Origin of the sequence: Marivita lacus, from assembly GCF_014637725.1 — a bacterium.
Taxonomy (GTDB): Bacteria; Pseudomonadota; Alphaproteobacteria; order Rhodobacterales; family Rhodobacteraceae; genus Marivita; species Marivita lacus.
On record NZ_BMFC01000002.1, the window covers coordinates 507265 to 561084 of the forward strand.

Genomic DNA, 53820 nt, shown 5'->3' on the forward strand with positions numbered 1-53820 from the left:
GCCAAGCGCCGCCACCCAAGCCGCATCGTCGAGGTAAAGCTGTTCGGGCGACACGGGTTTGTAGACGGTGTCCAGCCGCGCTTTCTGCGCCAGCGCTGCCTTGCGGGTCTCGTACTGATCCACGATCCCGTCCCAGCGCGACAGGCGCGCGGGCGTGACCTGATCGTCCTGCGTGATCGGCACTCCGGGCAGGTAATCGAACAGCGTTTCCAGACGCGCATGGAAGAACGGCAGCCAATGCTCCATCCCTGCCTGCTTGCGCCCGGCACTGACCGCCTCGTACAGAGGATCGTCGCTGCCGGCCGCACCGAATTCGATGCGGTAATTCTGCCGGAACCGCGTGATCGCCGCTTCGTCCAGAATGACCTCGGAGACCGGGGCCAGCTCCACCAGATCGAGCTTTTCCGTTGTGCGCTGTGTGGCGGGATCGAAGCGCCGCGCGCCGTCCAGAACATCGCCGAACAGGTCAAGCCGCACCGGCCCGCCATCGCCGGGCGGAAAGATGTCGATGATGCCGCCGCGAATGGCATAGTCGCCCGGCTCCAGCACCGTGGGCGCCTGCGAAAAACCCATGCGCACAAGGAAGTTGCGCAGCGCGTCTTCATTCACACGATTCCCGACACGGGCGGTGAAGGCCGCCTCGCGCAGCACATCCCGGGCGGGCACGCGCTGTGTCGCGGCACTCATGGTGGTCAGCAGCACGTATTGCTTGGGCATCCCGTGGGTCAGCGCCGCCAAAGTCGCCATGCGGGTGGCGGAGATCTCGGGGTTCGGGGACACCCGGTCATAGGGCAGGCAATCCCAGCCGGGAAAGACGAAAACCGGCATGGCAGGCGCGAACAGCCGCAGCGCGTCGCGCATCTGTGCAAGACGGCGATCGTCGCGGGCGATGTGGCAGACCGCGCTGCCGGACGACTCGGCCTCGGCCAGAACCAGACGGGCGTCGAAACCTTCGGGCGCACCGCCCATCGTGATGTGCTGGGATGTCTTCATAGCGCGGTCATGTGGCGCGCCGCGCAGGCCGCGTCAACCGCCAAGCACGCCGATGCTGAGGTTTACATACATTCCCCACATCGCGGTGACAAAGATCGACACCATGCCGATGGCCTGCACGATCAGCCGGTGCCGCCCAAGCCGCTTGTAGACCGCATCGAGGTCGTGATCCCTTTCATGCAGCGCCCGGGCCGTGTGCACGCTCAACAAGCTGACCAGCGACATCGGAAAGAAAAGCAGGAACAGCGCCTGCGCGATCTCAATCCAGTAGACCCAGCCCAGCACCGCGAACCCGGTCAGAAAGAACGTCCCGGTACCGATCACCCAGAGCCCCGCCTCATCCGCGATATACAACAGCCGCGTGGTGTTGATGCGCAGCAGATCGGTCAGATCCTCGACCGCCGATCCGCCCTTGCGCCGCGCGCGGCTGACCATGTCGAACGGCACACCCAGCACCCAATGGCTGGCCGAGGACCACACCACCGCAAGTGCGATCCAGAACCACAGATTGGAAAAGGACCGCATGTCGATCAGTTCAAAAACAGTGCTGTACCAGTCCAAGCCGTCGTCCCCGTTCGTCGCCCCGCTCTCTCTAGCCTGCAAGGACGGCTTTGCCCAGAGGCACAACCCGCGCAAATGCGCAGAGGTATCGCAGCGCGTTTGGAACCCCGCAGCGGCGTTGGACATTCTCCCGACAGATCGATTTCAGATCGAGCAAGATAAGGAGCAAAAAAATGCCACTCGAATACGATGTTCTCGAAAGCTCAGCGCAAACAGATGCTTACCCGACCCGTGATCCCGAAAAGGAAACCTGGCGCGAGCGCGTGGACCCGACGGTCTGGCAGGACTGGACCGATCAGGCCCCGATCAGCAGGGGGCAGGCCGATGCCTTTGATCGCGACGGGTTCCTCGTGCTCGAGGACCTCTTTTCGACGGACGAGATCGCGGCTCTTGTCAGCCAGGCAGCAGAGCTGCGCAGCGCGCTCGAAGGCAGCGACGCGGCAGAGGTGGTGACCGAACCGGGGTCGGACGCGGTGCGGACGGTCTTCAATCTCGAAACCCGTCACGACCTGATGGCGCGGCTGTCGCGGGATGTGCGGCTGGCCGGGATTGCGCAGTTCCTTCTGAATGACGAGGTCTACATCCACCAGAGCCGCCTGAACTACAAACCCGGCTTCACCGGCAAGGAATTCTACTGGCACTCGGATTTCGAGACCTGGCACGCCGAGGACGGGATGCCCCGGATGCGGGCGGTGTCGGCCTCGCTGCTGCTGACCGACAACCGGGCGCATAATGGCGCGCTGATGCTCATGCCCGGATCGCACAAGACCTTCGTGTCCTGCCAGGGCGAGACGCCGGATGCGAATTACGAGACGTCGCTCAAGACGCAGAAGATCGGCACACCGTCGCAGGAGAGCCTGCGCGATCTGGCGCAGATGCACGGGATCACCGATGCCGAAGGTCCGGCAGGCACTCTGGTGCTGTTCGACTGCAACACGATCCATGGATCGAACGGCAACATCACGCCCGATCCGCGCTCCAACGCGTTCTTTGTCTACAACGCGGTGTCGAACGCGCTGGCGGATCCCTTCGCCGCCGAAGAACCGCGCCCCGATCACCTTGCCCATCGCGGCACGCCGTCACCGATCAAGCTGCGGACCGGCGCGCTGGTCTGACGCAGACATCCTCACCGCGCGCCTGCCCGGGTCTGGACACGCGCGCGGTTGACGTGCATCCCTTCCTGATCGAAGTCAGACAGGTAAGACAGATGCAGCCCATCACCCCCTCCTTTCCCGCCACACGTTTGCGCCGTCTGCGCCGCAGCGAAGGCCTGCGCGCGATGGTGCGCGAGACCACCCTGACCCCGGATGACTTCATCTGGCCGGTCTTCGTGCGCGACGGCGAAGGGATCGAAGAGCCGGTGGCCTCGATGCCGGGTGTGGTGCGCCGCTCGGTCGACAAGGTGGTCGAGGCCGCGCGCGAGGCACACAGTCTTGGCATCCCGGCGATCTGTCTCTTTCCCTTCACCGATCCAAAGCTCAAGACCGAGGATTGCGCCGAGGCGTGGAACCCCGAGAACCTGTCCAACCGCGCCACCCGCGCAATCAAGGATGCCGTGCCCGACATGGTGGTGATGACCGATGTGGCGCTCGACCCCTACAACATCACCGGCCATGACGGCTACATGGACGCGGATGGCTATATCGAGAATGACCGCACGGTCGAGGCGCTGGTCAAGCAGACGCTGAGCCAGGCGCGCGCCGGGTCCGACATCATCGGCCCGTCGGACATGATGGACAGCCGCATCGCCGCGATGCGCGGCGCACTCGAAGGCGAAGGATTCTCGAACGTCGCGATCCTCAGCTATGCCGCAAAATACGCCAGCGCCTTTTACGGGCCGTTCCGCGATGCGGTGGGGGCCTCGGGTGCGTTCAAGGGCGACAAGAAGGGCTACCAGATGGACCCCGGCAATTCAGACGAGGCGATGCGGCTGGTGGCGCGCGATCTCGCCGAAGGTGCGGACATGGTGATGATCAAGCCCGGCATGCCCTACCTCGACATTTGCCGCCGCACCAAGGACATGTTCGGCGTGCCAACCTTTGCCTACCAGGTGTCGGGCGAATACGCGATGCTGGCCGGTGCCGCCGAGCGCGGCTGGCTGGATCATGACCGGGTGATGCTGGAAAGCCTGATGGCGTTCAAACGCGCGGGCTGTGACGGGGTGCTCACCTATTTCGCCCCTGCCGCGGCGCGGTTGCTAAACGGGTAACGGGCGCTCCGGGCTAATGCCCCGCCTACGCGGTCGGATCACAGGCCGGGCCTCTGCCCGACCTTGCGTCAACGGATAGCGATGCGCCGCTTATCGTGATCTATCCTTGGTGACAGAAGCGCGCTCTGCGGCTATACTGACGCACAATCGGCGGAACAGCCGGAATTCCAGAGGCATCGGCAAAGAAAGAGCAGAGACAATGACATCCCTGACACGACGCGAACTGGCCCTTGGCCTTGGCGGCACATTTTTACTGGGTGCCTGCAACAACGCTGTGGGCGGCAATGGCGGCGCGCGGATCGACGCGCGGGTCGATGCGACGCTGGCTGAAATGTACCGCCGCTTTCCGGGCACGCAAAACCTTGCGGGCAACGCCAATGGCCTGCTCGTCATGCCGCTGGTGACCGAAGCGGGACTTGGCATCGGCGGTGCCTTCGGGCGCGGCGCGCTGCGGGTCAACGGCGTGACGGTGGATTACTACTCCACCACCAAGGCCAGCGCGGGGCTGCAGATCGGTGCGCAGCAATACGCCCATGTGCTGTTCTTCATGACCGAGGACGCGCTGATGAATTTCCGCCGCTCACCGGGCTGGGCTGCGGGCGCCAACATCGAGTACGCGATCCCCGAAGGCGGCGAGACCATCGCGGCCGAAACCACCACGTCGCTGTCGCCGGTGATCGCGGTGATCTTCGGTCAGGCGGGATTGCGCATTGGCGCAACGCTGGAAGGCGTGAAATACACGCGGATCATTCCCTGATCCGCCAATTGGGGGCTCTGCCCCCAAACCCCCGAGGGTATTTGTAAACCAGAGAAGATCATGCCGCAGGTCCACCCCCTGCGTTTGCAGGGGGCTTCTCCGGTTACGGTCATCGGCGCCTCCGCCTGTACCGCAGCACCCGGAATAGACCCAAAAGGTTAACAAACCCTTGCTTCTCTGGTTCAAAAATACCCTTCGGGGGTGAGGCGCGCATGCGCCGAGGGGGCAGACAGCCCCCTTTTACCCGTCAGCCAGCCATCGCGGCCGTCAGCCCTTTCAGAGCGGCCACCGGGTCCTCGCTGCGCCAGATCTCTTCGCCGATGCCGAAGAAATCGGTCATCGGCGCAAGGCGGCGGATGATCTCGGCATCGAGCCCGCCTTCGGCGACCACGGGGATCTCGATCATCTCGGACCACCATTCGAACAGCTCTTGTTCGGCGCGCGACCCGTCACCCAGCGCGGTTGTGCCCACGGGACCGAAGCTGACGTAATCGGCGCCCGCCTCACCCGCGCTTATCCCGTCATGGCGCAACTGGCCGCAGAACGCACCGACGATGGCGTCCTCGCCCAGTTCCTTGCGCGCCACGCGCACCGATCGCGCGCCGTCGGTCAGGTGCACGCCGTCAAGGCCCAGCCGCTGGGCCAGAACCACGTGGGTGTCGATCACCAGCGCCACGTCGAACCGGTGCGCCACCTCGCGCACGGCATCGGCGGCGCGCAGGATCAGGTCCTCGTCGCGGCTGGCCAGCGACAGGCGCAGGCAGGCGATCGCGGTCGTGTCCAGCACGCGGGCCAGATCGGTCGGGAAATGGCTGAGTTCGATCTCGGGTGGTGTGATCAGGTAGATCTGCGGCTGCTCTGCGTCGGACATCTTCGGCCCCTTCCTTGTGGTCGCCCCCCTATACAGCGATTTCGCGCCCTGCGCCAAGGGCTTGCGCGGCTTGCCCTTTGATCGCCGGCGCAATAGTCAGACGCGATCCTTTGCTGCTTCGAGGTTCCTGCCATGCCAAGCGACATTCCGCAGCCCAGTTTCGTGCTGGTGCGCCCGCAGATGGGCGAAAACATCGGCGCCGCCGCGCGTGCGATGCTGAATTTCGGGCTGGACCGGATGGCGCTTGTCGCGCCGCGGGATGGCTGGCCCAACCAGAAGGCGGTGGCCATGGCCTCAGGCGCGGGGCGCGTGCTGGATGACGCTGTTCTGGTCGCGCGCACGGTGGATGCGGTGGCCGAGTGTTCCTATGTCTTTGCCACCACCGCCCGGCAGCGCGGTATGACCAAGCCGGTGATGACGCCAGAGCGGGCGATGGAGGTCGCGCGCGACAGGATCGCGGCCGGCGAAAAGGTCGCGGTGCTGTTCGGACCGGAACGCGCGGGGTTGGAGAATGACGATATCGCGCTGGCCAATGCGATCATCTCGGTGCCGGTGAACCCGGACTTTCCGTCGCTGAACCTCGCGCAATGCGTGTTGCTCACCGGGTATGAATGGCAGCGGCACTCGGTCGCCGTGCCCCCCGAGATCACCGAGATGGCGGGGTCCGAGTGGGCCAGCGCCATCGAGATGGACAAGCTGGCTGAACATTACGAGGACACGCTGGACAGGGCCGGGTTTTTCTTTCCCGACCTCAAGGCCGAGAGCATGAAGCGCAACCTGCGCAACATGTGGTCCCGCATGCCGCTGACCCGCACGGATGTGTCGATGCTGCACGGTATGCTGCGGCAAATGGTGCGCTGGAAGGACAAGGGCTAGGCCCGTGCCTTGAAGCACCCCGGCCCCAGGCCTAATCTTTCGCCCCAGAAGGAGACCCCGTGAATGAGCACCAAACGCAGTATCTTTGAAGAGGTCGATGCCGGAGCCCCGGTCAAGGACACACCCAAGGGCGGCATGATCGACGCGGGCAAGCGCGGCGCGCGGGGCGCGATCCGCATCTGGCTGATGGTGCTCTTTGCGCTGGTCATGGTGATGATCGCGGTGGGCGGCCTCACGCGATTGACCGACAGCGGGTTGTCGATCACCGAGTGGAAACCCCTGACCGGGGCGCTGCCGCCGATGAATGCCGAGCAGTGGCAGGCCGAGTTCGATCTGTACCGCGCGATCCCGGAATACCAGTTGCAGAACCGCGGCATGAGCTTGGCCGAGTTCAAGGTGATCTACTGGTGGGAATGGGGGCATCGTCAGCTGGGCCGGGTGATCGGTCTGGTCTGGGCGCTGGGCTTTTTCGGCTTCCTGCTGGCGCGCAGGATCCCCACGGGATGGACCGGGCGGCTGTTGTTCCTTGGCGCTCTGGGCGGACTTCAGGGGGCGATTGGCTGGTGGATGGTGGCATCCGGTCTGACGGGCGAGCGTCTGGATGTGGCCTCCTACCGGCTGGCGACGCATCTGGGGTTGGCCTTTGTCATCCTTGGCTTCATTGCGTGGTATGTTTTCGAACTGGGCCGCGAGGACCGCGACCTGATGCAGGCGCGCCGCGCGCGGGAGGGCAAGCTCTATGGGCTTGGCACGGGACTGTTGCACTTCACCTTCCTGCAAATCCTGCTGGGTGCGCTGGTGGCGGGGATCGACGCGGGGCGCACCTATAACGACTGGCCGCTGATGGCGGGCGCGTTCCTTCCGCCCTACCCGTTCGACCTGGACCCGGTCTGGCGCAACTTCTTCGAGAACGCGGGCCTTGTGCAGTTCATGCACCGCATCGCGGGGTACCTGCTGTTGGCCTTCGGCATCGTGGTCTGGCTGCGGGCGCGCAAATCGCCCAATGCCGACAACCGGTTCCGGTTCAACGCGGTCTTTGCCATGCTCTGGGTGCAGATGGCGCTGGGCGTCGTGACCGTGCTCTACATGGCGCCGTGGCAGATTGCCATTGCGCACCAGATCGGTGCCGTGATCCTGTGGGTGCTGATCCTGCGGGCGCGGTTCGGCGCGCAGTATCCCGTGCAGCAATCCATTCGAGGAGCGACCACATGACCACGGCCTATGACGCATTGATGGCCTACACGCGCGACACCGAGGCGCTGGGCCAGATCGCAGGGCGTCTGGGCTGGGATCAGGAAACCACGATGCCGCGCGGGGCCGCCGCACAGCGCAGCGAAGAGATCGGCGCGCTGGAATCGGTGTTGCACGCGCGCCGCATGGATCCGCGCGTGGCGGATTGGCTGGCAGAGGCCGAGGCCACCAGTGACGAGGCCAAGGCGCATCTGCGCCATATCCGCCGCAGTTTCGAGCGGGCGTCGAAGGTGCCCGGCGATCTGGCGGCGGAGCTGGCGCGCACCACGTCCGTTGCACAGGGTATCTGGGCCGAGGCGCGGGCAAACGACGATTTCGCGGCCTTTGCGCCGACTCTGGAGCGGGTGCTGGACCTGCGGCGACAGGAAGGTGCGGCACTTGCGGATGGCGGCGATCCCTATGACGCGCTGTTGCAGGATTACGAGCCCGGTGCGACGGCGGCGGAACTCGACGCGATGTTCGGCGCGCTGCGGCCGCGTCTGGTCGATCTGCGCGACACCGTTCTGGGGGCGCCTGCCCCGGCGCAACTGACCGGCAGTTTCGACGAGAGCGCACAGATGAAGCTGTCGCGCCATATCGCCAAGACCTTTGGCTATGACATGAGCCGGGGGCGCGTCGACAAGGCGGTGCACCCGTTCAGTTCCGGATCGGGCAACGACGTGCGGATCACCACGCGGACCAACCCGCTTGATCCGTTCAACTGCATCTACTCGACGATCCACGAGGTGGGTCATGCGGCCTATGAGCAGAACATTGACCAGGCCTACCTGCTGACGCCGCTGGGCAGCGGTGTGTCGATGGGGGTGCATGAAAGCCAGTCGCGGATTTACGAGAACCAGCTGGGCCGCTCGCGCGCCTTTACCGGCTGGCTGCACGGGCAGATGGTCGAGGCGTTCGGCGATTTCGGGATCAATGACCCGGACGCGTTCTTTGCGACGGTGAACCGGGTGCATCGCGGGTTCATCCGTACGGAATCCGATGAGGTGCAGTATAACCTGCACGTGCTTCTGCGCTTCGACCTGGAGCGCAGGATGATCGACGGATCGCTGGATGTGGCGGACCTCGAGGAGGCGTGGAACACACGGTTCGAGGCGGATTTTGGCTATCCGGTGGACAGGCCGTCCAACGGCGTCTTGCAGGATGTACACTGGTCGGTGGGCCTGTTCGGCTATTTCGCCACCTACACGCTGGGCAACGTCTATGCGGGTTGCCTGCACGAGGCGCTGCGCAAGGCGGTGCCGGATCTGGATGCGCAGCTTGCCGCGGGAGACACGTCAGCGGCGACAGGCTGGCTGCGGGACAATCTGCAACGGCATGGCGGCCTTTACGAGCCGCGCGAGGTGATCGAGCGGGCCTGCGGGTTTGCGCCCAGTGAGGCGCCGCTCCTCGCCTATCTCGAAGCGAAGTTCGGCGCGATCTACGGGCTGTAGCGCTGTTGGGCGTCACCCTCGGGGCAGACCCCGGGGTGACGCGTCATCAATGGATCGTGAACTCGCCCACCACCTGCTGCCATTCGCCCGATGACAGCAGCTTGCGGTGGGTGAACTGCACCGAATGCAGCGGGCCCTCGATGCTGTCCTGCCAGAATTCGATGAATTCGAACAGCTTGGGATGATCCGGCGCAAGATCGTATTCCTGCCAGACAAAGGTGTTCAGCACGTTGCGGTAATCGGGCATGCGGTAGAACAATTGCGCCGTGGTCAGCCCGTAGCCCCGCAGCATCAACTCGGTTTCACGTATCTCGGTCATACGAACCTCTTCGTTTTTTATTGTACCAATGAGTGTGTCACGAATTTGTTGCTTTTCAATAAAAACAGTATGTTAGCCATTCACATGGTTGAGTGCCAAGGCCGTGCCGCCACTAATTTGGCCAAGCGCATTGCAGGCTACATCCTGTCTCTGATATACAGACGGTCAACAAAATATAGATATACAGTCAGCAGGTCATCCACGTGAGCGATACGCCAGAAACGCCTGAAAACATGGAAGATATGCCGCCAGAGCGCCCGAAATACACGGGGCCGCAGGTGTCGATCACCGACGAGATGAAAACCTCGTATCTCGATTACGCGATGAGCGTGATCGTGAGTCGGGCGATCCCCGACCTGCGGGACGGTCTGAAGCCGGTGCACCGGCGGATTCTCTACGCGATGCACGAAAGCAACAACGGGCACGACAAGCCCTACCGCAAATCGGCGCGGCCTGTGGGCGACGTGATGGGCAAATACCACCCGCATGGCGACTCGGCGATCTATGACGCGCTGGTGCGGATGGCGCAGGATTTCTCGATGTCGCTGCCGCTGCTGGACGGACAGGGCAATTTCGGGTCGATGGACGGCGATAACGCGGCGGCCATGCGCTATACCGAAGTGCGGATGGACAAGCCCGCAGCCTATCTGCTGGCCGACATCGACAAGGAAACCGTCGATTTTCAGGACAATTATGACGGCAAGGACCGCGAACCCACGGTTCTGCCCGCGCGCTTTCCCAACATGCTGGTCAATGGTGCGGGTGGCATTGCCGTCGGCATGGCGACCAACATCCCGCCGCACAATCTGGGTGAGGTGATCGACGCCACGCTTGCGCTCATCGCGGAGCCCGACCTGTCGTCGGAACAGTTGATCGAGTACGTGCCTGGCCCCGATTTCCCGACCGGCGGCATCATGCTGGGCCGCTCCGGTGCGCGCAAAGCCTATCTTGAGGGGCGCGGGTCGGTGATCATCCGGTCCAAGACGCGGGTCGAGGAGATCCGCAAGGATCGCTGGGCCATCGTCATCGACGAGATTCCCTACCAGGTGAACAAGGCCACGATGATCGAACGGATCGCCGAGGCCGCGCGCGAAAAGCGGATCGAGGGCATCGCCCATGTGCAGGACGAATCCGACCGCAATGGCGTGCGCGTGGTGGTCGAACTCAAGCGGGACGCGACCGCCGAGGTGGTGCTGAACCAGCTGTTCCGCTTTACCCCCATGCAGGTCTATTTCGGCTGCAACATGCTGGCGCTGAACGGCGGACGCCCCGAACAATTGACCCTGCGCAGGTTCCTGACCGCGTTCATCGACTTCCGCGAAGACGTGGTGGCGCGGCGCACGGCACATCTGCTGCGCAAGGCGCGCGAACGCAGCCACATCCTCTGCGGTCTGGCCGTGGCCGTCACCAATATCGATGAGATCGTGGCCACCATCCGGTCCTCTGCCGATGCGGCGGAAGCACGGGAACGGTTGATGACGCGACGGTGGCCGGCGTTTGATATCCTGCCCTATATCAAGCTGATCGACGATCCGACCCATACGGCCAACGAGGACGGCTCCTACAACCTGTCCGAGGTCCAGGCGCGGGCCATTCTGGACCTGCGCCTGCAACGCCTGACGCAGCTTGGGGTCAAGGAAGTCACCGACGAATTGGAAGAACTGGCGGGCAAGATCCGGGAATATCTCGAAATCCTCGGCAGCCGCGACCGGATCATGGGCATCATCGCCGACGAGCTGCGCGAGGTGCGCGATCTGTTCGCCGTTCCGCGCCGCACCGAGATCGTCGACTGGTCCGGCGACATGGAAGACGAAGACCTGATCGAGCGCGAGGACATGGTGGTCACCGTGACCCAGTCGGGCTGGATCAAGCGCACGCCGCTGGCCGATTTCCGCGCCCAGAAGCGCGGCGGCAAGGGCCTGTCCGGCATGTCGACCAAGGATGACGACGTGGTGACGACCCTTTTCGTGGCCAACACCCATACGCAGCTTCTGTTCTTCACCACCGAAGGCATGGTCTACAAGCTCAAGACGTGGCGTCTGCCGCAGGGTGGCCGCACCGCCAAGGGCAAGGCCATCGTCAACATCCTGCCCATTCCGACGGGCGTGTCGATTGCCGCCATCATGCCGGTGGACCGGGATGAAAAAGACTGGGACGATCTGCACATCATCTTTGCCACAAGCGCGGGCGATGTGCGCCGCAACGCGCTGTCGGATTTCACCAACGTGATGCGCAACGGCAAGATCGCGATGGACCTGCCCGAAGGTGTGGAACTGGTGAATGCGCGGATCGCGTCCGAGGATGACGACATCATGCTGGTGACCGATGCGGGCCGTGCGATCCGGTTCCCGACAACTGCCGTGCGCGTGTTCAAGGGCCGCAAATCCACCGGGGTCCGGGGTATCCGGCTCAACAATGGCGACCGCGTGGTCAGCATGGCCGTGATCCGCCATTTCGAGGCCGATCCTGCCGAACGGGCCGCCTATCTCAAGATGCGCCGTGCCGTGGCGGGTCTGGCCGACGATGCCGAGATGGAAGATGACGAGGACGCCGCAGCGCCCGGTTCGATCACACAGGAACGCTATGCCGAGATGTCGGCGGCCGAGAACCTCATCCTGACGATTACCGCAAAGGGCGCTGGCAAGCTGTCGTCCTCGCATGACTATCCGGTTCGGGGTCGTGGCGGCCAGGGTGTTCAGGGCATCGACAAGGCCATGCGCGGCGGGGCCATCGTGGCCTCCTTCCCGGTCGAGATGGATGACCAGATCATGCTGGCGACCTCCAAGGGCCAATCGATCCGCGTGCCGGTCGAGGGGATTTCCTTCCGGTCGCGCAGCGCGGGTGGTGTGCGGGTGTTCAACACCGGGGCCGATGAAGAGGTGGTGTCGGTGGCCTGGATCGCCGATCAGGGCGACGAGGACGAAGGCGCTGCCGAAAGCTGAGCTAGGCTCTGCATCAAGATCCTGCGATAAGGGTCTGATAACACGAAAAAAGCGGCGCAGAGAGCAATCTGCGCCGCTTTTGTATTGGTGTTGCACACTTTCGATGCGTGTCACCTGAACGGTGTGCGCAGTCCGGTCTTGTCGATCTTTCACACCCAATTCACAGATCAGGATTCCTGGGAATCCTGAATCGGAAAGGGCGCAACACGCTCTTGTCGGGGCGTTCAACCTTGGGGCCTTCCTGATCCAGGTCGGGTTCCTGGTCTTCGGTCTGGTTGGCCTTGTGCGGCGTCTCAGGATGCGGTGGCAGGGCCGTTATCCGGCCGGAACCGGCATCAGTCTATCGCGGTCGAATGGGCCGAGCGCACCTGCGCCTCGAGATGACTTGCCAGAGTCTTGCGATTCGGAAACGCATCCACCCGCATCGGTTCATGGTAGACCAGTTCGATATGGCCCTGCCGCCGCTGCGCCAGCACCTTGAGCAGATGCGGTCCAAAGCCCATGTCGCCCCACCAGCCGTAGAAACGCGGATCGGTCCCTTCGGGCGCGTGGTAGATCACTGTCACGGGCTGGATGTGCATGTCGTGGATGATCCTGTCGGAAAAGAACGGCGCAAAGAGCGTCGGCTTGAACGGCAGCACCCGCAGCGTGTCGGTCGAAGTGCCTTCGGGAAAGAAGAGCAGCCGGTGACCGTGCTGCAACCGTTCCTCGAACACGGCGATCTGGTTTTTGACGTCCCGCGGAGTGCGCTGGATGAACACGGTGCCTGTGGCGCGGGCCAGCCAGCCGATGCCGGGCCAGGACGCGACCTCGGATTTCGAGACGAAATAGACGTTCTTGCGCGCGTTCAGCGCAAAGATATCAAGCCAGGACCCATGATTGGCCACCACCGCGCCGGGCACCTTCATGCGCGGCCCGCGCGTCAGCAGCGGCAGCCGCATGAGCGCCAGCGCAGACCGGCACACCGCTTGGGTGAGATAGGGCGTGACGGGACGGTCCACCCCGTAAAGCGGCCGCTCCAGCAGGCGCAGCAGCAGCATCAGGACAAGCCCGCCGAACACAACGACGGCCAGTGGCGCGCCCCGCAGCACGACCCGCAGCCAGCCTGCGGCAGAGATGCGCGTCTCGGCGATGGGGTCTTCGCTGTCCCATGTGGGGCTCATGAGGCCCGCCGCGGCGCGCGGTCAAGCGCAGCTGACGTGATATTCGCGGTCTCGAGGATCAGGCAGACATCCGTGGTGTTGAAGGCATGATCGACGAACACCCCCTGCCCGATCGTGCCGCCCAGCTTGAGATAGGACTTGATCAGCGCGGGTGTGTCGCGCATCGCCGCCTTGCGGTCGATCCGGTCGGGCGGCAGGAGCGGTGTTTCGGCGGGCATCTTGGTGGTCACGCGCAGCGCCTCGGGGGCCAGATACTCCGCGTGCAGATGCGACATCGCGTGGCTGAGCGCGTCGAGGTTGGTGCCGTGGAAGCTGGCCGTGCCGAAGAGCACGTCGCTGCCGTGATCGGACACGTACCCGGCAAGCCCCTGCCAGAGCGCCAGCAGCGCCGGACCGCCGCGATGATCGGCATGCAGGCAGGTGCGGCCCAGTTCCAGCAGCGTCAGGCCGCTGTGCAAGAGGGGCGAGAGGTCAAACTCGTCCTCCGAGTAAAACCTGCCCGCCGCCGCCGCGTGACGCGCGGTCATCAGGCGGTAGACACCGACCACGCCGTCGGTTTCGCTGTCCGCATGACGCAGGTCGCGCAGCAGAAGGTGATCGGCATGGGCATCGAAGGCGTCGATCTCACGGCGCGCGGCGTGATCGACACCCGCACCATCACCGCCCAGTTCGGTCACGAAGACCTCGTAGCGCAGACGCTGGGCCGCGCGGACCTCGTCGTCGGACCGGGCAAGGGACACCTGAAACTGGGGGGCGTTCTGAAGCATTTGGGGCCACCGGGATGGTTCGGAGCCACCATAAAGCGCCGGTCGATGACGCGCAACGGCGTCGGATTGACCGGAATTCCGTCCTTTGCGGAAAACTTAAGCTTTCGTAAACACTTGCATGCAATGTTTACGCGTCGAAGACAGGAACCAGTGAAATGCGTGACCCGTCGATCACCACCTTGCCCACCTCGCGGAAGTTGACCGTGATGCGATCGCCGATGTTCGATTGCACCTGTCCGACACCCCAATCCGGTTCATTCGGGTGGCGGACCAGCGATCCGGGTTCCAGTAGTCCATTCAGGTCAGACATGCGCGGGTTCCTTGCTGCGTACAGGAGGATATAGTGCATCAGGACAAAGCTTCACTGGCGGCCTTGATCGGATCGCGGATTTGCCATGACCTGATCAGTCCTATTGGCGCAATTTCCAACGGATTGGAACTGTTCGGGATGACGGCTGCGGGCGCAACCGGGCCGGAAATGTCACTGATCCAGCAAAGCTGCGACCATGCAACCGCGCGCATCCGGTTCTTTCGCATCGCCTTTGGCACGGCAGGGGATGCCCGGCCGATCCCGCAGGCCGAGGCGCGCAAGACATTGGCCGATCACTACGCGGGCACGCGGATCTCGGCGGAATGGCATGTCGATCACGCCCTGGGGCGAGACATCACGCAGTTGGCTTACCTGTCGGCGCTGTGTCTGGAAACCGCACTGCCGCAGGGCGGGATTCTGGGGATCGCGATGCAGGACAATGTGCTGACCGCAACGGCGCGCGCGCCGACCGTGCGGGGGGATCTGCCGATCTGGGACGTGTTGAACAACCCGACCTGCGCCAATTCGGCCGAGGTGGGACCGGCCCATGTACAATTCGCGCTTCTGGCGCGGCTGGGTGTTGATCGGGGGCTTTCCCCTGAATTTTCAACCAGTTCCGGGGTGGCGCAGCTGCGGATTGTTCTATTCCCCGAACGGGTCTGACCGCGCGGCCAGCACCGCGACTGCCGCACGCACCTGATCGGAGATCGGACCAGGGCGCGGCGGGTCCAGCAAGGTGGTCAACATCGTCTCGGTCGGCTGCGCCTTGCGCGACCAGCGCAGGGCGCGCAGGATGTCTGCCGCGTCGTCGGGCAGTTGGTCCGGGATGTCCTGACCTGCCAACGTGGCCCAGATGCAACTCCAGGCGCGGCCCAAGCTCCAGGGGTTGTAGCCGCCACCGCCCGACACGATCAGGCGCGGGGAAAGAGCGCGCAAGGCCGTCACCGCCTGAACGTGGCATCGGTTCGACAGGGTCAGCCGCGACAGCGGGTCTTCGGACACCGCATCGGCGCCGCATTGCAGGTAGATCGCGTCCGGCTTTTGCCGGGCGATGGCGGGCAGAATCACTTCGTTCAGGATCAGGTCGAATTCGGTATCATTGAAGCCGCGCGGCACGGGAATGTTGATCGCGGCGCCCCCCGCATCATCCTCCAGCGCGCCGGTGAAGGGCCAGCGCCGGTCTTCGTGCACCGAGATCATCCGCACCGCGTCCGATCCGTGAAAGGCCACCGCCACCCCGTCGCAATGATGCGCGTCGATATCGACATAGGCGATCCGGCTCAGGCCCAACCCCAGCAGGTGCCGGATCGTCAGCACCGGCTCGTTGATATAGCAGAACCCGTTGGCGCGGTCGGGCAAGCCGTGATGGGTGCCGCCACCCGGATTGTACGCAACGCCGCCTGCGCGCACGTGCTCGGCGGCCAGCAACCCGCCCCCCGCAGCGGTGGCGGGGCGGCGGTAGACCTCGGGAAAGACCGGGTTGGACAGCGTGCCGAGCCCAAAACCCGGATCGGCGTGCTGCGTCGCCTCGGCGCGTTGCAGCGCGGCGATATAGGCGTCGGTGTGAAACCCGGTCAGGGCGGATGGCTTGGCGCAGGGGCTGGTGCGGTACGCGGTATCAGGCAGCCAGCCGAGGCTGCGGCACATATCGGTGACCGTCGGCACGCGTGGGATCGACAGCGGATGCAGCGCGCCGTAGCTCGATCCGCGATAGATGCGCGCGCCGATGAAGATGGGATCAGTCATTCTGTCGGAGGTAGGTCACCGCGCCCCGGTCGCCACAGGGCGCGGATGTCACCCGGCCTCTGCCTTTTCCGACAGATCGAGCCACAGGTTTTCGGCCTCGGCCAGCGCGGTCTGGCGGGCGACCAGCAACTCGGACGCTTTCTTGAACTTCACAGGCTCGCGGGTGAAGAGATCGGGATCGGCCATCAACTGTTCCAGCTTGGCGATCTCGGCGGTCAGCCGGTCGATCTCGGCGGGCAATTCCTCGAGCCGGTGCCGTTCGGTAAAGCTCAGACCGGATTTCGACTTGGACGCGGCAACAGGTTTGCCACCCTGTTTCGGCGCGGATTTCGACGGGGCATCCTCTTTTGCGTCGTCGCCCTTCTGGGCACGATAGTCGCTCCAGCCGCCGGCATAGACCGTCGCGCGGCCCTGCCCCTCCATCGCCACGGTGGTCGAGGCGACGCGGTCGAGGAAATCCCGGTCGTGGCTGATCAAAAGCACGGTGCCCTCATATTCGCTCAGCAGGTCCTGCAAGAGGTCCAGCGTTTCGACATCCAGATCGTTGGTCGGTTCGTCCAGCACCAGCAGGTTCGATTCGCGGGCCATGATCCGCGCCAGAAGCAGACGCGCCTTTTCGCCGCCCGACAATGACCGGACCGGCGCGCGGGCCTGCCGTTCATCAAACAGGAATTCCTTGAGATAGCCCACCACGTGTTTCGGCATGCCGCGCACCATGATCTGGTCGGCCTTGCCCGAGACCCGCATTTCGGGATCGCCGGTCAGGTTTTCCCACAGCGTCATGTCTTCGTTCAACTGCGCGCGGCTCTGGTCGAACACCGCCGGGACAAGGTTGGTGCCCAGCGTGACTGTGCCGCTGTCGGGTGCAATTTCGCCCATCAGCAGGCGAATGAGCGTCGTCTTGCCAACTCCGTTCGGGCCGACAAAGGCAACCCGGTCACCTCGTTGCACCATCAGGGAAAAGTCGCGCAGGATCGTCGTGTCGCCGAATGTCTTGTTCAGCCCCTTGGCCTCGATCACCTTGCGGCCGGATTTCGGACCCGAAGCCAGTTCCATCGCCGCCGTGTCCTGACGCCTGATCATGGCGCTGCGTTCGCCGCGCAGATCCTGCAGCGCGCGGACGCGGCCCATGTTGCGCTTGCGCCGGGCGCTGATGCCCTCGACGGCCCAGCGTGCCTCGGCCTTGATCTTGCGGTCCATCTTGTGGCGCTGCATGTCCTCGTCGTCCCAGGTCTTGTCGCGCCATATCTCGAAATCGGCAAAGCCCTTTTCCTGACGCCGCACCTGCCCCCGGTCGATCCAGAGGGTCGCACGGGTCAGTTCGGTGAGGAACCGGCGATCGTGGCTGATCAGCACAAACGCCTTGCGGGTCCGCTTGAGCTCGTCCTCGAGCCAGCCGATCGCCTCGATATCGAGGTGGTTGGTCGGCTCATCCAGCAGCATCAGGTCCGGGTCCTGCGCCATCAGGCGCGCAAGTGCGGCGCGGCGGCGTTCACCGCCCGACGCCGTGTCGACCGGACGCGCGGGATCGAACTTGAGGCCCTCGCCCGCCCGTTCGACCTTGTAAAGCTCGGACGGATCAAGACCGTGCATCGCGTAATCGCCCAGCGTGGCAAAGCCGCTGAGATCCGGATCCTGTTCCATGTAGCCCGTGCTGATGCCCGGCGGCACGACGCGGTCGCCCCGGTCGGGTTCGACCAGCCCTGCCATGACTTTCATCAGGGTGGATTTGCCCGACCCGTTGCGCCCGACAAGCGCCACACGGTCGCCCGGCTGCACCACGAGACTGAGGTCATGAAACACCGGTTCACCGCCGAAGGTGAGCGAGATGTCGTTGAGTTGGAGAAGCGGAATGATGGCCATGGCGTCGCGCTACGGCGCGGCGGGCGCAACGTCAAGGGGGTTGGCATCACCCTGCCGTGCGACCTGTGCAAGCGCGCGCAACCGGGCCTTGCGCGGCTCGGGGATGGCAGCGATCTCCAGCCCGGTGAACAGGTGCAGCGTGTCGAGGTTTGGATCGCGCACGGCGTGATCGCTGACCCAGCCGCCCATGCCGAGATAGCTGCGCAGCAGGGGCGGCAGGGGCGCGTCGGTGTCCTGGTCGTCGGGCAGATCGACGGCAAGCGGCGACAGTTTTCCGGGGCGCTGCCCGACGGGTCCAAGGTGGCGCGCCCGCAAGAGGGACAGGGTGGCGCGGTGTGGTTCCGGATCGGCACCGGGCAAGGAACTGCACCCGATCATCATCCGTGTGCCGGTGCTGTCCACAAGCACGCTCAGCGCCGCCCAGGCAAGGCGCAGCGCCATCACGTCGGGCGGGCCGTCCGATTGGCAAAAGCGCCCCAGTTCAAGACAGGGACCGGGCGCGGATGCGAGCGGGCCAAGGTCATAGACCTGCCCGGTGTAGCAGCGCGCCAGATCCGCCGCGCCCTGAAGCACCCGCGCGCGAAAGGCGACCACGGGCTTGTCCGGAGCGCGGACCACGACGCCGTGCAGGCTGAAGGTGTCGAACGCGTCTTCGTCGGCACTCCCCTTGCGGAAGGCCTGCGACCGCAGCGCCAGCGCATTGGCGCGGATGTCTGGAGCGGTGCTGATGCAGGCGCTGTATGACCCCATCCGCAACGAGACCGAAGCGGGACCGGCAGCAACGGTTTGCGCCGCTGCCGCCACCGCGATCAGTTGAAGAAGTCAGCGGCGTTGAACCCGCCGATATTGCCGAAGAGCTTGCGGATGAAGCTGATGTCCCCATCCCCCGACCGCGTGATCCGGCGCGCCAGTGGCACGACCTGCCCGTCCTGCAGACCGTAGCGTTCGATATTCTCGACCACGCCGTTTGAGTCGAAGGTGATCGCCAGAATCTCGCGGTCCACCACTTCGGGCGCCTGCCACGCAAAGTGGCGGATATCGCTTTCGATGTAATAGAAGCCGGATTCGTTCAGCGTGCCCGATGTCGAGGGCACCCCGACCAGATCCTCGACCGTGGCGCGGGTGTCGACCCCCGGCACGATCTGCTGTAACTCGTCTTCGGAGGGCACATATCCATGTGTTCGGTAGCGCGCAGTACATCCCGCAAGCGCGATGCACAGGAGCGTCACAAGCCCGATCCTCGTTGTCGATCTGATGCCCTGCATGGCGCCTCTCTTGCGTTGGCGTTCGCTGCCTTTTATCCCGATTACACGGCCTTTGGCCTGCGTTCAAGCAAAGGGTGCACACAAGATATGCCACAACAGCTTCCAAAACCCGGAGAATTTCGCGTCAGCGACCTTGCCAGCAGGCGGCCAACCACGTTCGACCTGCAACCCGATGCCGAGGCGCGCGCTGCGATTGCCGTGCAGTTGGGCGTGCCGGCGGTGAAGAAACTGCGCTTTTCCGGCGAGATTGCGCCGTCCGGCGCGCGCAGCTGGACGCTGACGGGTGCCCTGGGCGCGACCGTGGTGCAGCCATGTGTCGTCACGCTCGAGCCGGTGACGACGCGGATCGACGAAACCGTCGAGCGACGCTTTGTGCCGGAAGAGACACTGGCCGAGGTTGAACCTGGTTCGGAAATGGAAATACCCGAGGACACAAGCGCCGAACCGCTGGGGTCCGTCATCTCGGCGCATGACGCGATGGTCGAATCGCTGCTGCTGGCGCTCCCGCTCTATCCCCGCGCCGATGATGCCAAACTGGGGGATGCGGTCTTTGCCGAAGACGGTGTGAAGCCCCTCAAGGACGAGGACACAAAGCCGTTTGCAGGGCTTGCCGCGCTGCGTGACAAGCTGGGCGACAAGTCCTGACGGAGACTGCCAGAAAACGCTTGCGGATTCCGCGATTGCCCCTATGTTCGCGCCTTCATCCGAGGTGGGGTTGTCACCCGGCCCGGTTCTTCGTTAAGAGGCCGGACACACCCGAAACGCGGCATGGCGAGCATGCCACAGATTATATAAAATTGAGGTTGAGACATGGCTGTCCAACAGAACAAAGTATCCAAGTCGCGTCGCAACAATCGTCGTTCACATGACGCTCTGGTTGCTGCGAACCCGAACGAATGCTCCAACTGCGGCGAACTCAAGCGCCCGCACCACGTGTGCCCGTCCTGTGGCCACTATGCGGATCGCGAAGTGATTGCACAGGCCGACGAAATCGACCTGGACGAAGACGCGGCATAAGTAACGATTGGGCGAAACCCTCCGAATGACCTCTTCGCAGGATCATAAAAAGGTGGGTGTTGCGCCAATCGTGCTATCTATCGACGCCATGGGCGGCGATCTGGGGCCGGAGGCGGTAGTCTCCGGCATGTCTCGTTCTGCGATGGCGAACCCGGATATCCGCTTTCTCGTCCATGGCCCGGCACAGAAGCTGGCGAAACTGATCGAGCGCAAGAAGGCCTTGGCCGGGCGTTGCGAAATCAGCGACTCCGCGGGTGTCGTGTCGATGCAGGACAAGCCAAGCCAGGTCATGCGCAATGGTCAGGGCACGTCCATGTGGGCGGCCATCGAAGCGGTGCGCAACAAGGAAGCCACGGTTGCGGTATCCTGTGGCAATACCGGCGCGCTGATGGCGCTGTCGATGATCCGCTTGCGCAAGCTGCCGGGGGTCAACCGACCGGCCATCGCGATTCTGTGGCCCTCGCGCAATCCGCAGGGCTTCAACGTGATGCTGGATGTGGGTGCAGATGTACGCGCCGACGCGCAGGATCTGGTGCAATACGCGTTGATGGGTGTGTCTTATGCCCGCAACGGTCTGAACCTCGACCGTCCGCGTGTCGGGTTGCTCAACGTGGGCACCGAGGAACACAAGGGCCGCGCCGAGCTCAAGGAAGCGCATGAGCTGATTTCCCGCATGTCGGACCGCGCGCAATTCGACTTTGTCGGCTTTGTCGAAGGTGGCGACATTCCCGGCAAGGCCTGTGACGTGATCGTCACCGACGGATTTACCGGCAATATCGCGCTCAAGACCGGCGAAGGAACCGCGTCGCTGATCGGCGATCGCCTCAAGGAAGCGTTCGCCTATTCGCCCCTGTCGCGTCTTGCGTCCTTGCTGGCACTGACATCGCTGCGCCGGTTGAAGAAAAAGATCGACCCGCGCCGGGTCAATGGCGGCGTGTTCCTGGGGTTGAACGGCACTGTCGTGAAATCCCACGGGGCCGCGGACGAGACCGGCGTGTCGGCGGCCATCAAGCTGGCCTTCCAACTGGCGCAATCGGGCTTTTCGGAAAGGCTGGCTGCCCGGCTGGCAGCGCTCACCGACGCAGCCCCTGATATTGCCGAGCCAAAGACCAAAAACGAGGAGAGCCCGAAATGACCATACGTTCGGTTGTCGTCGGGCTGGGACATTACCTGCCCGAACGCATCGTGCCCAATTCCGAATTCGAGGCGTCGCTGGACACATCCGACGAATGGATTCGGTCACGGTCGGGCATCGAACGGCGGCATTTCGCAGCCGAAGGCGAAACCACCTCGGATCTGGCCACCAAGGCGGCGAGGAATGCGCTGGCCGATGCCGGGCTGAGCGCCAACGATCTGGACGCCATCGTGGTGGCCACCTCGACCGCCGACCTGACCTTTCCCTCGGCGGCGACCATGGTGCAATCGGCGCTTGGCATGAACCGGGGCTTTGCCTTTGACGTGCAGGCGGTCTGCGCCGGGTTCATCTATGCGATGACCACCGCGAATGCGCTGATCCTGTCGGGACAGGCCAAGCGGATCATGGTGATCGGGGCTGAAACCTTCAGCCGCATCATGGACTGGACCGACCGGTCGACCTGTGTTCTGTTCGGTGACGGGGCTGGCGCGGTGATCCTCGAAGCGCATGAGGGCACAGGCGACAAATCGGATCGGGGCATCCTGTCGGTTGACCTGAATTCCGACGGTACGCACCGCGATATCCTTTATGTCGATGGCGGCGTCAGCACCCAGACGACAGGGTATCTGCGGATGCAGGGCAAGGAAGTGTTCCGCCACGCTGTCGAAAAGCTGGCGAAAACCGCCACGACCGCGATGGAAAAGGCCGACATCACCAGCGACGAGGTCGATTGGATCGTACCGCATCAAGCCAATATCCGCATCATCCAGGGCACCGCGAAAAAGCTGGGCCTGTCGATGGATCACGTCGTGGTCACGGTGCAGGATCACGGCAACACGTCGGCCGCGTCCATTCCGCTGGCGCTGTCGGTGGGGGTTGAACGCGGCCAGATCAAGCGCGGTGATCTCGTGGTGACCGAAGCCATTGGCGGCGGGCTGGCCTGGGGTGCCGTCGTGCTGCGCTGGTAATCAAAAGTTTTCTAAATTCTCCCACGCAAGCCGTTGATATTGACTCGGAAAATCGCAGGGCGCATTCTAGCGACAACCCGGGAGGTGTGTGGTATGGTACAAAAGACTTTGACTCGTATGGACCTGAGCGAAGCGGTGTTTCGCGAAGTGGGCCTGTCGCGGAACGAAAGTGCCGACCTTGTGGAAACGGTGCTCGACCTGATGTCCGATGCCCTCGTCGAGGGAGAGCAGGTCAAGATCTCGTCTTTCGGGACGTTTTCCATCCGAGACAAGGCCGCCCGCGTCGGTCGCAATCCCAAGACTGGCGAAGAGGTTCCGATCAACCCCCGCCGCGTTCTCACTTTCCGCCCGTCTCATCTGATGAAAGACCGCGTGGCCGCTGGCAACAAGGGCTGAGCGCATGAGCAAGTCAGCCGACGCCTTTCGCACCATCAGCGAAGTCGCCGAATGGCTCGACACCCCGGCGCATGTGCTGCGGTTCTGGGAAAGCAAGTTCACGCAGGTCAAACCGGTCAAGCGCGCAGGTGGGCGTCGCTATTACAGACCGGCGGACATGCGGTTGCTGGGCGGCATCAAGAAGCTGCTGCACGATGATGGACTGACCATCAAGGGTGCGCAAAAAGTGCTTCGAGAACAAGGGATCAGGCACGTCTCTTCGCTGTGTGAGTTAAGCCTGAGCGAAGAGGAAGACGCCGAACTGGCGCGGCTCGAGGACATGCCCTCGTCCGAGCCGGTGGACACGGTTGTGCCCTTTGCCAAGCCAGAACCTGCCGAGATGCCGGACGAAGAGCCGATCGCTGCCGACCTGTTGACGCCCGAGCCGGAAGTGGCCGAAACGCCGGATATGAAGACCAAGGCAGAGGCGGTCGAGGTCGAAGCCGATCCCGTGCCTGTGGCCGAAGAGGCGGAGGTCGAGGCGGCAACGGAGCAGCCGGAAGACCCGACAGAGGTGGCGGAGGAGGTGGCGGCTGTAGAGCCAGATCCCGAACCGGAGCCTGAAGTCGCGGCAGACCCGGAGCCTGAAGTTGCGGCAGCGCCGGAGCCTGAGCCTGAAGTTGCGGCAGAGCCGGAGCCAGAGGTTGAAACCGCCCTGCCCGGTTTCCTGCAACGCTCCATGGCGGATCGCACGGATGACGAGGCCGAAAGCGAAGCCACCGCCGACGCTCCGCCACCCGAACCGGCAGAGCCTGCGCCCGGCGCGCTGACCCATCTGTCGCGCATCCGCCGACTGACGGCGCTGCAGGCGCAACAGATCGCGCCGATTCTCGAACACCTCAAAGCGGTTGGACGTTAAATCCGTTCTTGGACCAACAGCCGAAATTCGCACTTGCGGCCACACCCAAAACCGTTATGACAGGCCGCAGTCGGGCTATAGCGCAGCCTGGTAGCGCGTCCGTCTGGGGGACGGAAGGTCGCAGGTTCGAGTCCTGCTAGCCCGACCAATCATCATACAGCTATCAAGTGCACCACCACCGCAAGGTGTAGGGAAAAACCCCCTCGCGCGGGGCGCATCCTCTTGCTATGCAAGGCGAATTGCAAACGGGGGTTACGATGACCGGTGTTTTGGCCAATCAGCAGATCACGGACCTGATGGATCGGGGCATCATTGCCGCCGACCGCGCTTTCGTCGACGGACAGGTGCAACCGGCCAGCCTTGACCTGCGGCTGGGCACTGTGGCCTACCGGGTGCGGGCCTCGTTTCTTGCGGGCAAGGGGCGCCGGGTCGAAGACCGCCTTGATGATTTCGAGATGCACCGCTTTTCGCTCGAGGGCGGCGCGGTTCTGGAAAAGGGCTGCGTCTACCTGGTTCCGCTGATGGAACGTCTGGCCTTGCCCGCTGACATCAGTGCGGTCGCCAATGCCAAAAGCTCGACCGGGCGGCTGGACCTGCTGACGCGCATGATCACCGATGAGGGCACCGAATTCGACCGGGTGTCGCCGGGCTATACAGGCCCGCTTTATGCCGAGATTTGCCCGCGTTCGTTTTCCGTGCTGGTGCGTCCGGGCATGCGGCTGAACCAGATCCGGTTCCGCAATGGGCAATCGGTGCTGTCGGATAACGCTCTGGGCGCGCTACACGCCGAGCAGACGCTTGTGACGGGTGGCCCTGCGGTGATCAGCGACGGCTTGGGCTTTTCCGTCGATCTGAAACCCGAACAGGGCGATCTGGTGGGGTACCGCGCCAAGCCGCATACCGGGGTGATCGACCTCGACAAGCTGGGGCATTACGCGCCATCCGAATTCTGGGAAGAGCTGCACAGCACCACGGGTCAGATCATCCTCGATCCGGACGCGTTCTATATCCTTGTCAGCCGCGAGGCGGTGCATATCCCGCCCGACTACGCCGCCGAGATGGCGCCGTTTCTGGCAATGGTTGGGGAGTTCCGCGTGCATTACGCCGGGTTTTTCGACCCCGGTTTCGGCCATGACGCGGCGGGTGGCACCGGATCACGCGGCGTTCTCGAAGTGCGCTGCCACGAAGCGCCCTTCGTGCTGGAACACGGGCAGATCGTCGGACGGTTGGTCTATGAAAAAATGGACCAGTCCCCGAGCCAGCTTTATGGCGCGGGGATCGCGTCGAATTATCAGGGACAGGGTTTGAAGCTGTCCAAGCATTTCAGGGCCGGTTAGCGGGTCTGGTCCTGCTGCGGTGCCTTGGGCTGCGGCTTCTTGCGGTTTGTCACCGCGTTCATGCCTGCGTTGATGCCGGAATTGATCACGCGGCGCATGACGGTGCGCATGACCATGGTGATGATCTGGTTGAGGTTCATGTCGTCCTCCTGTTGCTTTGGGTGCCTCGACGCATGAGATAGAGAACAAATGCGACGATTTTCAGGCATTGTTTCGGGAAATACGTCTGATTTTCATAAAAATCACTTGTGCCGAACGACGATGCGTCAATGCATCGCCGCTTTCCGTTGACGGAAAGAAAAGCCTAGTCCTCGAAAAGTTCCGACTGGCCCTCTTGGGTTTCTTCCTCTGCATCCACGTCGCCTTCGCCCATCTGCGGCATCGCCCCAAACGGAGGCCGGTTTTCCAGCAGGCCGGCCGCGCGCAGTTCCTTGAGCCCCGGCAGATCGCGGGCCGACTCGAGCCCGAAATGATCGAGGAAAGTCTGCGTCACCACAAAGGTCACCGGACGGCCCGGAGTCATCTTGCGGCGGCCAAAGCGAATCCACTCCATTTCCAGCAGTTGATCCACCGTGCCCCGGCTGACCGATACGCCCCGGATCTCTTCGATCTCGGCGCGGGTGACGGGCTGGTGGTAGGCGATGATCGCCAGCGTTTCGATGGCGGCGCGGCTGAGCTTGCGGGTCTCGACGGTTTCCTTCTGCATCAGGAATCCAAGGTCGGGTGCTGTGCGAATGGCCCAGGCATCGCCCACCTTGACCACGTTCACACCCCTGCCCTCGTAGCGTTTGCGCAGATGCACCAGCGCCTCGGCGGCATCCGACCCGTGGGGCAGCCGGTCATTGAGTTCCTTGACGGTCACGGCATCGGCCGTGGCAAAGAGGATTGCCTCGACCATGCGCTCCTGTTCGCCCATCGGCGGTGCGGCGAAGAGGCTGCGTTCGGTGTCTTTGTGCGTTTCGATCTGCATGTCGTCACTCACCGCCCCTCTCTCCGGCGCAGTTCGATAGGGGCAAAGGTGTCGGACTGGCGCAATTCCACCTTGCCCTCCTTGGCCAGTTCCAGTGACGCGGCAAATGTCGAGGCGGTGGCCGAGCGCCAGCGCACCGGGTCCACGTCCCAGCCCTCGGGCATGTAGGTCGCGATATCGGTCCACATGCCGGCAAAGCCGATCAGCCCGCGCATCCGTTCCAGCGCCTGTTCCATCGTGAACACCTTGTCGCGGTCCATCACGAAGGGGCGGAATTCGTCCTTGGTGCGGGTGCGTGCGTAACCCTGCATCAGGTCGAGCAGCGTCGCGGTGTAGTGGATCTTGCGAACCCGCTCGACTTCTTGCGTCAGGCCGCGTGCAAAGAAATCGCGCCCCAACTGGTCGCGCGCCATGAGTTTCGCGGCCGCGTCGCGCATCGCCTGCAGGCGTTCGAGCTGAAACGCCAGGTGCGCCGCAAGCTCTTCGCCAGAAGGGCCTTCTTCGGTGGGGTCCGGCGGCAGCAGCAGGCGGGATTTGAGAAAGGCGAGCCATGCCGCCATGACAAGGTAATCTGCGGCCAGCTCGATGCGCAGCGCCTTGGCCTGTTCGACGAAGGCAAGGTATTGCCGGGCGAGGTCCAGCACGGAGATCTTGCGCAGATCGACCTTTTGTGTCCGGCTGAGCGTCAGAAGCAGGTCAAGCGGGCCTTCGAACCCGTCCACATCGACAATCAGCGCCTCGGCGGCAAGCCGGTCGGCGACTGTCGTGTCAAACCCGTCTGCGGTGGCGTCGCTCATGCTTCATGCCCTTGCTCCAGCTGCGCAAGCTTGGCCTTGAGGGCGGCAATGTCAACATCTTGCGGCTCTGGACGGCGGGCCAATGCCGCCTCGGCGCGGGTCTGGCTGGCAGGGGACATGGCACCGATGCGGTCCATCAGCGCGATGCGTTCGGGCAGGTCGCCGTTGCAATGCAGGATCACGTCACAGCCTGCCTGCAGCGACGCGGCACCGCGATCGGGCACCGATCCCGACAGCGCCTGCATGCCGATATCGTCGGTCATCAAAAGCCCGGAAAAGCCCATCTCCGCGCGGATGCGGCGGATCATGGCGGGCGATGTGGTGGCGGGGCCGGTTTCGCCAAAGGCGCTGTAGACCAGATGCGCGGTCATGCCCATCGCCACGTCCGCAAAGGGCCGGAAGGAGGCAAAGTCGATGGCCGTCAGGGTGTCCGCAGGCGCGTCGATGCGCGGCAGGTCCAGATGGCTGTCCATCTGCGCCAGCCCGTGACCCGGGATGTGCTTGATGACCGGAAAGACGCCCCCCTGCTCGAGCCCGTCCACGACTGCGCAACCGATCTTTACCACCTGGTCAAGATGTGATCCGTAGCAGCGGTTGCGCAGGAAGGGATGGGTCTCGGGTCGCGCGACGTCGAGCATGGGGGCGCAATTGGCGTCGATGCCAAGGCGACGGAGTTCATGCGCGATGATGTGGTAGCGCAGACGCATGCCTTCGGCGGCGTTGGCGCCCAGCCGGGCGACGTGATCCAGCGGCGGCAGCCAGTCGCTGGCCAGAGGCGCGCGCAGGCGCTGCACGCGGCCGCCCTCCTGGTCGATGAAGACGGGCGCAGCCCAGCCGACGCACTCGCGCAGGTCCGCGGTCAGGGCCCGGATCTGGTCGGGCGTTTCGAGGTTGCGGTCGAACAGGATGAACCCGAACGGGTTGGCGTCAGCAAAAAACGCGCGCTCATCCGCAGACAGGCGCGCGCCATCGCAGCCGAAGATGGCCGCTCCGAAAGGTCGATGGCTCACCGGCTGACCACGGGGATGCAATCTGCCCCTGCGGCCGCAAGGGCTGCGCAAAAGCGGCGCGACTCGCTCAGGTCTTCAAAACCGTGGGCGCGCAGGCGGTAGAAGACGCGACCGCCCGATGTGGCCTCTTCGATCACCCGGTCCTTGTCGCCGAGATATTCGCTGAACCGTACGGCCATCTTGGTCCATTGTTCGCGGGCGATTTCCGGGCTGTCAAAGGCGCCGAGCTGGACCAACCGTGTGCCCGCAGGGATCTGGTTCGGATCGCGCTCGTCTACACTGGCCGCAGAGGCTGCAGGTATCGGCACCGACAGCGAGGCCAGTTGCAGGTCTTGGGGGCGCGGTGTCGGGCGCAAGGACCGCGCGACACCGGGCACCGAGGGCGGCACGATGTCGGCAGAAGCCAAAACGATCTCTTCGGGCTGGGTGTCGAGCACGCCGGTCTGAGGGGGCGGGTCGATCTCGGTAAAGGGGGTGGCGTTGGCGGCGATCTGGTCGGCCAGCGCCTTGATCGGGTCGTCGGCATTGGCAATGTCGGTCAGCGACAGTGCCGGGGCTTCGGTTTGCGCGTCCTGCTGCAGCGTGGCCAGAGCCACCTCTTCGCGCTGGCTCGGCGCTTGGATGTCGGCGATCTCTGTCAGAACCACGTCTTCTTCGGTGATGTCGAGAGGACGCGGGGCCAGCACGATCTGGTCAGGCGGCGGGGCAGAGGTGCCGGTTCCGGCGATATCGTTCACCGCAAGACCTTCGTGACGGGCGATCTGGCCGCCGGGATTGTCCGGGGCCACGCGCATCGGGCCTTCGATGGCCATCACCACCGGCACCCCCGACACATCGCGCATGATCAGCCGATATCCCCAAACCGCCACACCGATCACCAGTGCCAGCGACATCGCCGCGCCCAGCCAATTGGCCGTCGTGGCCAAGTTGCCAGACGTTTCTTCCCCGCGCGCGGGGCCCGTCATATGCATGTCTGCCATGTCTGCCTCATTGCCCGGCAGCGGTGCCACCGGTGGTTTCTTGCCATTGCCTCACCCGGTCACGGCGCTTTTGTCAGCGCATTTCTTCGACCGGAGTGACCCCCAAGATACCAAGGCCCGCAGAAATAACAACAGAGACGGACCGCGCGAGGGCGATTTTCGCCTGTGTGGCCTGGGTGTTGCCTTCCTGCAAAAACCGCAATTCGGGAACGTCGTTGCCCTTGTTGTAAAGCGCGTGCAGATCCGACGCGAGTTCGTAGAGGTAGAACGCGACCCGGTGCGGTTCGTTTGTGCGCGCGGCAATCTCTATCAGGCGCGGCCATTCGGCCAGCTTGCGCGCCACGGCGAGTTCGCTTTCATGGGTCATGCCCGTCAGGTCGACAGTGGCAAGCGTGGTGTCGTCCACGTCGACCCCGGCCTCGCGAGCCTTGCGCAGCACGGAATGTACACGCGCATTGGCGTATTGCACGTAGAAGACCGGGTTGTCCTTGGACTGTTCCAGCACCTTGTCGAAATCGAAATCCAGCGGCGCGTCGTTCTTGCGCGTCAGCATGTGGAACCGTGTGACGTCGGGGCCGACCTGATCGACCACGTCGCGCAGCATCACGAATGTCCCTGCCCGCTTGGACATCTTGAACGGCTCGCCGTTCTTGTAGAGCTTGACAAGTTGCGTCAGCTTGATGTCGAGCGGCGTCTTGCCGTCGGACAAGGCGCTGACGGCGGCTTTCATCCGTTTGACATAGCCGCCATGATCGGCGCCGAAAATGTCGATCAACAGGTCATAGCCGCGCTGCACCTTGTCATAGTGATAGGCGATGTCGGGCGCGAAATAGGTCCATGATCCGTCCGATTTCATGATCGGTCGGTCCACATCATCGCCATGGGCGGTGGATTTGAACAGGGTCTGCTCGCGCGGCTCCCAATCTTCGGGGGTCTTTCCCTTGGGCGGCTCCAGCACGCCGCGATAGATCAGGTCCTTGCTCTTGAGGCTGTCGATGGCGGCCTCGATCAGGCCGGTGCCGTAAAGGGACTTTTCGCTGAAGAAATGGTCCATCTCGACGCCGAGCAGGCCAAGATCGGCCTTGATCAGCAACATCATCGCGTCGGTGGCGAAATCGCGCACCTCTTCCAGCCAGACCTCTTCAGGCGCGTCGATATAGGCGTCGCCCATCTTGTCCTTGAGCGCCTCGCCCACCGGAATCAGATAATCGCCGGGATAGGTGCCATCGACAAAGGCCACGTCCTGACCATGCGCCTCAAGATACCGCAGGTAGACCGACCGCGCGAGCACATCGACCTGCGCGCCGCCATCGTTGATGTAGTATTCGCGTGTGACATCAAAGCCTGCATAGGCCAGCAGGGATGCCAACGCATCGCCAAAGACCGCACCACGGGTGTGGCCGACATGCAGCGGGCCGGTCGGGTTGGCGGAGACGTATTCGACGTTGACGCGTTTGCCCTGCCCCATGCCGGATGTGCCATAGTCCATCCCTGACGTCAGGATCGCCCTTGGCAAGCTTTGCCAGACCGCATCGCCCAGCCGCAGGTTCAGGAACCCCGGACCGGCCACCTCGGCGCTGGACACGCGCGGATCGGAGGACAGCTTGGCCGCTAGCGCCTCGGCGATGTCGCGCGGCTTCAGCCCGGAAGGTTTGGCCAGCACCATCGCGGCATTGGTCGCCATGTCGCCATGCAGCGGATCGCGCGGCGGCTCTACGGTCACATTGGCAAAGTCGAGACCTTCGGGCAGCGCGCCTTCGGCCACCATCGCGGTCAGGCTGTCGATCACAAGCGCCCGGATATCGGAGAAGAGGTTCATGTCACACGTCCTTTGTTCGGAACGTCCTCTACCACCTTGGCGCGCGGCGTCAAATATCAGGCTTGACCTTCGGCCTTGGCGCGGTGGGGTTTCTTGGGCAGCATGGCGACAAGGCGGCTTCCCTCGGTTTCTTTCGGGGCATCATCCGGGCCAAGTATGCGCAGCGTGCCGCGCGGGCCGATATCGGCGATGGGGATGCCGTCGGGGTGGGTGTCGTACCAGTCCTGCAGGGTGAATTCATCCGACAGTGAGGTGGCGCGGAATTCCCAGCCGTCCCACATCCGGCGCTGCACCTCCCAAAAGGTCTCACCCGCGCCGATCGCCCGACCACCCAGTTTCGGCGGCAAGGCGTAGCGTTCTGAATCCGAGGTTTCTCGGCTGAGCTGAAACACGTTCTCGCGCCCGAATTCCGGGGCAAGGTCGGTTGCGACCAGCGTGTTGTAGGCGTCATTGTCGGTGGCGGCGATCACGGTCTCATAGGCCATCAGGTCCAGCCGGTTCTCCGCCCCTTCGGACAGGATGTCGCCAGTGTAAATCTCGAGTCCCGCCTCGCGGGCGTCGCGCAGATGGCTGCGGTTGGGGTCGGAAATCATCACCGGCAGGTCCAGCTTCTTGAGCAGCGCGCCCAGTTCCACCGTCCAGCGGTTGCCGCCGACGATCAGCACACCCGGCGTGGTCGATGCGTTGAGGCCCAGCAGCCGCGCCAAAGGCTTGAGCGTGAAGCCGTGCAGCACCACCGTGCCCGCCACCAGCGCAAAGGCCAGCGACGAGATCTGCGCCGCGTCCTCGATCCCCGCCTGCACCAGCCGGTCGCCGAACAGGCCGGCCACTGCCACAAGCACAACGCCGCGCGGGCCGGTCAGGGCGACAAGCATGCGTTCGGACCAGGGCACGTTGGAAAAGGCCAGCGACACCAGAACGGTCACCGGGCGCGCGATCAGGATCACCGCCACGAGGGTCGCCAGCGTCTGCCAGTTCATCGCCATCAGCGTCTCGCGGGTCATGTTGGCGGCGAGCAGGATGAACACACCCGACACCAGCAGGATCGTTGCATGTTCCTTGAAGCGGTGCATCTCGGCATGGCTGGGCAGGTGCGCGTTGGCGATCCAGACCCCCATGATGGTCACGGCCAAAAGCCCGCTTTCATGCAACAGCGAATCAGACGCAGCAAAGGCCGCCAGCACACTGACGAACAGCACCGGCACTTTCATGTATTCCGGCACCCATCCGCTGGAAAAGGATCGCGCGATGCCCCAGCCCGCCGCGATCCCGGCCAGCGTGGCCACGACGATGCCGATGGCCAGCGTGGTCAGCGCCTCCTCCACCGTGGTCGATGTCTGAAAGACCAGCACCACCTCGAAGGCCAGAACCGCAGCGAGTGCGCCCACGGGATCGTTGACAATGGCTTCCCATTGCAAGAGCACCGCCGGTCGCCGTTTCAGCCGCGCCTGTCGCAGCAGTGGCGCAATCACGGTTGGCCCGGTGACGATCATGATGCCGCCAAAGACCGACGCGGTGGCCCAGCTCAGTCCTGCGACATAATGCAGGACCGCCGCCGACAGCAGCCAGCCGATGGGTCCGCCGATCAAGACCAGCCGTTTCACCCCGATTGCCGCGTCGCGGAGCGACTTGAAATTCAGCGTCAGACCGCCTTCGAAGAGGATGATCGCCACGGCCACCGCCACGACGGGTTGCAACAGGTCGCCCATCGCCACGGACGGGTCCAGGATCCCGAAAACCGGCCCAACCAGCAACCCTGCCAGCAACATCAACACGATGGCCGGCAGGTTCAGACGCCAGGCCAGCCATTGCGCCCCGACACCCAAGGCCCCGACAAGGGCGAAAGCGGTGATCGGGTTCAAAGCAGCGTCTGAGGGAGTTGCCACGGTAAGTTCCTTTTATGACCTCGCGGAAATCACCTCCGTCCCTGTCAGGCGCGCATGCTCCTGCAGGGCGAACCGGTCGGTCATCCCGGCAATGTAATCCGAAACCAGCCGTGCGAGTTCCGTCTCGGACCGGATTTCGGCCACGTCCTTGCGCCATTGCTTGGGCAACAGGGACGGGTCGGACATGAACAGCGGGAACAATTCGTTGATCACATGGGTGACCTGCGCGCGCATCTCGATCACGTCCGGCGCGCGGTACATGCGATGGAACAGGAATTCGCGGATCACCTTGAGATCGGACCAGAGCGCGGGTGAAAACTGCACCATCATGCGGCCCGCATCGCGAATGTCCCCGGGGCTCTGCGGGTCGAGATCGGCAAGGTTCGCCCGTGTCACAGAGATCACGTCGGCCACCAGAACGCCGAAGAAACGCCGCAGCGCTTCGTGGCGGCGGCGGTAGTAGTTCAGGCCGGGATAGATGCGATCTACCTCGGCAAAACAATGGCTTACAATGGGAAGCTCGGCCAGTTCGTCGGTCGAGAACAGCTCGGCCCGCAACCCGTCATGCAGATCATGGTGATTGTAGGCGATGTCGTCGGACAGCGCCGCGACCTGCGCCTCGGCACTGGCATGGGTGTGCAGTTCCAGATCGTGACGCGCGTCGTAGGCGGCCAGCGCATGGGGGATCGGATCGCGCACCGGGCCGTTGTGTTTGGCAATGCCTTCAAGGGTTTCCCAGGTGAGGTTCAACCCGTCGAAATCGGCATAATGCCGTTCCAGCCCGGTCACGATGCGGATCGCCTGCGCGTTGTGATCGAACCCGCCATAGGGCTGCATCAGCGCATCCAGCGCGTCTTCGCCGGTGTGGCCAAAAGGCGTGTGGCCCAGATCATGCGCCAGCGCCACCGCCTCGGTCAGTTCGAGGTCCAGCCCCAGCACCTTGGCAATGGTGCGCGCCACCTGCCCCACCTCGATGGAATGGGTCAGCCGGGTGCGGAAATAATCGCCCTCGTGTTCGATGAACACCTGTGTCTTGTGCTTGAGCCGCCGAAACGCCGAGGCATGGATAATGCGATCCCTGTCGCGTTGAAAGCACGACCGGAACGCGCTTTCCTCTTCTGGATAAAGCCTGCCCCGCGATTTGCCCGGCTCGCATGCGTATTGCGCCGTCATGATCGACCGCCTGTTCTTGTTCCCTGTCCCGATCGCGCTTATATTCACATCAGGTCACAAGTTAAAGCGAACCCGAGGATAACATGCAGCTTCCACCGAAAGTGACAGATCGCGCATTCGAGCGTTTGTCTGAGATAGGCGCCAGCGCCGAGGGCAAGGCCCTGCGCGTGGCGGTCGAAGGCGGGGGGTGTTCGGGGTTCCAGTACGAGATTCTGCTGGACGCGCCCGGCGAGGATGATCTTGTTCTCGAAGGTCACGGCGAACGGGTCGTGGTGGATTCGGTGTCGCTGCCGTTCCTGTCGAACGCGGTGATCGACTTTTCCGAGGAACTGATCGGCGCACGCTTCGTGATCGAGAACCCCAACGCGACATCGTCCTGCGGCTGCGGCACCAGTTTCTCGATGTGAAACCGGGGGCTCATGGCCCCCGCTTCCGAGATCGTCCTAGTGTACCGCGCCGGACATGTCGGCACGGGCAAAGCCGTGAAAGAACGCCTCGAAATGCTGTGACGAGGTTTCGGCCTGTTCGAGAACCTGCATCGCTTCTGGCGACAGCCGGTCCTCCATCTGCAGGCGCATTCTGATCCAGTCGCCGCTGCGCGCATCATCCAGGCTGAACATCGCTTCGGACATTTCGCGCATCGGTGTGGCGCGGTAGACACTGTGATCGAACCGCATCCGGTCATCGACAAAGCCCTTGGCAAAGGCCGCATCGCCAATCATGGCCTGATGCCAGTTGCAGACCAGAAATTCGTGGTAATCGTCCTGCACGCTGACAGATGACCCATCGGTGATGGTGAACAGCGATGTTTCCCGCGTGAGCCAGTCGGTCCAGAGCTGCGGAGGCATTTCTCCGGCGAAATGCAGGGCGATGCAGATTTCACCCAACAGATCGGCGTTCTGTTCGATAAAGGCCAGGATACCGGCGAAATGCAGGCTGCGTTTCGCGTCGGCATCCAGCTGTGGATCGCAGCGGCCATATTCGCTGAGATAGAACACGAGGTGGCTGAGCTCATAGGCCGCCTTCTTGTTCGGCAGCGCGAATGTCTCGGATCGGGCCATGAAATACCGCACGCGATCTTCGAGCGTCGGATCGCACCCCCTGGGCGTCACGTCGCGCCGCGACATCAGGCGCTGCGCCTCCATGCGTTGCAGGTCGGACAGTTCCGCGCGGGGCAGATCCTGCGCGCAAGCCCAATCCACGATTCGTTCGCCGTGATCGCCCTGCATGCCAAGGTCCTCGAGGTCGAGCGTGATCGACAGGAAGAACCGGTAGTATTGCGGAAAGAAGCGCAGGCGTTTTTCGACCGTTTGGTAAAACTCGGCATAGGCGTCGAGTGCTGCATCGCCGGGCCGGGTGCCGGTGGCTTCGAGAATGCTCAGGACTTCGGCATTTTCCTTGAGCCAGAACACGTCGTCGCGGTGGCGGCGGTGATCGGCAAAGCAGCTCAGAAGCGCGCCAAGGCGCGCTTCCTGCGGATTGATCCGGGACGGGGGGGTGAGGTGAATGACATTCGTCATGGTCCGATCCTCCTTGGGGGGTATCAAGGGACGGGTCGCCCCGCCCCGGGTCAATGCGTCGATCAGGAGCGTGTCGCCACAGGCGCGCAGCTGGTGGTGAACATCTCGACCAGATCACCGGTGCGGGTGTCGGATGTCGTCGGGGTGCAACTGGTGGTGAACATCTCGACCAGATCGCCGGTGCGGGTGTCGGACGTCGTCGGGGCGCAGCTTGTGGTGAACATCTCGACCAGATCGCCGGTGCGGGTGTCGGACGTCGTCGGGGTGCAGCTTGTGGTGAACATCTCGACCAGATCGCCGGTGCGGGTGTCAGACGTCGTCGGGGCGCAGCTGGTGGTGAACATCTCGACCAGATCACCGGTGCGGGTGTCAGACGTCGTCGGGGTGCAGCTGGTGGTGAACATCTCGACCAGATCACCAAGACGGGTGTCGGATGTCGTCGGCGTACAGCTCGTGGTGAACATCTCGACTGCGTCTCCACCATGCATATTACGGCAGATGTCGGTATTACGCTGATTTACATGAAGGTTTTCGATAGTCTGGAGTTTACGAGCTGCAGTCATGTTGGCCTCCTATGGCTGGGTTGATGGACCAACGCTGACACGCAAAAGATGAATTTGAGAAGATGAAATATCGTTAAACGGGTGTATCCAAGAGTTATCCACATGAGGATTCGCCCATAGGTTGTTCAGGACGCGAAACTCCTGACGTTATCAACAGATCGGAAAAATCTGGGGATAAGTTTCGGTGCGGGCGATCTGGTGCCCCGCAGACCTCGTCCGATGCCCCTGCCCGACACCGAATCCCCTCACCAAACACCAACTTCGATTCGTCCAGATCCCGGCTTGTGCGGGGTCGGTCTTCTTGGGATAGAGGGGCAATCGGGGAGACAGCACATGAAAATCGCCACGTTCAACATCAACGGCATCAAGGCCCGCCTGCCCGCCCTGACCGACTGGCTGCGCGACAGCGCGCCCGATGTGGCGGTGCTTCAGGAAATCAAATCGGTGGACGAGGCGTTCCCGCGCGAAGCGATCGAGGACCTGGGCTATGCGGTCGAGACTCACGGGCAGAAGGGGTTCAACGGTGTTGCGATCGTCTCGAAACTGCCGCTCGAAGATGTGACGCGCGGCCTGCCCGGCGATGACAGCGACGAACAGGCCCGCTGGATCGAGGCAACGGTGATCGGAGAACGTGATGCGGTGCGTGTCTGCGGGCTGTACCTGCCCAATGGCAACCCTGTGCCGGGGCCGAAATACGATTACAAGCTGGACTGGATGAAACGGCTGGAGGCGCGGGCGCGCGACCTGATGGCCAACGAGATGCCCGCGCTGATGGCGGGGGATTACAACATCATCCCGCAGGCCGAAGATGCCGCCAGACCGGAACTCTGGACCGAGGACGCGCTTTTCCGCCCCGAATCCCGCGCCGCGTTCCGGCGCATCCTCAACCTTGGTTTCACCGAGGCGTTCCGCGCCTGCACGCAGGGTGGCGGGCATTATTCGTTCTGGGATTACCAGGCGGGCGCGTGGGAACGGAACAACGGCATCCGCATCGACCATGTGCTGATGACGCCGGCCTGTGCCGACATGCTGACCGAATGCTGGATCGAAAGCGCCGTGCGCGGGCGGGAAAAGCCGTCGGATCACGTGCCGGTCTGGGTGTCGCTGACGGCCTGACCTGCAGCACCGTCTTGCGGAATGCCGAGGCCCGGCATACATCTTTTGCAACGCCCACAACCGGAGAGCAGCGCCATGGCCATGCACGCGCAGGAAATCGAAGAACTGATCCGCGCCGAATTTCCCAACGCCCGGATCACGATCACCGATCTTGCGGGAGACGGAAACCACTATGCCGCAGAGGTGATCGACGAAAGCTTCAAGGGCAAGAACCGGGTGCAACAGCAGCGCGCGGTCTATGCGGCCCTCAAAGGCAAGATGGATGGCTCGCAAGGCGAATTGCACGCGCTGGCCCTGACCACGAAAGCCCCGGACTGATGTCGGCGCGGGTGTGGACTATCGCCATGATCCTGCTGGTCGGGCCATTTGCGTATTTCACATGGCGCAGACCCGGATCGCATGATGGCCCGCCCAAGGCAGGCACGCCATGATGGACTTTCTGACCAACACCTGGCCGATGTTCGCCGCCATCGGCCTTGTCACCGTGATAACTATTGGCGCAACCATGCCGTATATCCGCAAGGACCGGAAACGCCGCGAAGAGATGGAGCAAGACAATGACTGACGCGAAACAGAAGATCGAAGAGACCGTCAAGGCCAATGACGTGGTGCTTTACATGAAGGGCACCAAGGCGATGCCGCAATGCGGGTTCTCCAGCAAGGTGGCGGGCGTGCTGAACTACATGGGTGTTGATTATGCCGATGTGAACGTTCTGTCCGACGAGAACATCCGTCAGGGCATCAAGGAATATTCCGACTGGCCGACCATTCCGCAGCTTTATGTCAAAGGCGAATTCGTCGGCGGCTGTGACATCATCACCGAGATGACGCTGTCGGGCGAGCTGGACCAGCTGTTCGACGCAAACGGCGTCACCTATGACAAGGATGCTGCCGAAAAAATCCGTGAAGCGAACGCCTGAGCGTTCCTGCACCGCAAACGACAAACGGCGCCCCACCCGGGCGCCGTTTTGCATTTCAAGCGGGCCGTACCCTACTCTACCCGGCCTTGTCCTCGACGTCGCGGGCCAGCGCTTCGGCGCGTGCCGCGATTTCCTGCAGCGACTCCGTCACGTCCGTGGGGACCACCGGCACCTCGATGCGTTCGGGTTCGGGTGGCGGTGCGTCCTTGATCGCGCGCAGTTCCGACAGGTAGGCGGCGGCGCGGTCTTCGCTTTCGCGCAGCTTGTCCTCGAGCCCGGCAGTCTTGTCTGCCAGCATCAGCCCCGCCATCAGCAACATGCGCGCCTCGGGAATGCGCCCGACCTGCTGGGCCAGAACCTGCGCCTCGGTGTCCAGCATCCGGGCTGCGGAATGCAGATACTGCTCCTCACCCTCCTGGCAGGCCACGTCAAAGCTGCGACCGCCGATGGTGATTTCGACTTCGGGCATCAGTTCGCCTCCTCGGGTTCCGCCGCAGCCTCGAGCAGCGGAGTCAATGACGCGATGATGGCGCGGGTCTCGGCCGCCTCGACAGAGCGCGCGGCGCGCAGCCCTTCCAGTTCGGCCAGCATCGCCTTGTTGATCAGATGTGGTTCACCGACATTCTCGGACAGCGCGCGGCGCAGCTCTTCGTTGGTGGCGCGCAGCATCTCGTTGGACTGGCGAAGGCGTTGCAGATCGAGGTCCAACGCCGACACATCGATCATAGGCGCCGCAGGACCCGAAGCGGCAGCGGCGGCTGCCTTGGCCGCTTCAAGCTCCTTGCGGTGGGTCTCATGCAGCTTGCGCACCCGCTCTTCCAACTGGGCATTGGCCAGCTTTTCCTCGTCCAGCGCATCCTGAAGCCGGGCGACCTCTGCCGGGTCGATGCCAGGCTCTGAAGGTGCCGCCGGCACAGCCTGCGCCGCGCGTTCCTCAAGCTTGGCCACGCCTTGCGCAACCCTGTCCAGAGCCGCCGTGATGCGATGTTGCAACTCGTTGATTTGGGTCATTTGCCTGATCCCCGTTTGTTGTGTGCCCGTCTGTGCCACGAAGACCATGGACACATTTTTCCGTGCTCTCGGAACGAATCGCTCCGCCCTCTTAATGTGAAAGTTTAACAACCCACATCCGAAAATGCGCCCCCTTATGCACAGGTGGCGCGGGCGTGGCGCTTGATCTCTGCGTTGACACTGGTATGAGCGCCCCAAAGATCCCCTTTGCCCCCATCATAAGGACGAGAAGGCCTGTGGATATCGAGACCCTCAAAGCCCAGAACCCCGATCATTGGAACAAGGCGGCGGCGATCCGCGCGCTGACGCTGGACGCGGTGGCTGCCGCGAATTCCGGTCACTCGGGCATGCCCATCGGCATGGCGGACGTGGCCACTGTTCTCTACGAAAAGCACCTGAAATTCGACGCCGCCCGCCCCGACTGGCACGACCGCGACCGGTTCATTCTGTCGGCCGGTCACGGTTCAATGCTGCTCTATTCCCTGCTTTATCTGGTGGGCGATGCAGAGATCACGCTGGATCAGGTCAAGAACTTCCGCCAGTGGGGAGCCAAGACCGCAGGCCATCCCGAAAACTTCCTCGCGCAAGCCATTGAAACCACAACCGGTCCGCTGGGTCAGGGTCTTGCCAACTCCGTTGGCTTCGCCATGGCCGAAGAAGCGCTGCGCGCGCGCTTCGGCAAGAAGCTGGTCGATCACCACACCTATGTCATCGCGGGCGATGGCTGCCTGATGGAGGGCATCAGCCACGAGGCCATCGGCATCGCCGGGCGTCAGGAACTGTCGCGGCTGATCGTCTTCTGGGACAACAACAACATCACCATCGATGGCACGGTCGATCTGTCTGACCGCACTGATCAGGTGGCGCGCTTTACCGCCGCGGGCTGGCATGTGCAGGACATCGACGGCCACAATCCGGCCGAGATCGACGCATCCATCACGGCGGCGAAAGCCGACAAACGCCCGTCGATGATCGCCTGCAAGACACATATCGCCCTGGGGCACGCGGCGCAGGACACGTCCAAGGGCCACGGCGCACTGACCAACGCGGACCAGAACGCCGAGGCCAAGGCCGTCTGGGGTTGGACCACCGGCCCGTTCGAAGTGCCCGCCGAGATCAAGTCAGCATGGGAAGAGATCGGTCGCCGCGGTGCTGCGGCGCGCGCCGACTGGGAGGCGCGACTGGCGGAGATGTCTGCGTCACGTCAGGCCGAGTTCGCCCGCACGATGGCAGGTGAAGCGCCGAAAAACCTGTCCTCGACCATCAAGGCGCTGAAAAAGCAGATCAGCGAAAGCGCGCCGTCTGTAGCGACGCGCAAAAGCTCCGAAATGGTGCTCGAAGTCGTCAACCCGATCCTGCCGGAAACCATCGGCGGGTCAGCCGACCTCACCGGCTCGAACAACACCAAGACGGGTGACCTGGGCGTGTTCGACGTGGACAATCGCAAGGGCCGTTATGTCTATTGGGGCATCCGCGAGCACGGCATGGCGTCGGCGATGAACGGCATGGCGCTGCATGGCGGCATCCGCCCCTATGGCGGCACGTTCATGTGTTTCACCGATTACGCCCGCCCGGCAATGCGCCTGTCGGCGCTGATGCAGGTGCCAACCGTCTACGTGATGACCCACGATTCCATCGGCCTGGGCGAAGACGGTCCGACGCACCAGCCGATCGAACATCTGGCGATCAGCCGCGCGACGCCAAACACGCTGGTGTTCCGCCCCGCCGACACGGTGGAAACCGCCGAGGCGTGGGAGATTGCGCTGACCCAGACGAAGACGCCGTCGGTGCTGTCGCTGACGCGGCAGAACCTGCGCACCGTGCGAACCGAGCACAAGACCAAGAACCTGACCGCGCAGGGCGCCTATGTTCTGGCCGATGCCGAAGGCAAGCGTCAGGCGATCCTGATGGCGACCGGATCGGAAGTCGAGATCGCGATGGCGGCGCGGGACATGCTGCACGCCGAGGGGATCGGCACGCGGGTCGTGTCCATGCCCTGCTGGGAGCTGTTCGAGGAACAGGACGAGGCCTATCGCAAGCGCGTGCTTCCGGGTGGTCCGGTGCGCGTGGCGGTCGAGGCGGGTATCCGCTTTGGCTGGGACCGCTGGCTGTTCGGAGAGCGCGGCAAGCGCGAGAAGTCCGGGTTCATCGGCATGCACGGGTTCGGAGCATCGGCCCCTGCGGAAACGCTTTACGAGAAGTTCGGTATCACGGCAGAGAGCGTGGCACAAAAGGTGCGCGATCTGGTCGAGGGCCGTTGGCAGGCTGATCCGCGCACGTAAGCGATTTGGCGGCCCTGCCATTTTGCGGGGTCGCCGGATTGCGATGCATCGCATGCACGCTTTGACGCGTTCAGTTGCCCCCGGTGATGCATTGGGCCTCGCTGCGTCGACGCAGCGCCAAAACGCGTTGACGCGTTTTGGGCTTTACCCTGCGAGCGCAGCACAGTGTCAGAACCGCTGCGACGCGGTTTCATTCCCCGGCCACGCCCGTTGCGACAGCGTCGGTGGATCGCGATTGACCACAAGCCGCACCGGGTCGCGGTTGCAGAAGACCACAAGCTGATCGGCGTTTTCAACTAGGGTGAAGCCGCGCCTGCGTACTTCGTGCACAAACGCTTCGCGGCCTGCATAGCGTTCGACATCGCGGGTGGCACGGTGGATCACACCACCCCGCCCAACCGCCTTGGCAGAGAAGACGTTGCGGATCCAGGTATCGGGGTCAAGATAAGAGGGAATCGTCATGCCGCCCAACCTAGCGCGAAACTGGTTAAGACAGGCTTAACGCAGCTCAGGCGCCTTTGGGCATCACCGCCGTCCAGACCGGCGTGATGATCTTGACCCCGACCGGGATCAGGATCAGCCCCCAGATGAACCCCAGAATGAAATCGAACCCGGCCGTGACCGCCCATTCGATGAACCCCTGCCCGGCCCCAACAGCGACCGCCACATGGTGAATGGCGTCCTCGGGCCAGTGCCAGCCCATCTGCGCCACGGAATGCACGATGATCGACCCGCCGACCCAGAGCATCGCCGCCGTGCCCACCACGGTCAGCCCCGTCAGAAACCATGGCATGAACTTGACGATCCCGCGCCCCAGCGCGCGGGTCACGCCAAGCCGCCCCACCTGGCTGAGCCAGAGGCCGACGTCGTCCATCTTCACGATCACCGCCACCGCGCCATAGACGGCGAGTGTCACCATGATCCCGACCACCGCCAGCGTCGCGCCCTGAATCCAGATGTTGTCGACCTCGATCACCGACAGCGCGATGGTCATGATCTCGGCCGACAGGATGAAATCCGTCTTGATCGCGCCTTTGACCTTTTCCTCCTCTAGGTGAAGCGGATCACCGATGTCATGGCTGCCATCCGGTCCGCCGGAATGATCATCATGCGGGCGCAGCACATGCACGATCTTTTCTGCGCCCTCGAAACACAGGTAACTGCCGCCGAGGATCAGCAAGGGCGGGATCAGCCACGGCGCGAATGTCGACAGGAGCAAGGCGGCAGGGAGCAGGAACACCAGCTTGTTGATCAGCGATCCGCGCGCGATCCGCCAGATGATCGGCAATTCGCGGGCGGGCGCGAATCCGTGCAGGTATTTCGGGGTCACCGCCGCGTCGTCGATCAGGACACCCGCGGTCTTGGACCCGGCCTTGGCCGCCGCAGCACCAATGTCATCCACCGAGGCCGCCGCCACCTTGGCGATGGCCGCCACGTCGTCGAGAAGTGCCAACAATCCGCTCATCACGTTACCCCGTGTTTGTGTCCGCCAAGGACATACCGTCCCGGGCCGTGCGCCGCCAGTACCAGACAGCCCCCGGCAATGGCCCAGTTCTTGACGAAGATGCTCATTTGCCACGGATCGCCCGGCAGGAAGTGGAACAGGCTCGTCACCCCGCAATACAGCGCCAGCAGCGCCGCCACCGGGCGCACCGCCCATCCCGCCACCAATGCCAGACCAGCGAGCGCATTGAACCCCAAGGCGGGCCAGACCAGCAGGTCGGGCAGGCCACGATCCGTCAGCAGCGCCATCGACGAGCCCGGGTCCAGCACCTTCTGCGCCGCGCCCGCCAGGAACAGACAGGCGATCAGGCAGCGTCCGACGAGCACCGCGATATCGGCCGTCGACGTCATTATTTCAGATTCCGCAACATCTCCGCAGTGTTACCGCAAACCGTCGCAAAGCGTTAGCGCCATCATGTCTTCAAAGTACACCTTTTGCGCTAACATGTTGTGAAATCGAGTCTTTTTACTTTGCGGATGCAGCATACCTCCGTATACGGGACACAGCCCAGGCGCAGGAGACTTGCTCATGACCGTCACTCTTGGAATCAACGGTTTCGGTCGGATCGGCCGCTGCACCCTCGCCCATATTGCCGAAAGCTCGCGCAACGACGTTCAGGTCGTCAAGATCAACGCGACCGGCCCGATCGAGACGAACGCCCACCTCCTGCGCTATGACAGCGTGCATGGCCGCTTCGGCGGAGAGGTCAAGGTCAAGGGCAACACGATGGATCTGGGCCGTGGCCCGATGGAAGTGTTCTCGACCTACAACCCCGAAGAGCTGGACTGGTCGGGCTGCGACGTGGTTCTGGAATGCACCGGCAATTTCAACGACGGCAGCAAGGCCGGCATCCACATGGAGCGCGGCGCGAAATCGGTTTTGATCTCTGCTCCTGCAAAGAATGTGCAGAAAACCATCGTCTACGGTGTGAACCACCGGTCGCTGATCGAAGGCGACACGATGATTTCGAACGGGTCCTGCACCACCAATTGCCTGGCCCCACTTGCCAAGGTGCTGGACGAGGCGCTGGGGATCGAAAGCGGCATCATGACCACGATCCATTCCTATACCGGCGACCAGCCCACTTTGGACCGGCGCCATGCGGACCTCTACCGCGCGCGGGCGGCGGCGATGGCGATGATCCCGACCTCGACCGGTGCGGCTGCCGCACTGGGCGAAGTGTTGCCGAACCTCAAGGGCAAGCTCGATGGCTCTGCGGTGCGGGTGCCGACACCCAACGTGTCGGCGGTCGATCTGACCTTCTATGCGGGCAAGGACGTGACGGTCGCGGATGTGAACGATGTGGTCCGCGAGGCGGCAGCGACCCATATGGGCACGGTCCTGTCCTATGACCCGGAACCCAAGGTGTCGATCGACTTCAACCACACCACCTATTCGTCGATCTTTGCTCCCGACCAGACCAAGGTTGTGGGCCGACGCATGGTGCGCGTGCTTGCGTGGTACGACAATGAATGGGGCTTCTCGGCGCGCATGGCGGATGTCGCCGGTGCGATGGGCCGCCTCCTGCACTGAGGCAGCAGCGCAGCCTTTCCTGCGACACGACTGAAGAAAGAGACCCGCGATACAGGGATGTTTCGCGGGTTTCTTGGGTCGTTTCCGACACGCCGTGTCGTCGTTAGCGCCCAATGCGGCGCTGCAGCATTAGTCGAATCTCCTGCCTGTCCTAGAGTGTCGCGCATGACCGCATCGCACAGGAGTTGGAGGCACGACCATGTTCCAGGTATTTTCAGGCATCTGGGCGCTCTTGATCGGCATCGTGTTCATCATGCTGGGCAATGGCATGCATTTCACGCTGATCGGCCTGCGTGGCGGCGTCGAGGGCTTCTCGGCCTTCGATCTGGCGATCGTGACGTCGGGCTATTTCATTGGCTTCCTGTCGGGCGCGCGGATGACCCCCGACCTGATCCGACGGGTGGGCCATGTGCGGGTCTTTGCGGCGCTTGGCAGCTTCATGTCCGCCGGATTGATCGCCTTCCCGCTGTTCACCGATCCGATCCTGTGGACGATCCTGCGCATCCTTGTCGGCTTTTGCATGTCGGGCATCTATGTGACGGCGGAAAGCTGGCTCAACGCGTCGGCCACCAACGAGACACGCGGCAAGGTGCTGTCGGCCTACATGATCGCGCAGACGCTGGGCATCATCGGCGCGCAGGGACTTTTGACCTTCGGGGACGCGGCGACAGCCGGGCTGTTCATCGGTGCGTCGATCCTTGTCTCGATCTCCTTCGGTCCGATCCTGTTGAGCGTGACACCGACCCCGGCTGCGGATGTGACGCGTCCGATGGCGTTGCGCAGCCTCTTCCAGTCATCACCTTTGGGCACGGTGGGCATCTTCCTGCTGGGCACCATCTATGCCACGCAATCCGGCATGGGCGCGGTCTACGGCACGCAGGTCGGAATGAGCGCCAACGAGATCGCGCTGTTTATCGCGATGCTCTTCGGCGGCGCGCTGCTGCTGCAATTTCCAATCGGGTGGCTGTCGGACCGGATGGATCGCCGGACCCTGATCCTGGGGTGTTCGGTGCTGGGCGCGATGTTCTGCGTCCTCGGCTGGATCAACGGGCCGGACCTGTGGTTCCTGATGGGGGCCGCGTTCCTGACCGGAGGCGTCACCACGCCGCTCTATGCACTGATCCTCGCCTATACCAATGACGCGCTTGATCCGGCGGACATGCCGGCCGCGTCGGGCGGGCTGGTGATGACCTTCGGCATCGGGGCAATCCTCGGGCCGTTGGCGGCAGGGAGCGCCATGGAACAGCTGGGGCCGCAGGCGTTCTGGCTGGTGATTGGCGTGACCTTTGTCGCGATCGCCCTCTATTCGCTCTACCGCATGACACAGCGCGCGGCCGCGCCGGTGTCGGAAAGCGACAGCTATCTTGGTGTCTTGCCGACGGCGTCGCCCCTTGCGGTCGAGGCGGCGGGCACATGGGCCGCCGAACAGGCAGAGATCGAGCGCGAGGCCGAGGCCTGATCGGCGCGTTCCGGCTCTAAACCAAAGTTGCAGGACGGGGCACCTGAACCGTCGGCCAATGTCAATCGACCGTTCAAGCTGCGACCTGAAGGGCATCGGCGCCACATGCCGTGGCACCCATAACCCCTGAAGGAGTTACCCCATGACCCGCATTCTCGCCCTCGCCCTTGCCTTGGCCCTGCCCGTATCCGCCCATGCCTCGAGCGACGATTACGGCCTGTCGACCGAACGCATGACCGAAATCCGCACCAAGCTGACGGCGGAGGGCTACGAGGTCCGCAAGATCGACATGGAGGACGGCATGATCGAAGCCTATGTCCTCAAGGATGGTCAGCGCCTCGAGCTGTATCTCGATGCCGCACTGAACGTGGTGCGCACCCAGATCGACGATTGATTGCAGCAGGTCCGCGCCCATCGCGCGGACCGCCAACCCCGGAGCCTGACATGACATCCTACAAAATCTGGGACCCGTTCGTCCGGGTCTTTCACTGGGCGCTTGTGGCCGGGTTTGCCGCCAATGCGCTGTTCACCGACGACGACAGCACATTGCACGAGAACCTCGGCTATGCCATCGCCGCCCTGATCGCGGCACGACTGGTCTGGGGGCTGATCGGATCGCGCTATGCGCGGTTTTCATCGTTCTGGCCCTCCTCAGCACGGATCACAGCACAAGTGTCTGACATGGCGACAGGCCGCAAACGCCTGCATCTCGGCCACACGCCGCTGGGCGCGGTGATGATCTTCAACCTGCTCTTGTCGATCCTGCTGATCGCGGTTACCGGCTGGATGATGAGCACCAATGCCTTCTGGGGCGTGGACTGGGTTGAAGACCTGCACGAAGCCTTGGTAACGTGGGCCGAAATTTCCATCGTCGTGCACGTGCTTGCAGTGATCTGGGAAAGCCGCCGGAGCGGTGTCAACCTGCCCCGCGCCATGATCACCGGCATCAAGACCGTACCGGACGGAGCCAGGACAGAGCCGTGACACTTTTCCCTTCCAGCAAGCCGGTCTCCCTCGTTGTCCTGATCGTCGCGCAAATCCTTTGCGCGGCGTTCTTTCTGTGGGATGTCGCAGTTGACGGGCTCGACATGGGCCTCGGTGCCTTCGTCTCGAGCCATTTCGTGGTCGAACTGCTGGCGGTTCTGGCGCTGATTGCTGGCGTGATCTTCGAAACCCGGTACCTGTTCGCCCTGCTGCGGCGCAAGGCGCATCTCGAGGAACAGCTGGGTCTCGCGGCGGGCGCGTTTCACGATATCGCAGAGTCGCGGTTCGATGCGTGGGCCCTGACTCCGTCGGAACGCGATGTGGCATTGTTCACGCTCAAGGGTTTCAGCATTGCCGAAATCGCTGATCTACGCGGCTCTGCCGAGGGCACGGTCAAGGCGCATCTGAACGGCATCTATCGCAAGGCAGGTGTCACTGGTCGCGGCGCGTTCCTCAGCCTGTTCATCGAGGACCTGATGTCCATTCCCCACACGCCTGATACCGTGGCCGCGTGACAAGCCATTCCCGCTCTGGCATTCTTTGCCTCGAAGCAGAGGGACAAGGCCGGGATGACCAATTCAATCGCCATAGGTTTGGGGATGCTGATCCTCGGCGGGCTGGCCATCGACGCCTTCCTGACAGGTGGCGACGGCTTCCTGTTCCTGGCCTCCAAGGGGGTCGATCTGCTTGACTGGATCGCGTTCTGGCGGTGACAGGGGCGTGCTGACCTAACGCAGATCACGCAGTGCCTTTGGCCTCAAGCTCGCCTGCGTGGCAGAGAACGGCAGGTTCATGTTGCCATCGCCTTTTTGCACGACGATTTGGTGGAAATAGTTCCAATTGTGCATGTTGGCTTCTGTCAGCGGTTTGAAATACATCGCGCCGCTACCATGGGTCAGGTCGTAAAGATTCTTCCAGTTGTTCATGTAGAACCGTGCGCGTTCGTAGTCGAGAACGCTTGCCCCATCGCCATCCTTGATCAGCGTGTTGATGTGCCGTGCGAAAGGTTCGAAGCGGGCGGCCTCGGATGTGATGAAGATGAGCGACACGAATGCTTTTTTGTCCATCTCGGTGCGCTGAGGCCCCGAAACGCCAAGAGCGGCGTGGATATGTGTCAGGTTGAACGGATGCGGCATCGGTTTGTTGGCGTAGCTTTCCTCGGTCGCGGAAAGACGGTGACCGTTGATGACCTGCACGTAATAGGGTGCCGAGGTCTCGATGCCGATTGTGACCGATTTCGATTTGCCGTTGAGCGTGCCGCTCAGGGTTACTTCCAGAAGTGCGGGTGATCTTTGCGCGAAAGCCTTGCGCAACGTCTCGATCAACTCGAGATATTGCCCACCGAGAATATCAAACAATTCTGCCATGGCCGATCCTGATGAAGGGGCGGCAGGCGCTGGATATGCCCGGAAAAATGAAGAACGGGGAACCGAACCGCCGCGTGAATCTCTGAAGAACAATGCTGACATGCTATGCAGATCGGATGGCACCTGTCAAAACCGGAACCGCCAGTCAGAACCACGATGGCTCCGGTCGGAATGCGATGACCGGCAGCTTGTCGCCGACGGGCCGGCGCCGCGCTTTGCTTGACAGGTTTGCGCGGTTCTGTTTGTTAGCGGTAACGGAACCCGGCAGAGCACTCTGTCCGAACCAGTGAGGACATCCACATGAGCACCAAAGTCGCCATAAACGGATTTGGCCGCATCGGCCGCAACATTCTGCGGGCCATCATCGAATCCGGTCGCACCGATATCGAGGTCATCGCGATCAACGATCTGGGTCCGGTCGAGACCAACGCGCATCTGCTGCAATATGACAGCGTGCACGGGCGTTTCCCGGTCGAGGTCACCACGGGCGAGGATTTCATCGACGTGGGCCGTGGCCCGATCAAGGTGACGGCGATCCGCAACCCCGCCGACCTGCCGTGGTCGGATGTGGACGTGGTTCTGGAATGCACCGGCATCTTCACCTCGAAAGAGGCGTGCCAGGCGCATCTGGAAAACGGCGCAAGCCGGGTTCTGATCTCTGCACCGGGCAAGGATGCCGACAAGACCATCGTTTACGGCGTGAACCATGACAGCCTGACCGCCGACGACCTGATCGTGTCGAACGCGTCCTGCACCACCAACTGTCTGGCCCCGGTGGCTTACGTGCTCAACAATGCCATCGGTATCGAGCGTGGATTCATGACCACGATCCACTCCTATACCGGCGACCAGCCGACGCTGGACACGATGCACAAGGATCTGTACCGCGCGCGGGCTGCCGCGCTCAGCATGATCCCGACCTCCACGGGGGCCGCCAAGGCCGTGGGTCTGGTGCTGCCCGAACTGAACGGAAAACTGGATGGCGTGGCGATCCGGGTGCCGACGCCGAACGTGTCGGTGGTCGATCTGACCTTCACCGCATCACGCAATACCACGGTCGAGGAGATCAACGACGCGATCCGTGCGGCTGCCGATGGCCCGCTCAAGGGCATTCTTGGCTATACCGACAAGCCGCTGGTGTCGTCGGATTTCAACCACGACCCGCATTCGTCGATCTTCCATACCGACCAGACCAAGGTGATGGATGGCCACATGGTCCGCATCCTGAGCTGGTATGACAATGAATGGGGCTTTTCCAACCGCATGGCGGATACCACCGTGGCGATGGGCAAGCTGATCTGACATCGGTCCGGCGCGCCGTTTTCCCGTAACGGCAGAACTGCGCCGATGCTGTAGACCGGCATGGCTGATCCGGGAACCCGAAAGGGTTTCCGGAATTACCTTTTCAAGACCGGGACACATCCCGACGGAAAAGGAGACATCATGACCGATAGCGCCCTCACCCCCGGAAAACCGCATCTCGACCCGACGATGCAGGCCGAGCCCACCACGCCGAACGATCACTTGCGTGACCTCTACACCCGCATCGTCGATGCCAAGGCCGGTTTCGACGTCATGGTCGACAAGGCCGAGCCCGAGTTTCGCGACGTGGCCACCTCGTTCCGCGACATGCATGCCCGTCACGCGGAACAGATCGCGCGGCTCCTGCACGGGCATGTCGATGCCGATGGATCGCTCATGGGCACCGTGAACAAGGCTATGGTGTCCATCCGCGCGCTGTTCGACGAGATCGACGAGGACGTGATGGACCAGGTCCGCAATGGCGAGGAACAGGTGCTGTCGGCCTTCCGCGAAGCCGAAGCCAACAGCGCCGCGCCACACGAGGCGCAGCTGATCGCCATGCGCGCCGAGCTTGAAGACCTCTTGCAGCGCACCGCACACCTGGATTGAACGTAAGCCGGATCGCCCGACCCTTGCATCAGACGCAAGGCGGGCTTTCCCAAGTGTGCATTGTTCTGCAGCGCAGCATCCTTATCTTGCTTTGTGTAGCTGGTAGCGCAAACAGCGCCCTGCTCAGGACCATAGAGCAAGGAAAGGACTGACCATGGCCCATTTTATGTCTTCCCTGCGGAACCGTCTTCAAAAGCGGGCCGCTTATCATCGCACTGTTCGGGAAATCCGGTCGATGCCTCTGGATGTGGCGCTTGACCTGAACATCTATCAGGGCGATGCCGAAAAGATCGCATCTCAGGCTATCTACGGCCGCTAAGACACACCCAAGGGTGAAAAGGACACAGCCGCGCTTGCCTGCGCGGCTTTTGTCATTTCGGCGTGTCGAACCTTTCGATCAACGCATGCCGCACCGGCGCAGTGACGAATTTCGACACATCCCCCCCCAACCGGGCGATTTCCTTGACCAGCTTCGACGCAATCGCCTGATGACGGGCTTCGGCCATCAGGAACACGGTCTCGACGCTGTCATCCAGGGCGCGGTTCATGCCGACCATCTGGAACTCGTATTCGAAATCCGTCACCGCCCGCAGGCCGCGCACGATGATCGACGCGCCTACATCGCGCGCGCAGTCGATCAGAAGGTTCTCGAACGGATGCACGACAATCTCGATCCCGGTCTGTTCGGACAGCGACACGCATTCGGCCTCGATCATCGCGACCCGTTCATCCAAATCGAACATCGGCCGCTTGTCGCGGTTGATCGCCACGCCGATGACAAGCCGGTCGACCAGCGCCGCCGCACGGCGGATGATGTCGATATGGCCCAGTGTGATCGGGTCAAATGTCCCGGGATAAAGACCGATGCGCATGGGCAATCTCCGGTAGAACGCCAGTTTCGCCCTTGTCTGGCATCAAAACTGCGGGAAGATCAAGCAGATGACGGTTCTTGAGGTCAATGCCCCATGATCATCCCTTCCAGCGCGTTGCGCTCCATCGCCAGTTCCGTCAGCCGCGCCTTGACCACATCACCGATGGTGATGAGGCCCACCAGCTTGCCATCTTCGACCACGGGCATGTGGCGGAACCGGCCTTCGGTCATCTGGGCAAGGATGTGATCGGCATCGTCATTGCGGCTGCAGGTCACCAGCTTTTCCGTCATGTAGCTGTCCACCGTCTCCGAAAGGCAGGTCGCGCCCCGATTGGCCAGTTCCCGCACGATGTCGCGTTCGGACAGGATACCAAGCGCGATCTCGTCGTCATTCGACACGACAACCGTGCCGATGCGCTTGTCGGTGAGGATCCGTGCCACATCCGAGATGGTGGTGCCGGACTTCACGGTCACGACTTCATCCGTGGCCTTGCTTTTGAGAATGTGATGAACTTGCATGGTCGGTCCTCCGGTGCCTGTGAGTGTTCAGCGTCTTCACGCAGCCATGTCCTGTCAAGTGCCTGCGAGCAGAGACTCGAGCCGCGCGACCTCGGACCGCACGCCGTGCGCAAGCGCGGTGGCAAAGCGGGAGATCCGGTCAAGGCGACGGTCCTCGGCGTGGCGCACGAGGTAGAAGCTGCGGGTGAAGGACAGCGCATCGGTCAGGACGCGGGTGACACCCGGCGCAAAGGGCAGCGCGAAATCATGCGCGATGCCGATGCCGCCATGCTGCCGCAGGATCTGGATCTGCACAGAGGCCGAGTTCGACGCCAGCGCAACGCGATCCAGCGAAAGGTCACTGAGGTAATCCAGTTCCTTGTCGAAGATCATGTCGGGGATGTAGCCTACGATCCGGTGATGTCGCAGATCCGCGACCGAGGTGATGAGCGGATGCGACCTGAGGTAAGTCTGGCTGGCGGCAAGGTGCAGCGTGTAGTCGGTGATCCGCTGATAGGACAGCCGCGACGCGGTGGGCGGGCTGACGGTGATCGCCATATCCGCCTCGCGTCGTGACAGGTTGACCACGCGGGGCTGCGCGACGATCTGCAGGTCCAGATCCGGATTGGCCTTGGACAGGTCCGCGAAGACACGCGGCAGCACGAAATTCGCACAGCCATCCGGTGCGCCAATGCGGATCTGGCCGGTCAGGGTGCCCGCCTCACCCGTCAGAACCGATTGCGCACCCTGCATTGCCTGTTCGGCGCGTTCGGCATGGTCGATCAGCCGCGTGCCCGCTTCGGTCAGCGCGTAGCCCTGCGGGCTTTTGACGAACAGCGCCTGCCCGATGGCATCTTCAAGACGCGCGATGCGGCGGCCCACGGTGGCGGCGTCCATGCGCAGCGCCCGGCCCGCCCCGGACAGGGTTTCACTGCGCGCGACGGACAGGAAAATCCGCAGGTCGTCCCAGCTCTGCATCCCGAAACCTTTGCATTTTTGCAAAACGTATTTGGGATATTGCCTCTTTGATCCGCATTTTTGCAAGGCTATGCTGCGCGCAAAAGGGAGATCCACCATGAAAGAACTCACGCATTTCATCAACGGCGCGATGGTCAAGGGCACGTCCGGCCAGTTCGGCGATGTCTACAACCCCGCCACGGGCGAGATTCAGGCCAAGGTGCCGCTGGCCAGCCCGGCCGAGGTATCAAAGGCCGTCGAGGAGGCTGCAAAGGCGCAGGTCGCCTGGGGCGCCACCAACCCGCAGAAGCGCGCACGCGTCATGATGAAGATGGTCGCGCTGATGAACCGCGACATGGACATTCTGGCCGAGGCGCTGAGCCGCGAGCACGGCAAGACGATCCCCGATGCCAAGGGCGATCTTCAGCGCGGTCTCGAAGTGATCGAATATTGCGTCGGCGCGCCGCAGATGCTCAAGGGTGAATACACCGACGACGCTGGCCCCGGCATCGACATGTATTCCATGCGTCAGCCTCTGGGTGTGGTCGCGTCGATCATGCCATTCAACTTTCCCGCGATGATGCCGCTCTGGCATGTCGGCCCGGCGCTGGCTTGCGGTAACGCGGTGGTGCTGAAACCGTCCGAGCGTGACCCTTCGGTGCCGCTGATGCTGGCCGAGCTGTTCGTCGAAGCCGGTCTGCCCAAGGGTGTGTTCCAGGTCGTGAACGGCACCAAGGAAGCCGTCGATACGCTGCTCGATCATGATATCATCCAGGGTGTGTCCTTTGTCGGATCGACCCCGATTGCGCAATACATCTACAGCCGCGCCACCGCGAACGGCAAACGCGCGCAATGCTTTGGCGGCGCCAAGAACCACCTGATCGTCATGCCGGATGCCGACATGGACCAGGCCGCCGACGCGCTGATCGGCGCGGGCTTTGGTGCGGCGGGCGAACGCTGCATGGCGGTATCCGTTGCTGTGCCTGTCGGTGAAGAAACGGCAGACCGGCTGATCGGCGCGCTGGTGCCCCGGATCGAAAAGCTGCGCGTCGCGCCCTATACCGATGGCGACAACGTGGATTTCGGCCCCGTGGTGACGCGAGAAGCCAAGGAGCGCATCCTCGGCCTGATCCAGTCCGGCGTCGATCAGGGTGCCGAGCTGGTCGTGGACAACCGCGATTTCAAATTGCAGGGCTATGAAAACGGGTTCTTCGTCGGTCCGCATCTCTTTGACCGCGTGACGCCGGACATGGACATCTACAAGCAGGAGATCTTTGGTCCCGTCCTGTCCACCGTGCGCGCGGGGTCCTACGAAGAGGCGCTCAAGCTGGCGATGGACCACGAATACGGCAACGGCACCGCGATCTTTACCCGCGACGGCGACACCGCCCGCGATTTCGCACACCGGGTGAATATCGGCATGGTGGGCATCAACGTGCCGATCCCGGTGCCGCTGGCCTACCACACCTTCGGCGGCTGGAAGAAATCCATGTTCGGCGACCTGAACCAGCACGGCCCCGACAGCTTCAAGTTCTACACTCGCACCAAGACGATCACCTCGCGCTGGCCGTCGGGGATCAAGGAAGGCGGAGAGTTCAACTTCAAGGCAATGGAT

At 63.1% G+C, this 53820-nt stretch carries 61 protein-coding genes and 1 tRNA gene (2 of these 62 cut by a window edge); 32 read left to right on the forward strand and 30 right to left on the reverse strand.

The genetic code is table 11. The features are described from left to right. Both mfd and IEV82_RS07135 read right to left on the reverse strand, forming a co-directional pair. A protein-coding gene (gene mfd, locus IEV82_RS07130) for a transcription-repair coupling factor (protein WP_188481298.1) crosses the window boundary here: on the reverse strand, positions 1 to 993 show its 5' portion. Its footprint begins 2514 nt before the window's first position; 993 of the gene's 3507 nt are visible here — the first part of the coding sequence; the start codon lies at positions 991 to 993; its stop codon lies off the left edge, out of view. 33 nt (positions 994 to 1026) lie between these two features. Next, a complete protein-coding gene (locus tag IEV82_RS07135; RefSeq protein ID WP_188481299.1) occupies positions 1027 to 1554 on the reverse strand; it encodes a component of SufBCD complex in 528 nt (175 codons plus the stop codon). Positions 1555 to 1727: 173 nt separating this feature from the next. Here IEV82_RS07135 and thpD point away from each other — a divergent pair, with 173 nt between their 5' ends. The 3 genes from thpD (at position 1728) to IEV82_RS07150 (ending at position 4520) form a co-directional block, all read left to right on the forward strand. Next, positions 1728 to 2669, forward strand: coding sequence for an ectoine hydroxylase (thpD, locus tag IEV82_RS07140; RefSeq protein WP_188481300.1), 942 nt, complete (start codon positions 1728 to 1730; stop codon positions 2667 to 2669). 92 nt (positions 2670 to 2761) lie between these two features. Then, positions 2762 to 3763: a porphobilinogen synthase gene (gene hemB, locus IEV82_RS07145; RefSeq protein ID WP_188481301.1), complete on the forward strand. Its 1002-nt coding sequence runs from the start codon at positions 2762 to 2764 to the stop codon at positions 3761 to 3763. 199 nt (positions 3764 to 3962) lie between these two features. Further along, the gene (locus IEV82_RS07150) at positions 3963 to 4520 is read left to right on the forward strand and encodes a lipid-binding SYLF domain-containing protein (RefSeq protein WP_188481302.1); all 558 of its coding nucleotides are present in this window, start codon (positions 3963 to 3965) and stop codon (positions 4518 to 4520) included. Positions 4521 to 4767: 247 nt separating this feature from the next. Here the strand turns inward: IEV82_RS07150 and IEV82_RS07155 are convergent, their stop codons facing one another. After that, positions 4768 to 5391: a thiamine phosphate synthase gene (locus tag IEV82_RS07155; protein WP_188481303.1), complete on the reverse strand. Its 624-nt coding sequence runs from the start codon at positions 5389 to 5391 to the stop codon at positions 4768 to 4770. Between the two features lie 132 nt (positions 5392 to 5523). Here IEV82_RS07155 and IEV82_RS07160 point away from each other — a divergent pair, with 132 nt between their 5' ends. From IEV82_RS07160 to IEV82_RS07170, 3 genes are all read left to right on the forward strand, one after another. Further along, positions 5524 to 6267 (forward strand): RNA methyltransferase, encoded by a 744-nt coding sequence (locus IEV82_RS07160; RefSeq protein WP_188481304.1) that lies wholly within the window; start codon positions 5524 to 5526, stop codon positions 6265 to 6267. A gap of 63 nt (positions 6268 to 6330) precedes the next feature. Beyond that, entirely contained in the window at positions 6331 to 7479 is a 1149-nt protein-coding gene (gene ctaA, locus IEV82_RS07165) for a heme A synthase (RefSeq protein WP_188481305.1), read from the forward strand. Next, on the forward strand, positions 7476 to 8948 hold the full coding sequence (locus tag IEV82_RS07170; protein WP_188481306.1) for a carboxypeptidase M32: 1473 nt from the start codon (positions 7476 to 7478) through the stop codon (positions 8946 to 8948). Before ctaA ends, IEV82_RS07170 begins: the two co-directional genes overlap by 4 nt. A gap of 46 nt (positions 8949 to 8994) precedes the next feature. On the opposite strand, the gene IEV82_RS07175 is transcribed toward IEV82_RS07170, so the two are convergent. Continuing rightward, positions 8995 to 9267, reverse strand: a complete 273-nt coding sequence (locus IEV82_RS07175) for an usg protein (protein WP_188481307.1) — start codon at positions 9265 to 9267, stop codon at positions 8995 to 8997. A gap of 233 nt (positions 9268 to 9500) precedes the next feature. Here IEV82_RS07175 and gyrA point away from each other — a divergent pair, with 233 nt between their 5' ends. Next, complete coding sequence (gene gyrA, locus IEV82_RS07180) at positions 9501 to 12209, forward strand: DNA gyrase subunit A (protein ID WP_188481433.1); 2709 nt, start codon at positions 9501 to 9503, stop codon at positions 12207 to 12209. A gap of 335 nt (positions 12210 to 12544) precedes the next feature. On the opposite strand, the gene olsA is transcribed toward gyrA, so the two are convergent. The 3 genes from olsA to IEV82_RS07195 all read right to left on the reverse strand — a co-directional run bounded on the left by olsA (position 12545) and on the right by IEV82_RS07195 (position 14449). Then, a complete protein-coding gene (gene olsA / locus IEV82_RS07185) occupies positions 12545 to 13372 on the reverse strand; it encodes a lyso-ornithine lipid O-acyltransferase (RefSeq protein ID WP_188481308.1) in 828 nt (275 codons plus the stop codon). Then, positions 13369 to 14139 (reverse strand): L-ornithine N(alpha)-acyltransferase, encoded by a 771-nt coding sequence (gene olsB / locus IEV82_RS07190; protein WP_188481309.1) that lies wholly within the window; start codon positions 14137 to 14139, stop codon positions 13369 to 13371. Before olsB ends, olsA begins: the two co-directional genes overlap by 4 nt. Before the next feature lie 127 nt (positions 14140 to 14266). After that, positions 14267 to 14449 carry a DUF3553 domain-containing protein gene (locus IEV82_RS07195; RefSeq protein ID WP_188481310.1) on the reverse strand — a complete coding sequence of 61 codons (183 nt, stop codon included), beginning with the start codon at positions 14447 to 14449 and terminating at the stop codon, positions 14267 to 14269. A gap of 33 nt (positions 14450 to 14482) precedes the next feature. Here IEV82_RS07195 and IEV82_RS07200 point away from each other — a divergent pair, with 33 nt between their 5' ends. Beyond that, a complete protein-coding gene (locus IEV82_RS07200) occupies positions 14483 to 15112 on the forward strand; it encodes a histidine phosphotransferase family protein (protein ID WP_229747704.1) in 630 nt (209 codons plus the stop codon). On the opposite strand, the gene IEV82_RS07205 is transcribed toward IEV82_RS07200, so the two are convergent. The 4 genes from IEV82_RS07205 to IEV82_RS07220 are packed head-to-tail and all read right to left on the reverse strand — an operon-like array spanning position 15092 to position 19323. Then, positions 15092 to 16195 (reverse strand): acetoin utilization protein AcuC, encoded by a 1104-nt coding sequence (locus IEV82_RS07205; RefSeq protein ID WP_188481311.1) that lies wholly within the window; start codon positions 16193 to 16195, stop codon positions 15092 to 15094. The two genes, IEV82_RS07200 and IEV82_RS07205, sit on opposite strands and share 21 nt — an antisense overlap. A 48-nt stretch (positions 16196 to 16243) precedes the next feature. Beyond that, on the reverse strand, positions 16244 to 18058 hold the full coding sequence (locus IEV82_RS07210; RefSeq protein ID WP_188481312.1) for an ABC-F family ATP-binding cassette domain-containing protein: 1815 nt from the start codon (positions 18056 to 18058) through the stop codon (positions 16244 to 16246). A gap of 9 nt (positions 18059 to 18067) precedes the next feature. Continuing rightward, positions 18068 to 18808, reverse strand: a complete 741-nt coding sequence (locus IEV82_RS07215) for a GNAT family N-acyltransferase (RefSeq protein WP_188481313.1) — start codon at positions 18806 to 18808, stop codon at positions 18068 to 18070. Positions 18809 to 18867: 59 nt separating this feature from the next. Further along, positions 18868 to 19323: an outer membrane protein assembly factor BamE gene (locus IEV82_RS07220; RefSeq protein ID WP_188481314.1), complete on the reverse strand. Its 456-nt coding sequence runs from the start codon at positions 19321 to 19323 to the stop codon at positions 18868 to 18870. An 87-nt stretch (positions 19324 to 19410) separates the two neighbouring features. Between IEV82_RS07220 and IEV82_RS07225 the strand changes: the two genes are divergently transcribed. From IEV82_RS07225 to IEV82_RS07260, 8 genes are all read left to right on the forward strand, one after another. Further along, positions 19411 to 19968 (forward strand): YceD family protein, encoded by a 558-nt coding sequence (locus IEV82_RS07225; protein ID WP_188481315.1) that lies wholly within the window; start codon positions 19411 to 19413, stop codon positions 19966 to 19968. Positions 19969 to 20133: 165 nt separating this feature from the next. Then, on the forward strand, positions 20134 to 20340 hold the full coding sequence (gene rpmF, locus IEV82_RS07230) for a 50S ribosomal protein L32 (RefSeq protein WP_188481316.1): 207 nt from the start codon (positions 20134 to 20136) through the stop codon (positions 20338 to 20340). A 25-nt stretch (positions 20341 to 20365) separates the two neighbouring features. Then, positions 20366 to 21475, forward strand: a complete 1110-nt coding sequence (gene plsX / locus IEV82_RS07235; protein ID WP_188481317.1) for a phosphate acyltransferase PlsX — start codon at positions 20366 to 20368, stop codon at positions 21473 to 21475. Next, entirely contained in the window at positions 21472 to 22443 is a 972-nt protein-coding gene (locus tag IEV82_RS07240) for a beta-ketoacyl-ACP synthase III (protein ID WP_188481318.1), read from the forward strand. Before plsX ends, IEV82_RS07240 begins: the two co-directional genes overlap by 4 nt. Before the next feature lie 93 nt (positions 22444 to 22536). Beyond that, a complete protein-coding gene (gene ihfA, locus IEV82_RS07245) occupies positions 22537 to 22839 on the forward strand; it encodes an integration host factor subunit alpha (RefSeq protein WP_188481319.1) in 303 nt (100 codons plus the stop codon). A 4-nt stretch (positions 22840 to 22843) separates the two neighbouring features. Then, positions 22844 to 23737 carry a MerR family transcriptional regulator gene (locus IEV82_RS23545; protein WP_229747705.1) on the forward strand — a complete coding sequence of 298 codons (894 nt, stop codon included), beginning with the start codon at positions 22844 to 22846 and terminating at the stop codon, positions 23735 to 23737. 71 nt (positions 23738 to 23808) lie between these two features. Beyond that, positions 23809 to 23885, forward strand: a tRNA-Pro gene (locus tag IEV82_RS07255). A 109-nt stretch (positions 23886 to 23994) separates the two neighbouring features. Next, positions 23995 to 25074, forward strand: a complete 1080-nt coding sequence (locus IEV82_RS07260) for a 2'-deoxycytidine 5'-triphosphate deaminase (RefSeq protein WP_188481320.1) — start codon at positions 23995 to 23997, stop codon at positions 25072 to 25074. On the opposite strand, the gene IEV82_RS07265 is transcribed toward IEV82_RS07260, so the two are convergent. The 8 genes from IEV82_RS07265 to IEV82_RS07300 all read right to left on the reverse strand — a co-directional run bounded on the left by IEV82_RS07265 (position 25071) and on the right by IEV82_RS07300 (position 33709). Further along, on the reverse strand, positions 25071 to 25214 hold the full coding sequence (locus IEV82_RS07265; RefSeq protein WP_188481321.1) for a hypothetical protein: 144 nt from the start codon (positions 25212 to 25214) through the stop codon (positions 25071 to 25073). The two genes, IEV82_RS07260 and IEV82_RS07265, sit on opposite strands and share 4 nt — an antisense overlap. Before the next feature lie 164 nt (positions 25215 to 25378). Continuing rightward, on the reverse strand, positions 25379 to 26044 hold the full coding sequence (scpB, locus tag IEV82_RS07270) for an SMC-Scp complex subunit ScpB (protein ID WP_188481435.1): 666 nt from the start codon (positions 26042 to 26044) through the stop codon (positions 25379 to 25381). An 8-nt stretch (positions 26045 to 26052) separates the two neighbouring features. Beyond that, positions 26053 to 26841, reverse strand: coding sequence for a segregation and condensation protein A (locus IEV82_RS07275; protein WP_188481322.1), 789 nt, complete (start codon positions 26839 to 26841; stop codon positions 26053 to 26055). Next, positions 26838 to 27851, reverse strand: coding sequence for a glycoside hydrolase family 3 N-terminal domain-containing protein (locus IEV82_RS07280; protein ID WP_188481323.1), 1014 nt, complete (start codon positions 27849 to 27851; stop codon positions 26838 to 26840). The genes IEV82_RS07275 and IEV82_RS07280 overlap by 4 nt, the downstream gene beginning before the upstream one ends. Further along, a complete protein-coding gene (locus IEV82_RS07285) occupies positions 27848 to 28831 on the reverse strand; it encodes an SPOR domain-containing protein (RefSeq protein WP_188481324.1) in 984 nt (327 codons plus the stop codon). Before IEV82_RS07285 ends, IEV82_RS07280 begins: the two co-directional genes overlap by 4 nt. Before the next feature lie 73 nt (positions 28832 to 28904). Further along, positions 28905 to 30650 carry an arginine--tRNA ligase gene (gene argS, locus IEV82_RS07290; RefSeq protein WP_188481325.1) on the reverse strand — a complete coding sequence of 582 codons (1746 nt, stop codon included), beginning with the start codon at positions 30648 to 30650 and terminating at the stop codon, positions 28905 to 28907. A gap of 56 nt (positions 30651 to 30706) precedes the next feature. Next, complete coding sequence (locus IEV82_RS07295) at positions 30707 to 32536, reverse strand: cation:proton antiporter (RefSeq protein WP_188481326.1); 1830 nt, start codon at positions 32534 to 32536, stop codon at positions 30707 to 30709. Between the two features lie 12 nt (positions 32537 to 32548). Next, positions 32549 to 33709 carry a deoxyguanosinetriphosphate triphosphohydrolase gene (locus IEV82_RS07300; RefSeq protein ID WP_188481327.1) on the reverse strand — a complete coding sequence of 387 codons (1161 nt, stop codon included), beginning with the start codon at positions 33707 to 33709 and terminating at the stop codon, positions 32549 to 32551. An 83-nt stretch (positions 33710 to 33792) separates the two neighbouring features. Between IEV82_RS07300 and IEV82_RS07305 the strand changes: the two genes are divergently transcribed. Next, entirely contained in the window at positions 33793 to 34116 is a 324-nt protein-coding gene (locus IEV82_RS07305; protein ID WP_188481328.1) for a HesB/IscA family protein, read from the forward strand. Between the two features lie 36 nt (positions 34117 to 34152). Here IEV82_RS07305 and IEV82_RS07310 read toward each other — a convergent pair whose 3' ends face one another. Then, positions 34153 to 35229, reverse strand: coding sequence for a DUF6902 family protein (locus IEV82_RS07310; protein WP_188481329.1), 1077 nt, complete (start codon positions 35227 to 35229; stop codon positions 34153 to 34155). Between the two features lie 62 nt (positions 35230 to 35291). Then, positions 35292 to 35693, reverse strand: coding sequence for a DUF6749 family protein (locus IEV82_RS07315; RefSeq protein WP_188481330.1), 402 nt, complete (start codon positions 35691 to 35693; stop codon positions 35292 to 35294). 432 nt (positions 35694 to 36125) lie between these two features. On the opposite strand from IEV82_RS07315, the gene xth reads away from it, so the two are divergent. From xth to grxD, 4 genes are all read left to right on the forward strand, one after another. Beyond that, positions 36126 to 36908 carry an exodeoxyribonuclease III gene (gene xth / locus IEV82_RS07320; protein WP_188481331.1) on the forward strand — a complete coding sequence of 261 codons (783 nt, stop codon included), beginning with the start codon at positions 36126 to 36128 and terminating at the stop codon, positions 36906 to 36908. A 75-nt stretch (positions 36909 to 36983) separates the two neighbouring features. Next, positions 36984 to 37226 carry a BolA/IbaG family iron-sulfur metabolism protein gene (locus IEV82_RS07325; protein ID WP_188481332.1) on the forward strand — a complete coding sequence of 81 codons (243 nt, stop codon included), beginning with the start codon at positions 36984 to 36986 and terminating at the stop codon, positions 37224 to 37226. A gap of 109 nt (positions 37227 to 37335) precedes the next feature. Continuing rightward, positions 37336 to 37473 (forward strand): hypothetical protein, encoded by a 138-nt coding sequence (locus IEV82_RS07330; protein WP_188481333.1) that lies wholly within the window; start codon positions 37336 to 37338, stop codon positions 37471 to 37473. Then, positions 37466 to 37828: a Grx4 family monothiol glutaredoxin gene (gene grxD, locus IEV82_RS07335; RefSeq protein WP_188481334.1), complete on the forward strand. Its 363-nt coding sequence runs from the start codon at positions 37466 to 37468 to the stop codon at positions 37826 to 37828. Before IEV82_RS07330 ends, grxD begins: the two co-directional genes overlap by 8 nt. Before the next feature lie 76 nt (positions 37829 to 37904). On the opposite strand, the gene IEV82_RS07340 is transcribed toward grxD, so the two are convergent. Beyond that, positions 37905 to 38297, reverse strand: a complete 393-nt coding sequence (locus IEV82_RS07340) for a cell division protein ZapA (protein ID WP_188481335.1) — start codon at positions 38295 to 38297, stop codon at positions 37905 to 37907. Beyond that, positions 38297 to 38839 carry a hypothetical protein gene (locus tag IEV82_RS07345; RefSeq protein ID WP_188481336.1) on the reverse strand — a complete coding sequence of 181 codons (543 nt, stop codon included), beginning with the start codon at positions 38837 to 38839 and terminating at the stop codon, positions 38297 to 38299. The genes IEV82_RS07340 and IEV82_RS07345 overlap by 1 nt, the downstream gene beginning before the upstream one ends. A gap of 236 nt (positions 38840 to 39075) precedes the next feature. On the opposite strand from IEV82_RS07345, the gene tkt reads away from it, so the two are divergent. Beyond that, entirely contained in the window at positions 39076 to 41121 is a 2046-nt protein-coding gene (gene tkt / locus IEV82_RS07350) for a transketolase (RefSeq protein WP_188481337.1), read from the forward strand. 168 nt (positions 41122 to 41289) lie between these two features. On the opposite strand, the gene IEV82_RS07355 is transcribed toward tkt, so the two are convergent. From IEV82_RS07355 to IEV82_RS07365, 3 genes are read right to left on the reverse strand one after another with little or no spacing between them, the layout of a single operon-like run. Next, the gene (locus IEV82_RS07355) at positions 41290 to 41583 is read right to left on the reverse strand and encodes a hypothetical protein (protein WP_188481338.1); all 294 of its coding nucleotides are present in this window, start codon (positions 41581 to 41583) and stop codon (positions 41290 to 41292) included. Positions 41584 to 41629: 46 nt separating this feature from the next. Further along, positions 41630 to 42586, reverse strand: a complete 957-nt coding sequence (locus tag IEV82_RS07360; RefSeq protein WP_188481339.1) for a DUF808 domain-containing protein — start codon at positions 42584 to 42586, stop codon at positions 41630 to 41632. After that, on the reverse strand, positions 42586 to 42975 hold the full coding sequence (locus IEV82_RS07365) for a DoxX family protein (protein ID WP_188481340.1): 390 nt from the start codon (positions 42973 to 42975) through the stop codon (positions 42586 to 42588). The genes IEV82_RS07360 and IEV82_RS07365 overlap by 1 nt, the downstream gene beginning before the upstream one ends. 178 nt (positions 42976 to 43153) lie before the next feature. On the opposite strand from IEV82_RS07365, the gene gap (IEV82_RS07370) reads away from it, so the two are divergent. From gap (IEV82_RS07370) to IEV82_RS07395, 6 genes are all read left to right on the forward strand, one after another. Beyond that, the gene (gene gap, locus IEV82_RS07370) at positions 43154 to 44158 is read left to right on the forward strand and encodes a type I glyceraldehyde-3-phosphate dehydrogenase (protein WP_188481341.1); all 1005 of its coding nucleotides are present in this window, start codon (positions 43154 to 43156) and stop codon (positions 44156 to 44158) included. Between the two features lie 199 nt (positions 44159 to 44357). Then, positions 44358 to 45617 (forward strand): MFS transporter, encoded by a 1260-nt coding sequence (locus IEV82_RS07375; RefSeq protein WP_188481342.1) that lies wholly within the window; start codon positions 44358 to 44360, stop codon positions 45615 to 45617. Positions 45618 to 45759: 142 nt separating this feature from the next. Beyond that, complete coding sequence (locus IEV82_RS07380; RefSeq protein ID WP_188481343.1) at positions 45760 to 46011, forward strand: PepSY domain-containing protein; 252 nt, start codon at positions 45760 to 45762, stop codon at positions 46009 to 46011. 50 nt (positions 46012 to 46061) lie between these two features. Then, positions 46062 to 46601 carry a cytochrome b/b6 domain-containing protein gene (locus IEV82_RS07385; RefSeq protein WP_188481344.1) on the forward strand — a complete coding sequence of 180 codons (540 nt, stop codon included), beginning with the start codon at positions 46062 to 46064 and terminating at the stop codon, positions 46599 to 46601. After that, positions 46598 to 47116, forward strand: coding sequence for a helix-turn-helix transcriptional regulator (locus tag IEV82_RS07390; RefSeq protein WP_229747706.1), 519 nt, complete (start codon positions 46598 to 46600; stop codon positions 47114 to 47116). The genes IEV82_RS07385 and IEV82_RS07390 overlap by 4 nt, the downstream gene beginning before the upstream one ends. 54 nt (positions 47117 to 47170) lie before the next feature. Continuing rightward, the gene (locus tag IEV82_RS07395; RefSeq protein ID WP_188481345.1) at positions 47171 to 47314 is read left to right on the forward strand and encodes a glyceraldehyde-3-phosphate dehydrogenase; all 144 of its coding nucleotides are present in this window, start codon (positions 47171 to 47173) and stop codon (positions 47312 to 47314) included. 15 nt (positions 47315 to 47329) lie between these two features. Here IEV82_RS07395 and IEV82_RS07400 read toward each other — a convergent pair whose 3' ends face one another. Continuing rightward, positions 47330 to 47968: a ribosome-inactivating family protein gene (locus IEV82_RS07400; protein ID WP_188481346.1), complete on the reverse strand. Its 639-nt coding sequence runs from the start codon at positions 47966 to 47968 to the stop codon at positions 47330 to 47332. 300 nt (positions 47969 to 48268) lie between these two features. Here IEV82_RS07400 and gap (IEV82_RS07405) point away from each other — a divergent pair, with 300 nt between their 5' ends. From gap (IEV82_RS07405) to IEV82_RS07415, 3 genes are all read left to right on the forward strand, one after another. Further along, the gene (gene gap, locus IEV82_RS07405) at positions 48269 to 49270 is read left to right on the forward strand and encodes a type I glyceraldehyde-3-phosphate dehydrogenase (RefSeq protein WP_188481347.1); all 1002 of its coding nucleotides are present in this window, start codon (positions 48269 to 48271) and stop codon (positions 49268 to 49270) included. A gap of 141 nt (positions 49271 to 49411) precedes the next feature. Then, entirely contained in the window at positions 49412 to 49879 is a 468-nt protein-coding gene (locus IEV82_RS07410; RefSeq protein ID WP_229747707.1) for a DUF2383 domain-containing protein, read from the forward strand. Between the two features lie 154 nt (positions 49880 to 50033). Beyond that, on the forward strand, positions 50034 to 50198 hold the full coding sequence (locus IEV82_RS07415; protein ID WP_188481348.1) for a hypothetical protein: 165 nt from the start codon (positions 50034 to 50036) through the stop codon (positions 50196 to 50198). A gap of 52 nt (positions 50199 to 50250) precedes the next feature. Here the strand turns inward: IEV82_RS07415 and coaD are convergent, their stop codons facing one another. The 3 genes from coaD to IEV82_RS07430 form a co-directional block, all read right to left on the reverse strand. Beyond that, a complete protein-coding gene (coaD, locus tag IEV82_RS07420; RefSeq protein WP_188481349.1) occupies positions 50251 to 50751 on the reverse strand; it encodes a pantetheine-phosphate adenylyltransferase in 501 nt (166 codons plus the stop codon). 83 nt (positions 50752 to 50834) lie between these two features. After that, positions 50835 to 51269 (reverse strand): CBS domain-containing protein, encoded by a 435-nt coding sequence (locus tag IEV82_RS07425; protein WP_188481350.1) that lies wholly within the window; start codon positions 51267 to 51269, stop codon positions 50835 to 50837. 54 nt (positions 51270 to 51323) lie between these two features. Then, the gene (locus tag IEV82_RS07430; RefSeq protein WP_188481351.1) at positions 51324 to 52226 is read right to left on the reverse strand and encodes a LysR family transcriptional regulator; all 903 of its coding nucleotides are present in this window, start codon (positions 52224 to 52226) and stop codon (positions 51324 to 51326) included. Between the two features lie 97 nt (positions 52227 to 52323). On the opposite strand from IEV82_RS07430, the gene IEV82_RS07435 reads away from it, so the two are divergent. Further along, positions 52324 to 53820 carry the 5' portion of a CoA-acylating methylmalonate-semialdehyde dehydrogenase gene (locus IEV82_RS07435; RefSeq protein WP_188481352.1) on the forward strand. Its footprint extends 3 nt past the window's final position, so 1497 of the gene's 1500 nt are visible here — the first part of the coding sequence; its start codon is at positions 52324 to 52326; its stop codon lies off the right edge, out of view.

Coding starts and splice junctions, on each gene's coding strand:
- thpD (WP_188481300.1), top strand. CDS start 1,728: ATGCCACTCGAATACGATGTTCTCGAAAGCTCAGCGCAAACAGATGCT.
- hemB (WP_188481301.1), top strand. CDS start 2,762: ATGCAGCCCATCACCCCCTCCTTTCCCGCCACACGTTTGCGCCGTCTG.
- IEV82_RS07150 (WP_188481302.1), top strand. CDS start 3,963: ATGACATCCCTGACACGACGCGAACTGGCCCTTGGCCTTGGCGGCACA.
- IEV82_RS07155 (WP_188481303.1), bottom strand. CDS start 5,391: ATGTCCGACGCAGAGCAGCCGCAGATCTACCTGATCACACCACCCGAG.
- IEV82_RS07160 (WP_188481304.1), top strand. CDS start 5,524: ATGCCAAGCGACATTCCGCAGCCCAGTTTCGTGCTGGTGCGCCCGCAG.
- ctaA (WP_188481305.1), top strand. CDS start 6,331: ATGAGCACCAAACGCAGTATCTTTGAAGAGGTCGATGCCGGAGCCCCG.
- IEV82_RS07170 (WP_188481306.1), top strand. CDS start 7,476: ATGACCACGGCCTATGACGCATTGATGGCCTACACGCGCGACACCGAG.
- IEV82_RS07175 (WP_188481307.1), bottom strand. CDS start 9,267: ATGACCGAGATACGTGAAACCGAGTTGATGCTGCGGGGCTACGGGCTG.
- gyrA (WP_188481433.1), top strand. CDS start 9,501: ATGGAAGATATGCCGCCAGAGCGCCCGAAATACACGGGGCCGCAGGTG.
- olsA (WP_188481308.1), bottom strand. CDS start 13,372: ATGAGCCCCACATGGGACAGCGAAGACCCCATCGCCGAGACGCGCATC.
- olsB (WP_188481309.1), bottom strand. CDS start 14,139: ATGCTTCAGAACGCCCCCCAGTTTCAGGTGTCCCTTGCCCGGTCCGAC.
- IEV82_RS07195 (WP_188481310.1), bottom strand. CDS start 14,449: ATGTCTGACCTGAATGGACTACTGGAACCCGGATCGCTGGTCCGCCAC.
- IEV82_RS07205 (WP_188481311.1), bottom strand. CDS start 16,195: ATGACTGATCCCATCTTCATCGGCGCGCGCATCTATCGCGGATCGAGC.
- IEV82_RS07210 (WP_188481312.1), bottom strand. CDS start 18,058: ATGGCCATCATTCCGCTTCTCCAACTCAACGACATCTCGCTCACCTTC.
- IEV82_RS07215 (WP_188481313.1), bottom strand. CDS start 18,808: ATGGGGTCATACAGCGCCTGCATCAGCACCGCTCCAGACATCCGCGCC.
- IEV82_RS07220 (WP_188481314.1), bottom strand. CDS start 19,323: ATGCAGGGCATCAGATCGACAACGAGGATCGGGCTTGTGACGCTCCTG.
- IEV82_RS07225 (WP_188481315.1), top strand. CDS start 19,411: ATGCCACAACAGCTTCCAAAACCCGGAGAATTTCGCGTCAGCGACCTT.
- rpmF (WP_188481316.1), top strand. CDS start 20,134: ATGGCTGTCCAACAGAACAAAGTATCCAAGTCGCGTCGCAACAATCGT.
- plsX (WP_188481317.1), top strand. CDS start 20,366: ATGACCTCTTCGCAGGATCATAAAAAGGTGGGTGTTGCGCCAATCGTG.
- IEV82_RS07240 (WP_188481318.1), top strand. CDS start 21,472: ATGACCATACGTTCGGTTGTCGTCGGGCTGGGACATTACCTGCCCGAA.
- ihfA (WP_188481319.1), top strand. CDS start 22,537: ATGGTACAAAAGACTTTGACTCGTATGGACCTGAGCGAAGCGGTGTTT.
- IEV82_RS23545 (WP_229747705.1), top strand. CDS start 22,844: ATGAGCAAGTCAGCCGACGCCTTTCGCACCATCAGCGAAGTCGCCGAA.
- IEV82_RS07260 (WP_188481320.1), top strand. CDS start 23,995: ATGACCGGTGTTTTGGCCAATCAGCAGATCACGGACCTGATGGATCGG.
- IEV82_RS07265 (WP_188481321.1), bottom strand. CDS start 25,214: ATGAACCTCAACCAGATCATCACCATGGTCATGCGCACCGTCATGCGC.
- scpB (WP_188481435.1), bottom strand. CDS start 26,044: ATGCAGATCGAAACGCACAAAGACACCGAACGCAGCCTCTTCGCCGCA.
- IEV82_RS07275 (WP_188481322.1), bottom strand. CDS start 26,841: ATGAGCGACGCCACCGCAGACGGGTTTGACACGACAGTCGCCGACCGG.
- IEV82_RS07285 (WP_188481324.1), bottom strand. CDS start 28,831: ATGGCAGACATGCATATGACGGGCCCCGCGCGCGGGGAAGAAACGTCT.
- argS (WP_188481325.1), bottom strand. CDS start 30,650: ATGAACCTCTTCTCCGATATCCGGGCGCTTGTGATCGACAGCCTGACC.
- IEV82_RS07300 (WP_188481327.1), bottom strand. CDS start 33,709: ATGACGGCGCAATACGCATGCGAGCCGGGCAAATCGCGGGGCAGGCTT.
- IEV82_RS07305 (WP_188481328.1), top strand. CDS start 33,793: ATGCAGCTTCCACCGAAAGTGACAGATCGCGCATTCGAGCGTTTGTCT.
- IEV82_RS07310 (WP_188481329.1), bottom strand. CDS start 35,229: ATGACGAATGTCATTCACCTCACCCCCCCGTCCCGGATCAATCCGCAG.
- IEV82_RS07315 (WP_188481330.1), bottom strand. CDS start 35,693: ATGTTCACCACGAGCTGTACGCCGACGACATCCGACACCCGTCTTGGT.
- xth (WP_188481331.1), top strand. CDS start 36,126: ATGAAAATCGCCACGTTCAACATCAACGGCATCAAGGCCCGCCTGCCC.
- IEV82_RS07325 (WP_188481332.1), top strand. CDS start 36,984: ATGGCCATGCACGCGCAGGAAATCGAAGAACTGATCCGCGCCGAATTT.
- IEV82_RS07330 (WP_188481333.1), top strand. CDS start 37,336: ATGATGGACTTTCTGACCAACACCTGGCCGATGTTCGCCGCCATCGGC.
- grxD (WP_188481334.1), top strand. CDS start 37,466: ATGACTGACGCGAAACAGAAGATCGAAGAGACCGTCAAGGCCAATGAC.
- IEV82_RS07340 (WP_188481335.1), bottom strand. CDS start 38,297: ATGCCCGAAGTCGAAATCACCATCGGCGGTCGCAGCTTTGACGTGGCC.
- IEV82_RS07345 (WP_188481336.1), bottom strand. CDS start 38,839: ATGACCCAAATCAACGAGTTGCAACATCGCATCACGGCGGCTCTGGAC.
- IEV82_RS07355 (WP_188481338.1), bottom strand. CDS start 41,583: ATGACGATTCCCTCTTATCTTGACCCCGATACCTGGATCCGCAACGTC.
- IEV82_RS07360 (WP_188481339.1), bottom strand. CDS start 42,586: ATGAGCGGATTGTTGGCACTTCTCGACGACGTGGCGGCCATCGCCAAG.
- IEV82_RS07365 (WP_188481340.1), bottom strand. CDS start 42,975: ATGACGTCGACGGCCGATATCGCGGTGCTCGTCGGACGCTGCCTGATC.
- gap (WP_188481341.1), top strand. CDS start 43,154: ATGACCGTCACTCTTGGAATCAACGGTTTCGGTCGGATCGGCCGCTGC.
- IEV82_RS07375 (WP_188481342.1), top strand. CDS start 44,358: ATGTTCCAGGTATTTTCAGGCATCTGGGCGCTCTTGATCGGCATCGTG.
- IEV82_RS07380 (WP_188481343.1), top strand. CDS start 45,760: ATGACCCGCATTCTCGCCCTCGCCCTTGCCTTGGCCCTGCCCGTATCC.
- IEV82_RS07385 (WP_188481344.1), top strand. CDS start 46,062: ATGACATCCTACAAAATCTGGGACCCGTTCGTCCGGGTCTTTCACTGG.
- IEV82_RS07395 (WP_188481345.1), top strand. CDS start 47,171: ATGACCAATTCAATCGCCATAGGTTTGGGGATGCTGATCCTCGGCGGG.
- IEV82_RS07400 (WP_188481346.1), bottom strand. CDS start 47,968: ATGGCAGAATTGTTTGATATTCTCGGTGGGCAATATCTCGAGTTGATC.
- gap (WP_188481347.1), top strand. CDS start 48,269: ATGAGCACCAAAGTCGCCATAAACGGATTTGGCCGCATCGGCCGCAAC.
- IEV82_RS07410 (WP_229747707.1), top strand. CDS start 49,412: ATGACCGATAGCGCCCTCACCCCCGGAAAACCGCATCTCGACCCGACG.
- IEV82_RS07415 (WP_188481348.1), top strand. CDS start 50,034: ATGGCCCATTTTATGTCTTCCCTGCGGAACCGTCTTCAAAAGCGGGCC.
- coaD (WP_188481349.1), bottom strand. CDS start 50,751: ATGCGCATCGGTCTTTATCCCGGGACATTTGACCCGATCACACTGGGC.
- IEV82_RS07425 (WP_188481350.1), bottom strand. CDS start 51,269: ATGCAAGTTCATCACATTCTCAAAAGCAAGGCCACGGATGAAGTCGTG.
- IEV82_RS07430 (WP_188481351.1), bottom strand. CDS start 52,226: ATGCAGAGCTGGGACGACCTGCGGATTTTCCTGTCCGTCGCGCGCAGT.